At 55.1% G+C, this 56,206-nt stretch carries 56 protein-coding genes (2 of these 56 only partly in view); 22 read left to right on the top strand and 34 right to left on the bottom strand.

All coding sequences use genetic code 11. The features are described from left to right. Together dut and coaBC are read right to left on the bottom strand one after the other, a co-directional pair. Positions 1-413, bottom strand: partial view of a dUTP diphosphatase gene (gene dut, locus A6013_RS15215; protein ID WP_015570042.1) — the 5' portion only. It extends 46 nt beyond the left edge of the window; the window shows 413 of its 459 coding nt (coding positions 1-413); its start codon is at positions 411-413; the stop codon falls past the left edge of the window. Continuing rightward, complete coding sequence (gene coaBC, locus A6013_RS15210) at positions 391-1,602, bottom strand: bifunctional phosphopantothenoylcysteine decarboxylase/phosphopantothenate--cysteine ligase CoaBC (RefSeq protein ID WP_028015016.1); 1,212 nt, start codon at positions 1,600-1,602, stop codon at positions 391-393. The genes dut and coaBC overlap by 23 nt, the downstream gene beginning before the upstream one ends. Before the next feature lie 174 nt (positions 1,603-1,776). Here coaBC and radC point away from each other — a divergent pair, with 174 nt between their 5' ends. The 4 genes from radC (at position 1,777) to mutM (ending at position 3,969) form a co-directional block, all read left to right on the top strand. Then, a complete protein-coding gene (radC, locus tag A6013_RS15205; RefSeq protein WP_063437257.1) occupies positions 1,777-2,442 on the top strand; it encodes a DNA repair protein RadC in 666 nt (221 codons plus the stop codon). A 218-nt stretch (positions 2,443-2,660) separates the two neighbouring features. Next, on the top strand, positions 2,661-2,897 hold the full coding sequence (rpmB, locus tag A6013_RS15200; RefSeq protein ID WP_002436699.1) for a 50S ribosomal protein L28: 237 nt from the start codon (positions 2,661-2,663) through the stop codon (positions 2,895-2,897). 22 nt (positions 2,898-2,919) lie between these two features. Continuing rightward, positions 2,920-3,087: a 50S ribosomal protein L33 gene (gene rpmG, locus A6013_RS15195; protein ID WP_003024094.1), complete on the top strand. Its 168-nt coding sequence runs from the start codon at positions 2,920-2,922 to the stop codon at positions 3,085-3,087. Positions 3,088-3,159: 72 nt separating this feature from the next. After that, complete coding sequence (gene mutM / locus A6013_RS15190; protein ID WP_028015018.1) at positions 3,160-3,969, top strand: bifunctional DNA-formamidopyrimidine glycosylase/DNA-(apurinic or apyrimidinic site) lyase; 810 nt, start codon at positions 3,160-3,162, stop codon at positions 3,967-3,969. 2 nt (positions 3,970-3,971) lie between these two features. On the opposite strand, the gene coaD is transcribed toward mutM, so the two are convergent. The 7 genes from coaD to rfaQ form a co-directional block, all read right to left on the bottom strand. Next, positions 3,972-4,451 (bottom strand): pantetheine-phosphate adenylyltransferase, encoded by a 480-nt coding sequence (gene coaD, locus A6013_RS15185; RefSeq protein ID WP_045260067.1) that lies wholly within the window; start codon positions 4,449-4,451, stop codon positions 3,972-3,974. 3 nt (positions 4,452-4,454) lie between these two features. After that, the gene (locus A6013_RS15180) at positions 4,455-5,225 is read right to left on the bottom strand and encodes a glycosyltransferase family 2 protein (RefSeq protein ID WP_048960267.1); all 771 of its coding nucleotides are present in this window, start codon (positions 5,223-5,225) and stop codon (positions 4,455-4,457) included. Beyond that, positions 5,225-6,499 carry a lipid IV(A) 3-deoxy-D-manno-octulosonic acid transferase gene (gene waaA / locus A6013_RS15175; protein WP_028015020.1) on the bottom strand — a complete coding sequence of 425 codons (1,275 nt, stop codon included), beginning with the start codon at positions 6,497-6,499 and terminating at the stop codon, positions 5,225-5,227. The genes A6013_RS15180 and waaA overlap by 1 nt, the downstream gene beginning before the upstream one ends. A gap of 66 nt (positions 6,500-6,565) precedes the next feature. Beyond that, positions 6,566-7,555 (bottom strand): glycosyltransferase, encoded by a 990-nt coding sequence (locus A6013_RS15170; RefSeq protein ID WP_069733360.1) that lies wholly within the window; start codon positions 7,553-7,555, stop codon positions 6,566-6,568. Positions 7,556-7,566: 11 nt separating this feature from the next. Then, on the bottom strand, positions 7,567-8,667 hold the full coding sequence (locus A6013_RS15165; protein ID WP_041911667.1) for a glycosyltransferase: 1,101 nt from the start codon (positions 8,665-8,667) through the stop codon (positions 7,567-7,569). Between the two features lie 2 nt (positions 8,668-8,669). Continuing rightward, complete coding sequence (locus tag A6013_RS15160) at positions 8,670-9,797, bottom strand: glycosyltransferase family 4 protein (protein ID WP_069733359.1); 1,128 nt, start codon at positions 9,795-9,797, stop codon at positions 8,670-8,672. After that, positions 9,794-10,864 carry a putative lipopolysaccharide heptosyltransferase III gene (gene rfaQ, locus A6013_RS15155; protein WP_069733358.1) on the bottom strand — a complete coding sequence of 357 codons (1,071 nt, stop codon included), beginning with the start codon at positions 10,862-10,864 and terminating at the stop codon, positions 9,794-9,796. The genes A6013_RS15160 and rfaQ overlap by 4 nt, the downstream gene beginning before the upstream one ends. Before the next feature lie 150 nt (positions 10,865-11,014). Here rfaQ and A6013_RS15150 point away from each other — a divergent pair, with 150 nt between their 5' ends. Continuing rightward, on the top strand, positions 11,015-11,977 hold the full coding sequence (locus tag A6013_RS15150) for a polysaccharide deacetylase family protein (protein WP_069733357.1): 963 nt from the start codon (positions 11,015-11,017) through the stop codon (positions 11,975-11,977). 15 nt (positions 11,978-11,992) lie between these two features. Here A6013_RS15150 and A6013_RS15145 read toward each other — a convergent pair whose 3' ends face one another. Genes A6013_RS15145 through rfaD form a run of 6 tightly spaced genes read right to left on the bottom strand, consistent with a single transcriptional unit; the run spans position 11,993 to position 18,116 of the window. Further along, a complete protein-coding gene (locus A6013_RS15145; protein ID WP_069733356.1) occupies positions 11,993-13,156 on the bottom strand; it encodes an O-antigen ligase in 1,164 nt (387 codons plus the stop codon). Further along, positions 13,143-14,048: a sugar glycosyltransferase gene (locus A6013_RS15140; RefSeq protein ID WP_069733355.1), complete on the bottom strand. Its 906-nt coding sequence runs from the start codon at positions 14,046-14,048 to the stop codon at positions 13,143-13,145. Before A6013_RS15140 ends, A6013_RS15145 begins: the two co-directional genes overlap by 14 nt. Before the next feature lies 1 nt (position 14,049). Continuing rightward, a complete protein-coding gene (locus A6013_RS15135; protein ID WP_069733354.1) occupies positions 14,050-15,144 on the bottom strand; it encodes a glycosyltransferase family 9 protein in 1,095 nt (364 codons plus the stop codon). A gap of 3 nt (positions 15,145-15,147) precedes the next feature. Continuing rightward, entirely contained in the window at positions 15,148-16,131 is a 984-nt protein-coding gene (gene rfaC, locus A6013_RS15130; protein ID WP_069733353.1) for a lipopolysaccharide heptosyltransferase RfaC, read from the bottom strand. Between the two features lie 3 nt (positions 16,132-16,134). Further along, on the bottom strand, positions 16,135-17,181 hold the full coding sequence (gene rfaF, locus A6013_RS15125) for an ADP-heptose--LPS heptosyltransferase RfaF (protein ID WP_069733352.1): 1,047 nt from the start codon (positions 17,179-17,181) through the stop codon (positions 16,135-16,137). Between the two features lie 2 nt (positions 17,182-17,183). Next, positions 17,184-18,116, bottom strand: coding sequence for an ADP-glyceromanno-heptose 6-epimerase (gene rfaD, locus A6013_RS15120; RefSeq protein ID WP_041911658.1), 933 nt, complete (start codon positions 18,114-18,116; stop codon positions 17,184-17,186). 215 nt (positions 18,117-18,331) lie between these two features. On the opposite strand from rfaD, the gene kbl reads away from it, so the two are divergent. Both kbl and tdh read left to right on the top strand, forming a co-directional pair. After that, positions 18,332-19,528: a glycine C-acetyltransferase gene (gene kbl, locus A6013_RS15115; RefSeq protein WP_045260056.1), complete on the top strand. Its 1,197-nt coding sequence runs from the start codon at positions 18,332-18,334 to the stop codon at positions 19,526-19,528. Between the two features lie 9 nt (positions 19,529-19,537). Next, the gene (tdh, locus tag A6013_RS15110) at positions 19,538-20,566 is read left to right on the top strand and encodes an L-threonine 3-dehydrogenase (protein WP_006812404.1); all 1,029 of its coding nucleotides are present in this window, start codon (positions 19,538-19,540) and stop codon (positions 20,564-20,566) included. Between the two features lie 26 nt (positions 20,567-20,592). Here the strand turns inward: tdh and A6013_RS15105 are convergent, their stop codons facing one another. Beyond that, entirely contained in the window at positions 20,593-21,507 is a 915-nt protein-coding gene (locus A6013_RS15105; RefSeq protein ID WP_069733351.1) for a hypothetical protein, read from the bottom strand. Positions 21,508-21,522: 15 nt separating this feature from the next. Next, the gene (locus tag A6013_RS15100; protein ID WP_069733350.1) at positions 21,523-22,728 is read right to left on the bottom strand and encodes a glycosyltransferase; all 1,206 of its coding nucleotides are present in this window, start codon (positions 22,726-22,728) and stop codon (positions 21,523-21,525) included. A 205-nt stretch (positions 22,729-22,933) separates the two neighbouring features. Here A6013_RS15100 and A6013_RS15095 point away from each other — a divergent pair, with 205 nt between their 5' ends. Further along, entirely contained in the window at positions 22,934-23,734 is an 801-nt protein-coding gene (locus A6013_RS15095) for a glycosyltransferase family 2 protein (protein WP_069733349.1), read from the top strand. 3 nt (positions 23,735-23,737) lie between these two features. On the opposite strand, the gene A6013_RS15090 is transcribed toward A6013_RS15095, so the two are convergent. The 3 genes from A6013_RS15090 to gpmM are packed head-to-tail and all read right to left on the bottom strand — an operon-like array spanning position 23,738 to position 27,511. Continuing rightward, entirely contained in the window at positions 23,738-24,670 is a 933-nt protein-coding gene (locus tag A6013_RS15090; RefSeq protein ID WP_175437389.1) for a divergent polysaccharide deacetylase family protein, read from the bottom strand. 3 nt (positions 24,671-24,673) lie between these two features. Continuing rightward, positions 24,674-25,933, bottom strand: a complete 1,260-nt coding sequence (envC, locus tag A6013_RS15085; protein WP_231940812.1) for a murein hydrolase activator EnvC — start codon at positions 25,931-25,933, stop codon at positions 24,674-24,676. A gap of 33 nt (positions 25,934-25,966) precedes the next feature. Then, positions 25,967-27,511 (bottom strand): 2,3-bisphosphoglycerate-independent phosphoglycerate mutase, encoded by a 1,545-nt coding sequence (gene gpmM, locus A6013_RS15080; protein ID WP_063155196.1) that lies wholly within the window; start codon positions 27,509-27,511, stop codon positions 25,967-25,969. 246 nt (positions 27,512-27,757) lie between these two features. On the opposite strand from gpmM, the gene A6013_RS15075 reads away from it, so the two are divergent. The 5 genes from A6013_RS15075 to cysE all read left to right on the top strand — a co-directional run bounded on the left by A6013_RS15075 (position 27,758) and on the right by cysE (position 30,868). Next, the gene (locus tag A6013_RS15075; protein WP_014882007.1) at positions 27,758-28,189 is read left to right on the top strand and encodes a rhodanese-like domain-containing protein; all 432 of its coding nucleotides are present in this window, start codon (positions 27,758-27,760) and stop codon (positions 28,187-28,189) included. A gap of 11 nt (positions 28,190-28,200) precedes the next feature. Then, positions 28,201-28,452, top strand: a complete 252-nt coding sequence (grxC, locus tag A6013_RS15070; protein WP_028015037.1) for a glutaredoxin 3 — start codon at positions 28,201-28,203, stop codon at positions 28,450-28,452. Positions 28,453-28,484: 32 nt separating this feature from the next. Beyond that, positions 28,485-28,952 carry a protein-export chaperone SecB gene (gene secB / locus A6013_RS15065; protein WP_003860835.1) on the top strand — a complete coding sequence of 156 codons (468 nt, stop codon included), beginning with the start codon at positions 28,485-28,487 and terminating at the stop codon, positions 28,950-28,952. Continuing rightward, on the top strand, positions 28,952-29,971 hold the full coding sequence (gene gpsA, locus A6013_RS15060) for an NAD(P)H-dependent glycerol-3-phosphate dehydrogenase (protein WP_045630251.1): 1,020 nt from the start codon (positions 28,952-28,954) through the stop codon (positions 29,969-29,971). The genes secB and gpsA overlap by 1 nt, the downstream gene beginning before the upstream one ends. A gap of 75 nt (positions 29,972-30,046) precedes the next feature. Further along, positions 30,047-30,868 (top strand): serine O-acetyltransferase, encoded by an 822-nt coding sequence (gene cysE, locus A6013_RS15055; protein ID WP_008502718.1) that lies wholly within the window; start codon positions 30,047-30,049, stop codon positions 30,866-30,868. Here the strand turns inward: cysE and trmL are convergent. From trmL to A6013_RS15010, 9 genes are all read right to left on the bottom strand, one after another. Then, entirely contained in the window at positions 30,865-31,338 is a 474-nt protein-coding gene (trmL, locus tag A6013_RS15050) for a tRNA (uridine(34)/cytosine(34)/5-carboxymethylaminomethyluridine(34)-2'-O)-methyltransferase TrmL (protein WP_069733347.1), read from the bottom strand. The genes cysE and trmL overlap by 4 nt on opposite strands. A gap of 45 nt (positions 31,339-31,383) precedes the next feature. Further along, positions 31,384-32,724, bottom strand: a complete 1,341-nt coding sequence (locus tag A6013_RS15045; RefSeq protein ID WP_069733346.1) for an aromatic acid/H+ symport family MFS transporter — start codon at positions 32,722-32,724, stop codon at positions 31,384-31,386. Positions 32,725-32,904: 180 nt separating this feature from the next. Continuing rightward, the gene (gene lldD / locus A6013_RS15040) at positions 32,905-34,092 is read right to left on the bottom strand and encodes a quinone-dependent L-lactate dehydrogenase (RefSeq protein ID WP_041911648.1); all 1,188 of its coding nucleotides are present in this window, start codon (positions 34,090-34,092) and stop codon (positions 32,905-32,907) included. Then, entirely contained in the window at positions 34,089-34,862 is a 774-nt protein-coding gene (gene lldR, locus A6013_RS15035; protein ID WP_069733345.1) for a transcriptional regulator LldR, read from the bottom strand. The genes lldD and lldR overlap by 4 nt, the downstream gene beginning before the upstream one ends. Continuing rightward, positions 34,859-36,514, bottom strand: coding sequence for an L-lactate permease (gene lldP, locus A6013_RS15030; protein ID WP_045630254.1), 1,656 nt, complete (start codon positions 36,512-36,514; stop codon positions 34,859-34,861). Before lldP ends, lldR begins: the two co-directional genes overlap by 4 nt. 271 nt (positions 36,515-36,785) lie before the next feature. Beyond that, positions 36,786-37,148 carry a YibL family ribosome-associated protein gene (locus A6013_RS15025; protein WP_015572767.1) on the bottom strand — a complete coding sequence of 121 codons (363 nt, stop codon included), beginning with the start codon at positions 37,146-37,148 and terminating at the stop codon, positions 36,786-36,788. A 57-nt stretch (positions 37,149-37,205) separates the two neighbouring features. Further along, positions 37,206-37,796: a mannitol operon repressor MtlR gene (mtlR, locus tag A6013_RS15020; protein WP_028015045.1), complete on the bottom strand. Its 591-nt coding sequence runs from the start codon at positions 37,794-37,796 to the stop codon at positions 37,206-37,208. Beyond that, positions 37,793-38,941, bottom strand: a complete 1,149-nt coding sequence (gene mtlD, locus A6013_RS15015) for a mannitol-1-phosphate 5-dehydrogenase (protein ID WP_069733344.1) — start codon at positions 38,939-38,941, stop codon at positions 37,793-37,795. Before mtlD ends, mtlR begins: the two co-directional genes overlap by 4 nt. Positions 38,942-39,043: 102 nt before the next feature. Then, complete coding sequence (locus A6013_RS15010) at positions 39,044-40,951, bottom strand: PTS mannitol transporter subunit IICBA (protein WP_028015047.1); 1,908 nt, start codon at positions 40,949-40,951, stop codon at positions 39,044-39,046. 634 nt (positions 40,952-41,585) lie between these two features. Here A6013_RS15010 and A6013_RS15005 point away from each other — a divergent pair. The 5 genes from A6013_RS15005 (at position 41,586) to selB (ending at position 47,104) form a co-directional block, all read left to right on the top strand. Next, complete coding sequence (locus A6013_RS15005; RefSeq protein WP_028015048.1) at positions 41,586-41,942, top strand: DUF3302 domain-containing protein; 357 nt, start codon at positions 41,586-41,588, stop codon at positions 41,940-41,942. 2 nt (positions 41,943-41,944) lie between these two features. Next, a complete protein-coding gene (locus A6013_RS15000) occupies positions 41,945-43,081 on the top strand; it encodes an HlyD family secretion protein (RefSeq protein WP_028015049.1) in 1,137 nt (378 codons plus the stop codon). A gap of 90 nt (positions 43,082-43,171) precedes the next feature. Then, entirely contained in the window at positions 43,172-43,780 is a 609-nt protein-coding gene (locus A6013_RS14995) for a glutathione S-transferase (RefSeq protein ID WP_028015050.1), read from the top strand. 103 nt (positions 43,781-43,883) lie between these two features. Next, positions 43,884-45,269: an L-seryl-tRNA(Sec) selenium transferase gene (gene selA / locus A6013_RS14990; RefSeq protein ID WP_069733343.1), complete on the top strand. Its 1,386-nt coding sequence runs from the start codon at positions 43,884-43,886 to the stop codon at positions 45,267-45,269. Further along, the gene (gene selB, locus A6013_RS14985) at positions 45,266-47,104 is read left to right on the top strand and encodes a selenocysteine-specific translation elongation factor (protein ID WP_069733342.1); all 1,839 of its coding nucleotides are present in this window, start codon (positions 45,266-45,268) and stop codon (positions 47,102-47,104) included. The genes selA and selB overlap by 4 nt, the downstream gene beginning before the upstream one ends. Before the next feature lie 3 nt (positions 47,105-47,107). Here selB and A6013_RS14980 read toward each other — a convergent pair whose 3' ends face one another. Next, the gene (locus A6013_RS14980; RefSeq protein WP_028015053.1) at positions 47,108-47,992 is read right to left on the bottom strand and encodes an ROK family protein; all 885 of its coding nucleotides are present in this window, start codon (positions 47,990-47,992) and stop codon (positions 47,108-47,110) included. Between the two features lie 165 nt (positions 47,993-48,157). Here A6013_RS14980 and aldB point away from each other — a divergent pair, with 165 nt between their 5' ends. Beyond that, positions 48,158-49,696, top strand: a complete 1,539-nt coding sequence (gene aldB / locus A6013_RS14975) for an aldehyde dehydrogenase AldB (RefSeq protein ID WP_041911639.1) — start codon at positions 48,158-48,160, stop codon at positions 49,694-49,696. Here aldB and A6013_RS14970 read toward each other — a convergent pair. Continuing rightward, the gene (locus A6013_RS14970; protein ID WP_069733341.1) at positions 49,693-50,658 is read right to left on the bottom strand and encodes a LysR family transcriptional regulator; all 966 of its coding nucleotides are present in this window, start codon (positions 50,656-50,658) and stop codon (positions 49,693-49,695) included. The genes aldB and A6013_RS14970 overlap by 4 nt on opposite strands. Positions 50,659-50,775: 117 nt before the next feature. Between A6013_RS14970 and A6013_RS14965 the strand changes: the two genes are divergently transcribed. The 3 genes from A6013_RS14965 to A6013_RS14955 all read left to right on the top strand — a co-directional run bounded on the left by A6013_RS14965 (position 50,776) and on the right by A6013_RS14955 (position 52,333). Continuing rightward, complete coding sequence (locus tag A6013_RS14965) at positions 50,776-51,516, top strand: MipA/OmpV family protein (protein ID WP_047366936.1); 741 nt, start codon at positions 50,776-50,778, stop codon at positions 51,514-51,516. 209 nt (positions 51,517-51,725) lie between these two features. After that, positions 51,726-51,911 (top strand): type II toxin-antitoxin system HicA family toxin, encoded by a 186-nt coding sequence (locus A6013_RS14960; protein WP_041911637.1) that lies wholly within the window; start codon positions 51,726-51,728, stop codon positions 51,909-51,911. Between the two features lie 14 nt (positions 51,912-51,925). After that, on the top strand, positions 51,926-52,333 hold the full coding sequence (locus A6013_RS14955; protein ID WP_069733340.1) for a type II toxin-antitoxin system HicB family antitoxin: 408 nt from the start codon (positions 51,926-51,928) through the stop codon (positions 52,331-52,333). Between the two features lie 3 nt (positions 52,334-52,336). On the opposite strand, the gene A6013_RS14950 is transcribed toward A6013_RS14955, so the two are convergent. The 3 genes from A6013_RS14950 to A6013_RS14940 all read right to left on the bottom strand — a co-directional run. Continuing rightward, positions 52,337-53,413: a type I restriction endonuclease gene (locus tag A6013_RS14950; RefSeq protein WP_060572008.1), complete on the bottom strand. Its 1,077-nt coding sequence runs from the start codon at positions 53,411-53,413 to the stop codon at positions 52,337-52,339. 206 nt (positions 53,414-53,619) lie between these two features. Next, positions 53,620-55,569 carry a glycoside hydrolase family 127 protein gene (locus A6013_RS14945; protein WP_069733339.1) on the bottom strand — a complete coding sequence of 650 codons (1,950 nt, stop codon included), beginning with the start codon at positions 55,567-55,569 and terminating at the stop codon, positions 53,620-53,622. Positions 55,570-55,579: 10 nt separating this feature from the next. After that, a protein-coding gene (locus tag A6013_RS14940; protein ID WP_069733338.1) for an MFS transporter crosses the window boundary here: on the bottom strand, positions 55,580-56,206 show its 3' end. 774 nt of this gene lie beyond the right edge of the window; the window shows 627 of its 1,401 coding nt (coding positions 775-1,401); its start codon lies off the right edge, out of view; the stop codon is at positions 55,580-55,582.

Genomic DNA, 56,206 nt, shown 5'->3' with positions numbered 1-56,206 from the left:
GCATCAAAGTCTGCCACCAGGTTAAATTCTGCCTGTACCACCGGTACAAAAACCATCTGCGCGATACGCTCGCCAGGTTCAATGGTGAAGCTGTCCTGACCACGGTTCCAGACGGACACCATCAGCTGACCCTGGTAGTCGGAGTCGATCAGGCCGACCAGGTTACCCAGCACTACGCCGTGCTTATGGCCCAGACCCGAGCGCGGCAGGATCACTGCCGCCAGAGACGGATCTGCAATGTGGATCGCCAGGCCAGTCGGGATCAGGGTAGTGGCACCGGGAGCCAGTTCTACGGCGTCATCGAGACAGGCGCGCAGGTCAAGTCCGGCAGAGCCGGAGGTGGCATAGGTTGGCAGCGGGAATTGCTCGCCAACACGCGGGTCCAGAATCTTAACGTCGATTTTTTTCATCATAACGGGTAACGATCTCGTCCAGTAATTGTTGGCCCAGGAGTTCCTTGCGCTCAAGCGGTAAGATTTTATCTCCATCCTGCCAGAAAAGGTGCAGTGCGTTGCTGTCGCTATTAAATCCTTGCGTGGCCAGCGATACGTCGTTCGCGCAAATTAAATCGAGGTTTTTGCGGGTACGTTTTTGCCGGGCATATTCTTCCACATTATTCGTTTCTGCGGCAAATCCAACAACGTAAGGACGATGGCTTTTTAATGCGGCGACACCGGCAACAATGTCCGGGTTTTTCACCATTTTCAGTGTTAATTCATCGCCTTGCTTTTTGATTTTAGACTCGGCGATGGTCTCGGCGCGATAGTCTGCCACGGCCGCACAGCCGATAAAAATCTGCTGGCGTTGCGCATGAGCCTGCACGGCGGCTTCCATCTCCAGCGCGGTGGTAACATTAATACGCTGTACAAAAGGTGGCGTAGGTAACGAGACCGGGCCGCTGACCAGCGTGACGTTAGCACCGCGTTTTGCCGCTGCGGCAGCAATCGCAAAGCCCATTTTACCGGAGCTGTGGTTGGTGATGTAACGCACCGGGTCCAGCGGTTCGCGCGTCGGGCCCGCGGTAATCATGATGTTGAGATGTTGCAGGTCGTTGACAGGTGAAAAATGGGCGGCGGCCATATCCACAATCGTCAGCGGGTCGAGCATACGCCCCGGGCCAACGTCGCCGCAGGCCTGGCTGCCGCTGTCCGGGCCCCAGACAAGCAGGCCGCGCGAAGCCAGCGTCTCCAGATTATGCTGGGTGGCGGCATTGCGGTACATCTGCTGGTTCATGGCGGGCACAACGGCGACGGGCGCAGGCGTCGCGAGGCAAATGGTCGAAACCAGATCGTTCGCCATACCGGCCGCCACGCGGGCAATTAAATCTGCCGTGGCAGGGGCAAGAATCACCAGATCGGCCCATTTCCCAAGCTCAATATGCCCCATCGCGGCTTCGGCGGCCGGATCGAGCAGGCTGTCAGATACCGGGTATCCTGAAACCGCCTGCAGGCTCAGAGGGGTGATAAAGGCTTTACCGCCTTCGGTTATCGCGACCCGCACGTCCGCCCCGCGCTCGCGCAGACGACGCACCAGCTCCGGCGCTTTATAGGCAGCAATGCCGCCGCTCACGCCAAGAACGATTTTTTTACCGGCCAGGCTCATCATGATTCTTTCCTGTTGGGTTTCACCAGAGAGCGGGCATTTTACCACAATCCCAAATAGGGGGGTGATGAAGTCCTTTATGCACTTTGCGAGGCGCTACGCAAGAACGAAACCTCAGCGTCGAGCCCCGGATTTGCCTGTGGCAGCATAATGGCAAACAGAAGGAGGCCGGGCATGGAAGAGACTGAACTGCTGCTACCGCGCGAAAAAATGCTGCGTCATGGCGTCGCGTTATTAAAAGACGAGGAGCTGCTGGCGCTCTTTTTACGTACAGGTACGAAGGGAAAAACGGTATTTACGCTGGCGAAAAATCTGATAGACCATTTTGGTTCACTACATGGTTTGCTGACAGCCGAACTGGAGGCGTTTACGCACTTAGAAGGCATTGGCGTCGCGAAGTATGCCCAGTTACGGGGTATTGCTGAACTTGCCCGGCGATTTTATAACGTACAGATGGAGGAGCAAGATCCGATCCTTACCCCTGACATGACCCGCGAATTTTTGCAAAGCCAGCTATCCGGTCTGGAGCGGGAGATCTTTATGGTGATCTTTCTCGACAACAGGAACCGGGTACTGAAGCACAGCCGCCTGTTTTCGGGTACACTGAGCCACGTTGAGGTACATCCGCGTGAAATTGTGCGTGAAGCGATAAAAGTGAATGCAGCGGGGGTGATCCTCGCGCATAATCACCCCTCTGGCTGTGCAGAACCGAGCAGAGCTGACAAAGAAATCACCGAACGCATTATCAAATGCTGTCAATTCATGGACATTCGTGTTCTGGACCATCTGATAATTGGCCGCGGAGAGTACATTTCTTTTGCAGAACATGGCTGGATTTAGGCTATTTCTCGCGATCCATCGGGATCTTTGTCTGTTCGGGACTTGAGCACACCGCCGAGTCAGCGTATACTACGCCACCTTTGAGAATCTCGGGTTTGGCATTTGGGCCTGGCAATCGAGAGTTCACTTAGAACTACGCGATGACCGGGCTGTAAAGCCTGACGAGGCGCCGATACCCCATACGAAGCTCGAGCTAATTTGATTTTTGGAGAATAGACATGTCCCGAGTCTGCCAAGTTACTGGCAAGCGTCCGGTGACCGGTAACAACCGTTCCCACGCACTGAACGCGACTAAACGCCGTTTCCTGCCGAACCTGCACTCTCACCGTTTCTGGGTTGAGAGCGAGAAGCGTTTTGTCACCCTGCGTGTATCTGCTAAAGGTATGCGTGTAATCGATAAGAAAGGCATCGATACAGTTCTGTCTGAACTGCGTGCCCGTGGCGAAAAGTACTAAGTACTTAAAGAGGAAATAAATCATGGCTAAAGGTATTCGCGAGAAAATCAAGCTGGTTTCTTCTGCTGGTACAGGTCACTTCTACACCACCACGAAGAACAAACGTACTAAGCCGGAAAAACTGGAACTGAAAAAATTCGATCCAGTTGTACGCCAGCACGTACTGTACAAAGAAGCTAAAATCAAATAATTTTAGCCTCCTTGTATTGAAAAACCCCGCAACTGCGGGGTTTTTTGCATTCTGCATCTCAACGGAGGAACCATGCCTGAATTACCTGAGGTAGAGACCAGCCGTCGCGGCATTGAGCCCCATCTGGTCGGCGCGACTATTCTTCATGCCGTCGTTCGCAATGGACGACTGCGCTGGCCGGTGTCCGATGAGATCCACGCGTTAAGCGACAAACCCGTCCTTAGCGTGCAGCGCCGCGCGAAATACCTGCTGCTGGAGCTGCCTGACGGCTGGATCATTATCCATCTTGGGATGTCCGGGAGCCTGCGCATCTTGACCGAAGAATTGCCTGCGGAAAAACACGATCACGTTGACCTGGTAATGAGCAACGGCAAAGTGCTCCGCTACACCGATCCGCGGCGCTTTGGCGCGTGGCTGTGGACGAAGGAGCTGGAAGGACACAACGTGCTGGCGCATCTGGGCCCTGAGCCGCTTTCAGACGCGTTTAATGCGGACTACCTGAAAGAGAAGTGCGCGAAGAAAAAGACCCCGATCAAGCCCTGGCTGATGGATAACAAGCTGGTGGTCGGCGTGGGGAATATTTACGCCAGTGAATCGCTGTTTGCGGCCGGGATCCATCCCGATCGGCTGGCCTCGTCGCTGTCCGCGCAGGAGTGTGAGCTGCTGGTTCGGGTCATTAAAGCAGTGCTGCTGCGCTCGATTGAGCAAGGCGGGACCACCCTGAAGGATTTTCTGCAAAGCGACGGTAAACCAGGCTATTTTGCCCAGGAGCTGCAGGTGTATGGCCGTAAGGGCGAGCCATGCAGGGCATGCGGGACGCCGATTATTGCCACGAAGCACGCCCAGCGCGCCACGTTCTACTGCCGCCAGTGTCAGAAATAGAACTACTTTAGCTTTTCCATCAGTGCCAGGTGGACGTTATCCGGCAGGAAATGGGTAACGTCCCCGTGATGGCGCGCCACCTCTTTTACCAGCGTGGACGAGATAAACGACCACTCTTTTGACGGCATCAGGAATACGCTTTCCAGCTCCGGCATCAGGTGGCGGTTCATGTGCGCCAGCTGCATCTCATACTCGAAGTCTGCCACCGCGCGCAGGCCACGAATCAGAATATTGGCCTGCTGGGCGCGGGCGAAGTTCGCCATCAGATCGCTGAACCCGACAACTTCAACATTTGGCAGGTGCGAAATGGCGTCGGTGGCAAGTTGCACGCGCTCGTTGAGATCAAACATCGGCTTTTTGCTGGGGCTGGCGGCAATCGCCAGGATCACCTTGTCGAACATGCACGCTGCACGGGTAATGATGTCAAGATGACCGTTAGTGATCGGATCGAAGGTACCCGGATAAATCGCTTTTGTGCTCATGGCTCACGTTTTCTCTGAGTAGCCGCGGCAGAGCGCCCACAGCTCGGTGTATTTGTTGAAAGTATACTGGGCATTCACTACCGCCAGTAACCAGCCCTGCTTACCATCCAGCACGCCGCCGCGCAGCAGCAGCGTTTTCAGAAACGCGCCCAGCGTGTGGGTGAAGATTCCTGTCAGCGAGGCCTTCTTGCCGCGCTGGTGGCGTTCCTGCGCCCATGCGGTGGCATAGTTGAGCTGCTTTTGCTGGAAGCTGGCGAAATCACGGCAGGTCAGATGCAGCAAATCACCCGTCAGGGGGATGACCTGGGCGCCGTCGCAGGCCAGTGACTCATGGACAAGATTGTCGTTGTACTGAAAGCGCCCGCGCTCGTAGAGGCGCATTACGCGATCCGGATACCAGCCGCTGTGGCGCATGAAGCGGCCAAGGAAGTAGTTACGACGCGCGATGCTGTATACGGCGCCAGGCTGGGGTGAGGAAAGCACCGCCTGAATGGCCTGCTGGAGTTCTGGGGTGACGCGCTCGTCGGTGTCGATCATCAGCACATAATCGCCCGTGGCGTGAGCCTGCGCGCGCTGGCGCTGAATGCCGTAGCCCTGCCAGTCGGTATCGGTAAAGACTTTTGCGCCCGCAGCCCGGGCGATGTCCACCGTGTTGTCCGTGCTTCCGGAGTCGAGGATAACAATTTCGTCAGCCCAGGCGACGGAGGCCAGGCAGTCCGGAAGCAGGTCGGCGGCGTTTTTGGCGATCATGACGACCGACAGACGCGTAGACATTAGTGGCTCCGCTGAGGCAGATAAGGTTGCAGAAGCTGCAGCAGACGGGTGAGTGCGCCCTGGTTCTGGTGCAGCACTTCGACGGCGTGGCGACCGTACCACAGGCGGTAATCTTCATCCGTCAGAAGGGTCGATACTTCTTTGACGACCGAGTCCGCATCGGTCACGGTAATTAAACCATCGGCCTGCTGCAATTTAGCGCAGATATCTTTGAAGTTAAACGTGTGTGGACCCATCAGCACAGGAATGGCGTGGGCTGCCGGCTCCAGCGGGTTATGGCCTCCGCGCTCCACCAGGCTGCCGCCAACAAAGGCGAGGTCAGCAATGCCGTAGAGCAGCATCAGTTCGCCCATCGTATCGCCAATCACCACCTGGGTACTGCCGGAAGGGATCTCTCCGCTGCTGCGCAGGGTGAAGCTGAAGCCGCCTTTCTGCACCATTTCGCGGGCATCTTTAAAACGTTCGGGGTGACGAGGCACCAGAATCAGCAGTAGGTCCGGGAAGGTTTCCAGCAGCTTACGGTGCGCCTGCAGGATAATCGCCTCTTCGCCCTCATGAGTACTGGTCGCTATCCAGACCTGGCGACGCGGAGCCCACTGGCGGCGCAGCGTGATGGCGCGGGCGGCCAGTTCAGGGGTAACGGAAATATCGAATTTCAGGCTGCCGGTCACGGCAAGCTGGTTGCGCTTCAGGCCCAGGGAGATAAAGCGCGCCGCGTCTTCTTCGTTCTGCGCGGCAATCAGCGTGATTTTGCTCAGCAGGCGGCGCATAAATTTGCCCAGCTTGCCGTAGCCTTTCGCCGAGCGCTCTGAAAGGCGCGCGTTGGCAATCACCAGCGGAATTTTACGGGCGTGCAGAGCGGAAATCATGTTCGGCCACAGCTCGGTTTCCATCACGATCACCAGCTTCGGGCGAACGGTGTTCAGGAAACGATTCATAGCGCAGGGCAGATCGTAAGGGAGGTAGACGTGATGAACGTCTTTGCCAAACGCGGATAACGCGCGCTCTGAGCCGGTTGGCGTCATGGTGGTGACGGTAATCGGCAGAGACGGGTAGCGGTGGCGCAGAGCGCGAACCAGCGGGATCGCCGCTAGCGTTTCACCGACAGAAACGGAATGCAGCAAAATACCGTCCGGGGCGACTTTATTGCGGCAAAAGCCATAGCGTTCAGCCCAGCGTTTACGATACGCAGGCGCTTTACGGCTACGAAGCAACAGTCTCAGCCACACCAGTGGCTGAATGATATAGAGCAGGGCGGTATACAACAATTCCAAGCGATTATCCGTCTTTTTAGTTTCGGCGGGCAAATTCTAAGCATTTAAGCCAGGTAAAGCTATCTCTTATGCCAGATACCGTTTTAAACGGAAGTAGCGTCGGCCCAGGCGCCAGCGCAAACGCGGGCTTTTGGCACTTTTCCAGATAAGCTTCCAGATCCCGGTGTCGAAGAACTCTTTGATAATCATTGTTTTCTTTGTCTCATCCTTCATGTTGTCGAAGGTATGAATGATCCCCAGCCCCTCTTTGGCGATTTGCCAGTGGCAGGCGGGGATATTTTTCACTTTATCCGGGTAACGCTGGTTAATGGCATCAAGCATCTGCAGGATTTTCATGTAGTGGCGCGCGGAGCGGATCAGCGTGTCGTCATTATCCGGCGTATGCGATACCGAGGCAGAGTGAATGTAGTAGTCATAAAAGCGTTCACTGGTGTACTGAACGCGCTCTGCGGCAAGCAGCACCTCGGTGGTCCACGGGATATCCTGATGGCGCAGCCCGGGTTCGAAATGGAAACTGTGTTTACGAATAAAATCGTGGCGATAGATATTAAGCCAGGTCACGTGCAGGAACTTACGTGAATCCAGCGCCATCTTTAACCATGCCGGGCCCGTCATAACGCCCGTTGAGGCGAGTTTATCCTCGGGGAAGATAGGTCGAGACGGTTTCTTATCATTTTCCCAGACGTAGTTGCCGTTGCAGGTGGCGACATCCAGATCCTGCGTGACGGCCATATCCAGCAGACGCTGGTACATGCCAGGTTTGAAGACGTCATCAATATCCGGGAAAGAGAGATACTGACCGGTTGCAACGGCCAGGCCGGTATTTCGCGCAATGGAAACGCCCTGGTTTTGCTGTTCAATCACCTGCATCTGCGGCAGTTTTTCACGCCAGCGTTCGACGATCTGCATCGAGCGGTCAGTTGAGCCATCATTGACAATAATGACTTCCATGCTGTCGATGCGTTGATTCACAAGGCAGGTAAAGAACTGATCCAGAAAAGCTTCGCCGTTATAAACGGCAACCACCACGCTTAACAATGGCGCTGAATTTTGCATAAGAAACCTGATTATTTTTGATTGTCGACCAAAGCAATGTACTGCTGGCAAATGGCATTGATACCGAACGAGGCAATCGTTGCATCGCCAACGACCGGCGGGGCGGTATAAATATCTACCAGGGTTTTTGCCAGTGACGCGTCATTTAGCTCTGCCAGCCCGCGCGCTAAGGCGCCGGTGAGGATTTCTGCGGGGCCACCCGGACAATTGGTACTGACCGGTGGCGTCTGGCAGATAATGGATTCCACCAGCACATTACCAAAACCTTCGCAGTCAGAACTTAACACTAAGAGGCGTGCCCCTTTAATCCAGGGGTAGGGATTGGAGTCGAAGGGACGGAAAACCGTCTTGTCTTCAATACCCAGGTCGCGGGCAAGCTGTTTGAGCTTTTGAATTTTGGCTTCGGAACCATTGCCCATCATCACAAGCGTAGTGTCGAGCTGACTCTGTGCGAACGCGCGTAAAAGACGGTCGTGGCGTTTGTGCTCATGGAAGCGGCCGACATGGATGATGTAATCCTTCCCTTGCATCTCGAAGGGGGCATCCGCCAGACGCTGAATTTCAGGGATATCAAAAGGATTGTGGATAACCGCTTTACGCCGGAGTTTCAGAGCCAGGGTCTCGGAAAGGTCTTTCAGCACGGCGCCTGAGACGGCGACAACGTTTCGGTTTTCGTAGGTATGACGAATTTTAAGATGCTTAAACCAGCGCGAAAGCCCGCTGCGATGGCGAAGATAGGAGAAAGAGAACATGCCATGCACGCAGAACCAGACTTTTTCACGCTCCAGCGCGCGGCAGTGCGCCACAATGCGGTCAGTTTTGTGCAGATGAGAGAACACAACGTCAAATTTTCCGCTGCGCTCAGCCCGCTCAATTGCCTGATCCAGCAGGCGGGCTCGGCGTGGGATCTCCGTCAGCTTGCGCCACGGTTTTTTGCAGGTATCCTGAACCACCTGATAATCAATGCCTTCCGGGATGGCGTAATCACACACTTTCCGCAGAGAGAAAAGGGAGACCTGATGCCCCATTTCCGTTAATCCGCTGGAAAGTGTAAGAACTGTTTTTTCAGCTCCCCCACCGGGTAAACCATCAATAATCATTAGGATGCGCATTTTTAATCCAGTAATTTTTGATAAAGCGAAATAAGCTGACTTGACAGTTTTTCGGGGGTGGCGTCTTTTACCCGTTCACGTGCCGCTTGCCCCAGCGTGTTATTTTTTCCCAGAGAAGGAGTGGCTGCAATTGCCTCCTTCAATGTGTTGATATCCAGGGCGTCACAATAAAATCCGTTCTGGCCTTGCTGAATAAATTCAGCGCCTCCGCAACTCTCTGAAGTAATGACGGGCAAGCCGCAGGCCATCGCTTCAAGAATGACGTTTGGAAAGGGATCATACAGCGTTGGCAACAGTAAACCATCGGATAGCTGATAAAAAGGCAGCGTTTCTTTTTGCATCCCCAGGAAACGGATTTGCCCTTCGCAGCCCAATGAACGGGCGAGGTCACGATAACGATGTTCTGCTTTATCCTGTCCAACCACAATCAGCCAGGCTGAAGTTCCTGCGATAGCGCGTATGGCGCTGGCCAATCCTTTTCGTTCAAATCCCGATCCTACAAAACAGAACACCACGGCATCGGCTGGCAAACCAAATTGCTGACGCAGCGCGGCACGCTGTGCTTCCTGGGCCGGAACGAAGCGGCTGGAATCAATTGAATTATAAATCACATGTATCTTTTTTGCGTCAAGATCAAAGTCTTCGACGATTTCGCGTTTGATCATCTCCGCATTACAGATAACCGCTTTCAGCTCTGGCGCCTGGTACATTTCACGCTCGGCGTGCATCACGTAGCGGTGATAGCGGTCGACCATCAGCATTTTCGCGCGCCAGGCGGGCAGGATGCGCGCACGCTGTAGCAGCCAACGGCGATGAACGCCATCGCCAGCGCGGTAGATATCACAGCCCGGAATCCGCTCGTGGCTTTGCACAATATCAAACTGCTGTTGCTGCCACAGCGCGCGGGCAGCATGGGCAAACCCGCGTTCGCGGCTAATTCGGCCCCATTTGCGCGGGTCGCAAATATGGATATGCCAGTCGTCCTGTCTCTCGCCCTGCCATTCACGCGTAATGACGTTGAGTTCAAGATTCTGATTGCTCAGCGCGGTGAGCGCACGTGAAACGAAGCGCTCCGCTCCGCCATCAGGGCGATACTTTTGGCGAACAATCGCCAGACGATTGTGTTTCATGACAAATATCTCCTTGCAGCGGAGACGACAGCATCAACAGGAATGGCGTCGAGATAGCGTTCTTTCGTTTTGGTATCAATAGCGTCGGGATCGGGAAGGGGACCGTAGTCGCCAGCCCAGATGACTTCACCGTTGACTTGCCATGGAGACCAAAACGTCAGTTTGGAGGGGCCAAACAGCGCCACGCAGGGCGTCTGCAGCGCGGCGGCCATATGCATCGGAACGGAGTCAACGCCAATAAAAAGACACGCGTGGTCGATGAGTGAGGCCAGCTGGCGCAACGTTAGCTGTCCCGCCAGCGAGACGACCCCCGTTTTCGGTGAGGCGGCGAGTATGCGATCTATCATCGCCAGCTCTTTTTTATCCGGCCCGGCCGTGAGTACAACGGTATGCCCATCCTGCTGCAGCGCGGTGATGGTTTGCGCCATTTTGCTTTCATCCCAGCATTTGAAGAACCAGCGTGATGTCGGCTGAATGACGATGTAGTTATCGCCCACTCCTTTTTGCACCAGCTCCTGGCGGGCGTGGTGCCAGTCTTCTGCACTGTAGGCCATGGTAACAGCTGGCTCAGGTGCGACCTGTAATGGTGACAGAATGGAGAGATTTTGTTCGACAGTGTGCAGGGATTTGTGATTTGCAACAGAGACTAAATCGCTATGACAGAAACGCCAGAATGGATTGTTGCGTTTGTTAAAGGCGAATCCGAGGCGAACCGGCGCACCAGTGAAACGGGTGACGATAGCGCTACGCCACTGATCGGCAAGATTTATCACCAGATGATAATGTTGCTTTCGTAACGCGCAGAGTAACTGCCACTCCTTTTGAAGGTGCTTTAGCGTGCCCAGTTGCTTCCATTTACGATCGATTCCATAAATAGTGCCAATCGTCGGGTGCGCGGCGAGCATATCGCGCGTTTCTTCATACAACAGCACGTCAATTTGCGCTTGTGGCCATTTTTGACGTAATGAATCAATGACGGGGGTGGTCAATAACATATCGCCATGATGGCGGAGTTTGATCAGTAGAATGCGCAAATCAGGCGTGTCAGGTAAGTTATTCATCATCATCTTATCGGCGTTGTACTGTTGGCAATTCTAATAGACCTGGTAGCGACTTGCACTCTTTCTCCATAATCTCAGGAATTTCCCAGGAAGGGTTTACTCAGGCTTTGGAGAGTGCGTAACATAGCGCTAACTTCCCTGTCATGCGGACTCATTATGAAAAAACCAGCGTTTATCATCACGATTGATACTGAGGGCGATAATCTCTGGGAGAATCACCGCGTCATTAAAACGGAAAATGCGCGCTATCTGGCCCGGTTCCAGGCCCTCTGTGAGCGTTTTGGTTTTAAGCCCGTATGGCTGACAAACTATGAGATGGCAATCGAGCCCGTTTTCATTGAATTCGCCAGGGACGCGATCGCTCGTGGTCAGGGGGAGGTGGGTATGCACCTTCATGCATGGAATAGCCCACCTGAGCACGATCTCACGGGAGATGACTGGCGCTGGCAACCGTATCTGATTGAATTTTCAGACGAGGTGATGCGTGAGAAAGTGCTGTTCATGACCCGTCTGCTGGAAGAGACATTTCAGACCAAAATGCTGAGCCACCGCGCCGGGCGTTGGGCATTTGATAGCCGCTATGCAAAATTGCTCGTTGAACTGGGCTACCAGGTTGATTGCTCCGTGACGCCACGCGTGAACTGGCGCAATGCGAAAGGTGCTCCGCAGGGCAATGGCGGAACGGATTATCAGCATTTCCCCGACCACGCCTATTTTATGGATTTAGATACTATTTCTCAGGCGGGAAATAGCCCCTTACTCGAAGTGCCGATGAGCATTCAGTATAAACATCCGGCCTGGTTGAACACGATCAAACAGGGATACGATCGGCTTCGCGGGAAATACCGCTCTCCGTCCGTAAACTGGTTGCGACCGTCCGGCGGCAATGCGGCGCAGATGATTCAGGTCGCGCAGCAGTGCCTGTCGCGGGGACAGGATTATGTGGAGTTTATGCTTCACTCGTCTGAATTTATGCCAGGCGGAAGTCCGACCTTTAAAGATGAGGCGGCGATTGAAGGTTTATATCAGGATTTAGAAGCGCTTTTTAGCTGGCTATCCGATAAGACGGTGGGGATGACGCTGGCGGAGTTTTATTCCCATAAAAAAAGCGCCGATTAATCGGCGCCTCTGGAATTATTTTTGCAGCGCGGTTTTTACCGGGGTGCTGAAAATAATGGCAAGTGGAAGCCAGAATAGCACCCAGTATTCTCGCGGATTGCTGATCACAAACATGCCCTGGGTAACATAGAACATCAGCGCAAAGACAATAACCGCAATCTCTGCTTTGTGATTAGCAGCAAGGTGGCGAAGACATTGTCTGCCCGCAAAGAGAACCATACTCAAAAGCAGCAGAAGTCCCACTACTCCCCCCTTCAGGAAGGTCGCTAAATAAAGGCTATGCGTTGTGGTAACAGGTTGACCATAGCCGTTAATGAATTCAAGTTCTTTATTGAAACCCCAGCCGAAAATCATTTTTTGTTTCGCTATTTCAAAGGCATGCTGCCAGATGCCGAAACGGACAGAGCCTGCACGGGAAGATTCTTCCGCGCGTTTGAGGAATATATCGAAGAAGCCGCTGAAATAGAGGATGGAGCCAATAGCTAACAATACGATCAGCGAGCCCGCTAACAGCTTAAAATTCCATTTCGGTTTACACAGAAACGCAACGATAGCGGCGACAATCATCGAAAGGAAAGGCCCTCGGCTTTGGGTCAGAATCAAGCAGACCAGCAGCAGGGGAACGGGAATATAGAACCAGTAGTTACGCGTTTCGCGAACTAGAATGGCGCTCAACAGAATACCCAACGCCATGTATCCCCCAAGATCAATGACATTATCCGGGGAGAACGGGAAAGCATGCGTTAGCCGGTTTTGAAATATTTGCTCTTTATTGACATAAACCAGCGTTAATATCGTCAGTGCCACGATGCCGAAATAGGTTGCGCCAATGATGTATTTTTTTCTTTCCTGTAACTCACACTGACGATAAAGGCACAGGAAAATAAATAAATAAAAGGAATGGCTGATGGCTGAGCTAAGATGTGAAGATTCCGCCCACAAATTTGAGAGTGAAAAGTAGAGCAAAAAGGCACCGGTCATCCCCAGTGCAGGAAGGAAGTCACGATCGTTGATAAAACGGATGCGTGTCTCACTATTGATAATCATAGTGATGATAAATAGAGCCAGCGTGATATGGAATAAGATATTTACTCGTGAGACTCCGCAAAAAATCATGCTCAAAAACATAAAGAGCACAAAAGGATAGAACAGGCCGCGTTGCAAATTAATTGAAGACATCACTAAAATCCTTTCTGGGAAAAACGGAGTCAGGGATAGCGCTTTGAGGAGAGAGGTTGATAACTGAAATATTATCCTCTTTGAATATGTTGCTTGCCAGCGTTAGCGCGGGGAGCACAGTATTATGCACTTTATCCTCAAGAAATGAGGGCAACATCGTATCGTTGCTTTCATAGAAACGTGGCTGGTTGAAATTATTCATATCAAGACCAGCAATGTGAATTTTTTTGAATCCCAGAAAGTAAATTATCTGGAGCGCCCAATATATCACGGTGCCAGCATCCACCACACCATGTCGCACATCACGACTAAAAGCAATATTAGGATGCGTATCAGAGAAAACAATTTCTGGTGTGTCCGCTAAAGCTTGACGCAGATTATCCTGTTTGATTGAAGGTTTGTAGGTCTCATAACAAATATCTTCAATGATACAAATTTCGCACTGGATGTTTTCGTAGGAGAAACGATTTATAAGCTTGACGATCCCCATGACGGTAGTAAATAAAATAACATTTTTACAGCCTGTTAATTGTTTCAAAAGCGCCGTTTGGCGGTCGATAAATGTCATGTCGACAATGAAATAAAGACTAAAGTTGAGCTGATTATTAAGGTGCCATGCGCCGTTCACGCCAGCGGTCGCTACCGATGCCGGCAATTTTGCAAAATCAATATGTTTGATTGAGGGGCCTGTCGCCGCAATCAGGATCTCACCATTGAATCGATGATGAAGTAAGGATAAATAGGTCAGTTTGATATCCAACCCCTTATATTTTAAATCACATATTTCACCGGTTTCATTGCGGGACAATTTAATAAATGGCCACAAATTCTCATTATGTCGCATATTACGCTTATGCGTATATCGATACAGTTGCTTGGTCAAAGATCCCATTTTACGCCTCAAGTGATTCTTTTTTGTTTTTATTCAGGGTCGTTAATAAACTCGCAATCTTATCCAGATCGGTTTCACTTACGGCAAACAGCTCTTCTTTCGGTTGGCTGAAATAGTAACGCGTTTCGAATACGTATGAATTAATATTTTCATCATTTCCAATCAACAGAACATTGCCGAGAGGGCGTTGTTCGTAATGGCAGCACGGGCCAAACAACATGACGACAGGTACACCCACTGCATCGGCAATGTAAATATTCCCGGAATCAGACGCGATATAGCAATCCATCTTTGAAATAGCCCACGGGAGTTCTTCCAGCGTGATTTTCCCAATCAGACTGATCAAGTTAGGAATGTCACCGTAAGCGCGGGTGATATCGTCCAACCACGACTGTTCATCAGGGGCGCCAAACACATGAAACTCGCAGGGCAGGTCGGCGAGACGGTCAATAATTCGCTTCCAGATGACCGGCGGCACCGTTTTGGCTTTATTACCTGCGGCAATGCTGATGCCGATGCGGATCACATCAGGTTTGTCGAGAATTGCCGGGTAGGTCGATGGTTTAAACAGTGGCTTTGTGGCGTGCTTGGGAGAGTCCTGCCACGTCAACGAACGGTCGGCCAGCTTAAGATAGTTCGTTACCGACAGCGTTTTTCTGCCGTGTTCAACGGTACCATCGGCCATTGCATAGAAAATCCCGTGATACCACCTGCGCGTGTACGTGCTTAAAAATTGCTTGCTTTTGGCGTTACAAACGGAGGCGAAAAAGAGATTTACGCTATTCGGCTGTAGCAGGTAGACATTGTCGTAACGGTTCATGATCCTGCAGGCGAAGCAGAGCTTACGCCATAGATTGCGCTTATGCTGTTCGATGAAGTAGATCTGCTCGATATTCTCGTCATGCTTCGCCAGCGCACCCACGCTGCGACTGATCAGCACGTCGCTTTTTTTTAGCCAGGCCAGAAGAGGCGTTGCATTAACAAAATCACCGATTTTGGCTGTCTGAATGACCAGGTTTTTCCCTGTCTCTTTGCGCAACAGCTTCCGGATAAGCTTCACCGGAAAGAGTAAAATCAGCAGAAATACGTAACTCATGGGTTAAATATCCCTGTTGGAAAGCCAACGGCTGCCCTGTAAAAATGAAAAAATCGCATCTGCGCTGATATCCTTCGTTTGCTGAGTCGGGCTGACCATCTGATGCTGGTTTTTGCCATAGCCCCCGATCAGGCCGGGATCGGTCGGGCCAAAAAGGGTGATATTTGGGCGATCCAGCGCCGCGGTTAAATGGCTTAAACCCGTATCCACGGAAACAACGGCGTTAGCGCCTGCCAGCTCTGCGGCAACCTGCGCCAGCGTGAGTTTGGGTAACACCTCGACGTGGGAAAAGCCTGCTGCCAGACGCGCCGCACGCTGCCGCTCATGCTCAGCGCCCCACGGGAGTTTAATATGGATACCGGAGGGTTGCATTAGTTCAATCAGCCTTCGCCAGTGTGTTTCCGGCCAGTGCTTATCGTCGCGCGTTGTGGCATGCAGAAAGACAAAATAAGGCTGAGCACAGGGATCTGTATTGCGCAAAAAGTGCTGCGCAATGGCGTAGTCGCCCTGCGCTTCCGGTTTCGCATAGCCGAGGCTTTTCGCAAATAGCTCGCGGGTGCGTTCTACGGCGTGCTGCTGCTTTGCGATGTGGTGGCGGCGGTTATAGAACAGACTCGCCAGCGGTTCGCGGGCGGTGTGCCAGTCCATGCCGTGCTTTACGCCGTGCGCCAGACGCGTGACCAGCGCCGCGCTTTTCACCAGCCCCTGCGCGTCGATAATCGCGTCGTAACGCTGCGCCTGCACCGTTTCACGGAAGGCTTTACGCTCGGCTTTAATCGGCGCGGAGAACCACGCTTTGCGCCAGCGGCGAATCGCGACCGGGATCACGCGGTCAACCGCTTCATGCCAGGTGGGGATCTGCGCGAAGCCTTCTTCTACCACCCAGTCAAAACGGATGCCGGGAATGGCCCGCATGGCGTCCGTCAGCGACGGTAGCGTATGCAGCACATCGCCCATTGAGGAGGTTTTAACGATCAATACCCGCATCCGTTATCCTTCTTCGCTCAACAGCAGTTCGTTGAGCTCTTCGAGAACGCGCTGCGGCGTTATGTCGATCAGGCTCTGATGGTAACCTTCAGCGGCATCGCCTTTGCGTACCTTGTGGTAGCCGGTGATCAAACGGATTACGCGCGCTTTGTGCGACAGCGGCGGCGTGAAGTCTGGGCTGCTTGGGCCATACAGCGCAACCAGCGGACGCTCCAGCGCGGCGGCGACGTGCATCAGGCCAGAGTCATTGCTGACCACGGCCTTACAGGCGGCAATCAGGATAACGGCCTGCTCAAGCTGCGTTTCTCCAGCCAGGTTGCGGCACCAGGCCTGTTGCTCGGTGCTCAGCGTGGCGAGAATTTCGTTGCCCGCCTCGTGATCTTTCGCGGAGCCAAACAGCACAATCTGGTAGCCCTCGTCGATCAGCTGTTTCGCCAGCTCTGCATAGTGGTAGTGCGGCCAGCGTTTTGCCGGGCCAAATTCTGCGCCGGGGCAGAAGCCAATCATTGGGCGTTCGGACGAAATGCCAAACGCGTTGCAGGTGTGGGATTTCTCCCCCTCGTTCACCTGAAGCTGCGGCCACAGCAGCGGCTGCGGCAGGTCTTTCGCGCTGCGCATGACGCCTTTGTCGTAGGCCAGCGCCACGTAGCGCTCCACCATCAGCGGCCAGGCTTCTTTATCCAGCACCCTGGCATCGTTCAGCAGGCCGTAGCGCATTTCGCCGCGCCAGCCGGTACGGTGCGGAATGCCCGCAAAGAAAGGTACGAGGGCGGATTTAAAGGAGTTAGGCAGCACGTACGCACGGTCATAGCGCTTCTCGCGCAGGCTATGACCGAGCTTGCGGCGTTCGCCGATTTCCAGCGCCCCGTGGCCGAGCGGCATCGGGATTGCCTCGTTTACTTCCGGCATACGCGATAACAGCGGACGGCACCAGGCGGGTGCCATCACGTCGATTATCGCCTGGGGATAACGCGCCTTGAGCGTGCGATAGAGACTTTGCGACATCATCATGTCGCCCACCCATGACGGGCCGATCACCAGAATTCTCATACTTACGCGTCGCGGTTCAGCCAGGCCATATATTCCGTTACGCCTTCGGCAACGGTCTTGAACGGCTTGTCGTAGCCCGCGGCGCGCAGGTTGGTCAGGTCGGCCTGCGTGAACGCCTGGTAACGGCCCTTCAGCTTGTCAGGGAACGGAATGTACTCGATGCTGCCTTTCTTATGGTATGCCAGCGTCGCGTCTGCCACCGCCTGGAAGGATTCCGCGCGGCCCGTGCCCAGGTTGAAAATGCCGGAGACGCCGTTTTCCAGGAACCACAGGTTTACGGCTGCAACGTCGCCTACGTAGACGAAGTCACGCTTGAAGCCGTCGCTGCCTTCGAACAGTTTTGGACTTTCACCGTTATTCAGCTGGGTGTTCAGGTGGAACGCTACGCTCGCCATGCTGCCTTTGTGGCCTTCGCGCGGCCCATAGACGTTGAAGTAGCGGAAGCCGACGATCTGCGAGTTCGCTTCCGGCAGGATCTGACGCACGTACTCGTCAAACAGGAACTTGGAGTAGCCGTAGACGTTCAGCGGCTGCTCGTATTCGCGGGATTCGATAAAGTCCGAGGTGCGCCCGCCGTAGGTTGCCGCGGAAGAGGCATACAGGAACGGAATTTCACGCTCCAGGCAGTAGTGCAGGATCTCTTTAGAGTACTGATAGTTGTTATCCATCATGTACTTGCCGTCCCACTCGGTGGTGGAAGAGCACGCACCTTCGTGGAAGATGGCTTCGATCTCGCCGAACTCTTCACCCGCCATAATCTGGATAAGGAAGTCTTCTTTATCCATGTAGTCAGCGATGTTCAGATCCACCAGGTTAACGAACTTGGTGCCGTCTTTCAGGTTGTCCACCACCAGAATGTCGGTGATGCCCTTATCATTGAGGGCCTTAATAATGTTGCTGCCGATAAAGCCCGCGCCGCCGGTAACGATGATCATAACTGTAACCTTTGAAGTGTTGAGCCCGGGGACAATCCCGGACGCTAATATTCATATCATATCATCACAATGCCCGGTCTTCAGCCATTCACCGATATGCAGCAGGGGTACACGTGATTTATGCTGCAAAAACGAGAAGAGATACGGCGTCATCTCGTCATGAACTATAGGTTTGGGTAATATGTGCCAAAATTTGCCGAGTCTGGAGAATTGCAATGCGTGGTGATTTTTACAAACAGTTAAACAGCGACCTCGACACCGCTCGTGCGGAAGGGTTGTTCAAAGAGGAGCGTATTATCACGTCTGCCCAGCAGGCGGACATCACCGTTGCCGACGGCAGCCATGTGATCAACTTTTGCGCGAACAACTACTTAGGTCTTGCGAATCACCCTGAGCTGATAGCCGCCGCGAAAAACGGCATGGACACCCACGGCTTCGGCATGGCCTCCGTGCGCTTCATCTGCGGCACCCAGGATAGCCACAAGCAGCTTGAGCAAAAGCTGGCAAACTTCCTCGGAATGGAAGACGCGATTCTGTACTCCTCCTGCTTCGACGCCAACGGCGGTCTGTTTGAAACCCTGCTCGGCGCAGAAGATGCGATTATCTCCGACGCCCTGAACCACGCCTCCATCATCGACGGTGTCCGCCTGTGTAAAGCGAAGCGTTTCCGCTACGCCAACAATGACATGGTTGAGCTGGAAGCGCGGCTCAAAGAGGCACGCGAAGCGGGTGCCCGCCACGTACTGATCGCGACCGACGGCGTGTTCTCCATGGACGGCGTGATCGCCAACCTGAAGGGCGTGTGCGACCTGGCGGATAAATACGACGCGCTGGTGATGGTCGATGACTCCCACGCGGTCGGTTTTGTCGGTGAAAACGGCCGCGGCTCCCATGAATACTGTGACGTGATGGGCCGCGTAGACATCATCACCGGTACGCTGGGCAAAGCGCTCGGCGGCGCGTCTGGCGGTTATACCGCTGCGCGTAAAGAGGTGGTTGAGTGGCTGCGCCAGCGCTCCCGTCCGTACCTATTCTCCAACTCCCTGGCGCCGGCCATTGTGGCCGCCTCCATCAAAGTGCTGGAGATGGTGGAGTCCGGCGCCGAGCTGCGCGACCGCCTGTGGGCAAACGCCCGTCTGTTCCGCGAAAAAATGAGCGCCGCAGGGTTCACCCTGGCCGGCGCTGACCACGCGATCATTCCGGTGATGCTGGGCGACGCAGTTGTGGCGCAGCAGTTTGCCCGTGAGCTGCAGAAAGAAGGGATTTACGTCACCGGGTTTTTCTTCCCGGTGGTACCAAAAGGTCAGGCGCGTATCCGCACCCAGATGTCTGCGGCGCATTCGCCTGAACAAATTGAGCGTGCGGTGGAAGCCTTTACCCGCATCGGCAAACAGCTGGGCGTAATTGCCTGAGGACGTGTGATGAAAGCGTTATCCAAACTGAAAGCGGAAGAAGGGATTTGGATGACCGACGTGCCGGAGCCGGAAGTCGGTCATAACGATCTGCTGATCAAAATTCGTAAAACCGCCATCTGCGGTACTGACGTTCACATCTACAACTGGGATCAGTGGTCGCAAAAAACCATTCCTGTCCCAATGGTTGTCGGTCACGAATATGTTGGTGAAGTGGTCGGCATCGGCCAGGAAGTCAAAGGCTTTAGCATTGGCGATCGCGTCTCTGGTGAAGGCCATATTACCTGCGGTCACTGCCGTAACTGTCGCGGTGGCCGTACGCACCTGTGCCGCAACACCGTCGGCGTGGGCGTAAACCGTCCGGGCTGCTTCGCGGAATACCTGGTGATCCCGGCGTTTAACGCCTTCAAAATCCCGGACAATATCTCTGACGATCTGGCCTCCATCTTCGACCCGTTCGGCAATGCGGTACACACCGCGCTCTCCTTCGACCTGGTAGGTGAAGACGTGCTGGTTTCCGGCGCCGGCCCAATCGGCATTATGGCGGCAGCCGTGGCGAAGCACGTGGGCGCGCGCAACGTGGTGATCACCGACGTGAATGAATACCGCCTGTCGCTGGCGCGCAAAATGGGCGTCACCCGCGCGGTGGATGTCTCGAAAGAGAGCCTGACCGACGTGATGGAAGAGTTGGGTATGACCGAAGGCTTTGACGTCGGCCTGGAGATGTCCGGCGCGCCGCCGGCGTTCCGCACCATGCTGGACACCATGAACCACGGTGGCCGTATCGCGATGCTGGGCATTCCGCCGTCAGATATGTCCATCGACTGGAACAAAGTCATCTTCAAAGGGCTGTTCATCAAAGGCATCTATGGCCGCGAGATGTTCGAAACCTGGTACAAGATGGCAGCGCTGATCCAGTCCGGCCTGGATCTGTCCCCGATTATCACTCACCGTTTCTCCATCGATGAGTTCCAGCAGGGCTTCGACGCGATGCGTTCCGGTCAGTCAGGGAAAGTGATCCTGAGCTGGGATAAGTAATAAAAAAGGGGCCAGCGGCCCCTTTTTTACTGATTCTTTTTCTCTTCGTCCGTCAGGTAGCGCACCTTGCGGGTATAGTCCTGCCCTTTGAACAGCAATTTGTTATCCGGAGATTCCAGATACTTCTGCCATTCGGAAAGCGGGAAACCCCCGTGCGCGCCAATCACCTCTTTTGGCACAACGGCTTCCTGACCGCCGATCTTCTTGGATACAGGCCAGTTTACCCAGTCTCCAAGGTTAACCGTTTTTAAATCCAGCATGTCCAGCAGGGCAGTGAGCGGCAATTGATCTGTCGGGGGCTGACTGTCGTCCATCAGTTCCCAGGTATCCTGAAACAGTGACAGCCATAGTGGGCAGATACGACGCCATGTCTTTTGGGTAGCAGCAAGGAAGGCACTATTAACATGATCGACCAGATACGGACGTACCATATCTTTGTAATATGCTGGTACTTTCTCCATTGGCGCACCGTCTAGCTTGGCAATCATTTTCCCCTGACGGAAGCTGGAGTAAAGATGCATATTCGCAATTTTGATCTCGGGCATTTTCAGCAGGTTGAGATCGGAATCGATCATCAGAATACCTTCACCACGAGCCTGCAATGGAGCGTTAAGCTTCACCAGACGGCTGAGGTAAATCTGCTTATAGCGGTAACCTTCCTCACGCACCGGAAGGTTAAGCGTTACAACGCGGGTTTTAAGCGGCAGTACGCCAAAGGCGGATTCGGGTTGATCGCTGACGATGACGATTTCGCTCACTCCGGTGGCATAACGTTCCGCAAAGGTGGCAGAGAGTAATGCTTCTTCGACGAAATCTGCGCCGGTACACGGAATCACAATAGAATCCACCGGAGCAAGTCCGCCCGTCACTGACAACGCGCTATAAGGAATGTTGTGTCGCCCGGTGATATGACGATAGCGAGCATTAAGAAATTTAAACATAGTTATCTCGTTTGGTTAGTGCGCGCCAAGCACGGCTTCGACACCGCTGACATAGTTTTCGATAGCATAGTTCTGACAAACGTTCTGATATGCAGCTGCAGCCAGTCGAGCCCGCAGCGCCGCATCTGTCCAGATGCTGTCAAGATGCTGTGCCAGTTGTGAAACATCGCTCCAGGGGAAGAGGAGCCCCGTCGAGTCATGGTCAATCAGTTCCGCCGTGCCGGTCACCGCAGACCCAATAACAGGGATATTGAGAAGCATCGCTTCCAGCACCACGCGAGGTAGCCCTTCGCTTTTTGAGGCGAGAATAAAGGCGTCAAACGTAGCGAGGTAATCAAACGGGGTATTCTGAAAACCGGTGAAAATCACGTGATGCTCAATGCCCAGTGTTCGCGCCTGTTCCGCTAAAGCGCGGCGCTCAGCACCTTCGCCGACCAGCACCATTTTCCATTTCGCCTGCGGGTGCTTCTGGCTGAACTTTGCAAGCGCCTCCAGGGTATGGTGATTGGCTTTACGCGGGATTAATGAGCCAATGCTACCAAAAACAAACGTATCGGCATCGATACCAAGGCGCTGGCGCATCGCGCGTCGGTCAGGTAAAGGCTGGTGGATGTCGATGGCATTATTGACTGTCGTACACAGCTCGGGCCGGACGCCATGCTGAAGCAACACGCGTTCAACGCCGTGCGAAACCGCGATGATTTTTGTGGCATGTGCGTTGACCAGCTTCACCAGCGGTGGGGTCAATACAGGTTCAATGCGACAGTGCTGAATCAACCGCGCCTGCAGTTTCGCTGCCGCGAGATAGCCTTCCTCATTTGAGCCGGGTTGGTTATTCATATAGAGCGTATCGAAACCGCCCTCCATGAAAAGCGTCTCGATTTTGCTGACGTTAGGCCTGATTCGCCACAGGATATCCACGTAACGAGTCAATGTCTTACGGGCGCCGCGTGAGAAAAACAGCAGGCTACGTCCCGCTTCCTTCAGTAATTTGGCCCAGAGCGGCTGCTGACGCTGAGGGATCACGATGAGCGGGATCCCGATGCTGTTGAGCACCTGACCAATCGTCTCACCTTCAGCGCGGCTATAATCACTGTAAAAACAACACGTAATATCGAATTTATCGCGATTGATCCGCTTCAGGAGCTCAAGCATACTGTTGGTGCCTCCCCCCCATTCTTTACCCGTATCCAGGAGGAGAATTTTACTTTTGTGCGGCATGTCTGAATCCGTGTGCTACCCTTCATCTGACTGCATTATAAAGAATCTGTTGAAATAAAATAGATTTTTCTATTTTATTGCGCTTCAGAATTAGACAAATCGTCATACGTGCTTATTTGAAAAGTGTGATTCAGGACTTTAATCATCTCTACTCATTTATATAGTATTAATCATATTCATTTATGCTGCTGTTGAGAGTGGAAACATGTTTAAAATAACGATCTGCTTATTAACGTTTAATTCTGAAAGATTATTGCACGATGTTATTCCGCCTCTTTTAAAAATAGCGGATGAGATCGTCGTTGTAGATTCAGGCAGTACGGACAAAACACGTTTTATTTGTGAGAGCTATGGACTGCTCCCTGTCTATAAAAAATTTGGCTGGCATGGCGAGCAGATGAATCATGCCATATCCTTAGCCAGCAATGACTGGGTCCTGTGCATCGACAGTGATGAAATTCTTGACCAGGAAACAGTTGATGCTATTTCAGCGTTAAAAGCAGGTGATGAGCCTGACCCCGGAACGGCATGGCGAATATGCCGCCACTGGTTTGTTCTGGGTGAAGAAGTCCGGACGATCTATCCTGTTTCATCCCCTGATTACCCTGTACGTCTTTTTAACCGTAAACAGTCCCGATTTAATAACAGACCGGTAGACGATCAGGTGGAAGGTTTTCTCCGTTGTGAATGTATTCCGGGCTATGTAAAACATGATACGTTTCCCACTCTGCATGAGCTTTTTAACAAATTAAATTGTTATACAACCCGTCTGGTACAATATCATAAAATACGCCCCTCTATCGGGCGCGGCATCATCAGTGCCATCGGGGCTTTTTTTAAATGGTATTTGTTTAGCGGCGCCTGGCGTCAGGGTAAAGTGGGGGTGGCGACAGGACTGTATGCCACAGCCTACAGCTTTTTGAAGTATTTCAAATCCTGGTATTTGCATCAGGAGAAAAAAGAGCCCGTTGCGAATGAGCAGACGGGCTCTCAGATTGCGAAATAAGCGTCAGGCTTTCTTGCCCCATCCCTGCCACTGCTGCTGGACGTATTTCACCAGCGTACTGTTACTGATGCTGTCTCCGATGACAGAGAAGACGCGGGTCGCGTAGACCGGTTCTAGCGGCTGCTTCGGTACACAGCGCTTCACGCCGCGGAACGGGTTACGCGGTGCCGTCGGGACGGGCTGCGCAGAATTCGGCGTAGAGGTATCCACCTGCGGCTCGTTCAGCAGATCGCTCGGGCGTACCAGCGTGATATCGGCGGGTAAGCTCGGCAGCATTTGCTGCAAAACGCGAACGGTAGACGGATGCGGATGCCCGATGGCAATCGCCGAACCGTTACGGCGCGCCAGCGCTACCGCGCGGTTGAACTGCACGCGGATATCCGCTTCGTTCTGGGAATCGTCCAGGAAGACTTTACGCTTAATGACCTTCACACCCGTACCCTGAGCGGCACGCATCGCCTGGCTGTTGCCAATGGTCATGCTGTCGAGGAAATAGAGATTGTAACGCTCCAGCGCCTGCATCACCTTCAGCATACCGTACAGGCTGGAGGTCATCGCGCTACCCATATGGTTGTTCAGACCCACGGCATACGGCACCTTGTTGTAAGCGTCGCGGATGATGCGTTCGATCTCATCGCTGCTCATATCCGGGCGCAGGGTGTCTTTTTCCAGCGGCTGCTTGCTGAGCGGTGCCATCGGAAGATGGATGAGGACCTGGTGGCCGCTATTGTGCGCTTTGGTCGCCATTTCATGCGCGTGAGGCGCATTCGGCAGGACGGCGACGGAGATGGCTGATGGCATCGCCAGCACCTGATTTTCATAGTGTGGTCGATAACCGAAGTCATCAATCACGATGGCGAGTTTACCTGCATATACCGGTGCAGCCAGCGCCAGTGCGCTGACGACGGAGAGAACCATTCGACGAAATTGAAGCAAAACTTATCTTCCCAACCACGGCTGTGGATTGACCGCCTGACCCTGACGACGAATTTCGAAATAGAGTGACGGGCGGCCCTGACCGCCACTGCTGCCCACAAGGGCGATGGGTTGGCCGGCGCGCACCTGGGTGCCGACGCTGACCAGCGCGCTCTGGTTGTAGCCGTAAAGACTCATGTCGCCTTTACCATGCTCGACCACCACCACCAGCCCGTAACCCTGCAGCCAGTCGGCCAGGATCACGCGGCCATCGGCGATGGCTTTCACTTCGCTACCTTCAGACGCACCGATAACGATCCCTTTCCAACGTAGCTCACCCTGCAGCTGTTCGCCATAGCGATGCAGAATAGTGCCGCGAACGGGCCAGTAGGCCTGACCGCGCGGGGAACCCAGACCGCCGGTACGCGACATCAGGGAGCGTTCGCTTTCGCTTGGCTTGTAGGTGGTCCCTTTGCGGGAGGCTTCCTGCTGCTTGTCGCGAACCGCCTGCGCCTCGCGGGCCTCTTTTTCGGCGCGCGCCTTCGCTGCGGCTTCCGCACGGGCAATGCTGTTACGCAGTTTTGATTCGTTGGCGCGCATTTCGCTCAGCTGGCTCTGTCCTGCCTGAATGGAGGACTCAAGACCCGACAGCGTTTTCTTGCGTTCGTTACGGGCCTGCTCAAGTTTCGCCTGCTGCGCTTTTTGTTCGTAGAGCAACGTCTGCTGCTGGCTCTGCTTCTCTTCCAGCTCCGCTTTTTGGGTGGAGACCTCTTCACGCGTTTGTTTCAGCTGTGCAATGGTCTCCTGACGCGCCTGGTTCAGATAGCCGAAATAGGCCTGCAGACGCTGGCCGCGCTGGCTCTCTTCACCGCTGAGGATCAGCTGGAGTCCGGTATGCTCACCCTGGCGGAATGCGGCATCCAGCTGTGCTGCGAGGTTGCGCTCCTGCGCATCACGCTGGCGCTCCAGTTTGGCAATCGACGCATTCATCTCGTCGATCTGTTTGTTCAACTGGGTGAGGGTGTTTTGCGTTTCACGGAGTTTACGTGCGGCAGCGGAGATGGCCTCTTCCTGCTGCTTAAGCTGGGCGAGCAGGGTGGCGCGCTGCTGTTGCTGCTGGCGTACCGCACGCTCTTTGGCGGCGATATCGGCCTGAATGGATTTCAGCTGGTCGCGGTCATCCGCGTGGGCGGATGCGGCGCACAGCAATACGCCAGCGCTGAGTGCGCTGGCGCAAAGCAGAGGTCTGACTGATAGCCTAAGCGGCTTCACGACCCATGTGATTGAAAAAATCGCCTTTCCCCTCATGGGGAGCGATTATTCCACGATGAACAGCGGCTTACCAGTCATCTCTTCAGGGATCGGCATACCCATCAGCGACAACATGGTTGGCGCGATGTCGGAAAGCTTACCGCCTTCTACTGCTTTCACTGATTTATCACCCACATAAATCAGCGGAACAGGCAGGTTGGTATGGGCGGTGTGCGCCTGACCGGTTGCCGGGTCACGCATCTGCTCGGCGTTACCGTGGTCAGCGGTGATCAGCAGCTGGCCGCCAACGGACTCAACCGCTTTCGCAACCTGCTCAACGCAGTGGTCCAGCGCTTCAACCGCCTTCACTGCCGCTTCCATTACGCCGGTATGGCCGACCATGTCGCCGTTCGGGTAGTTACAGATGATGGTGTCGTACTTGCCGCTTTCGATGGCCGCGACCAGTTTTTCAGTCAATTCCGCAGAGCTCATCTCTGGCTGTAGATCGTAAGTCGCAACTTTCGGCGAGTTGATCAGAATGCGCTCTTCGCCTTTGAACGGCTCTTCAACGCCGCCGTTAAAGAAGAAGGTCACGTGCGCGTATTTTTCCGTTTCGGAAATACGCAGCTGCGTTTTGTCGTTCTTCGCCATCCACTCACCGAAGGTGTTAGCCAGCGAGGCTGGTGGGTAAGCGCAAGGCGCGTTGATATCTGCTGCGTATTCGGTCAGCTGGATAAAGTCGATGTTAACCACTTTCTTACGGGCAAAACCGTCGAAGTCGCTGTTGACGAACGCACGGGTGATTTCGCGCGCGCGGTCAGCGCGGAAGTTCATGAAGATCAGCGCGTCGCCATCTTCCATTGCGGCATCGGCCTGGCCTTCAGCGCGGATCACGCTCGCTTTCACGAATTCATCGTTTTCATCACGCGCGTAAGCGGCTTCCAGCGCTTCAACCGCAGTCGGGAACTGGAATTCCCCTTTTGCCAGAGTCATCAGGTCATAGGCCTGTTCAACGCGATCCCAGCGGTTGTCGCGGTCCATAGCGTAGTAACGGCCAATGATGGAGGCCACGCGGCCTTTGCCCAGCGCAGCGAATTTGTCTTCGAAAGCTTTCAGGGACCCTTCTGCGCTGCGCGGTGGCGTGTCGCGACCGTCCAGGAAGGCGTGCAGGTAGATTTTTTCCGCACCGCGTTCAGCGGCCAGTTCAACCATCGCCATGATGTGATCCTCGTGGCTGTGCACGCCGCCTGCGGAGAGCAGACCCATGATGTGCACCGCTTTACCTGCCGCAACGGCTTTATCTACCGCACCGCAGAGAACCGGGTTAGCGAAGAAGGTGCGTTCTTTGATTTCGACGTCCAGACGGGTCAGATCCTGATACACGATACGACCCGCGCCGAGGTTAACGTGGCCAACTTCGGAGTTGCCCATCTGGCGATCCGGCAGGCCCACTTCCAGACCGGATGCGTCAATCAGGGTATGCGGACGTTTTGCCCACAGTGCATCCATGACCGGGGTTTTTGCGTTGAAAATAGCGTTATCCTGGCTATCTTCACGGTAGCCATAGCCATCCAGAATCACCAGTACCATAGGTTTTTTAGAAACCGACATTGCAACAACCTCATGCTCAAGAGTCAAAATTTGCGTAATTTTACTACAGCTGAATCGATCAAATAGCCGCAGAAGATCAAAGAAAACGCGGGGGCAAGATGCTGACCGGACCATTTTGAGGCATTTTTTTAGGTGGCATGCCGCAGAAAATGGATTAGGTTATGGTCGCTGGCTGTATTTGCCAGAACGCACAGGTATACTCCTGTCCTGGTTTTTTTATCACTTAGTCGGGAGTAGTTACCCTCCATGCAAGAAATTATGCAATTCGTTAGCCGCCATCCGGTACTGAGCATCGCGTGGATTGGCCTGCTGGCTGCTGTGCTGTTCACCACATTTAAGAGCCTGACGTCTAAGATTAAGGTTATCACCCGTGGTGAAGCGACGCGTCTGATTAACAAAGAAGATGCCGTCGTTGTCGATCTGCGTCAGCGTGACGATTTCCGTAAAGGTCACATTGCCGGCGCAATCAACCTGTTGCCAGCTGAAATCAAAGCCAACAACGTTGGTGAGCTTGAGAAACACAAAGCCCAGCCCATTATCGTTGTGGATGCGACCGGTATGCAGGCGCAGGAATCTGCCAGCGCGCTTTACAAAGCGGGCTTCGAAAACGTAACGGTACTGAAAGAAGGGATTTCCGGCTGGAGCGGGGAAAATCTTCCTTTGGTTCGCGGTAAATAAGGAGTTCAGTCATGGCCAATATTGAGATCTACACCAAAGCGACGTGCCCGTTCTGCCACCGTGCGAAAGCGCTGCTGAGCAGCAAAGGCGTCACGTTCCAGGAACTGCCAATCGACGGTGACGCGATCAAACGCGAAGAGATGATCCAACGTAGTGGTCGTACGACGGTTCCGCAGATTTTTATTGATGCGCAGCACATTGGCGGCTGTGATGACTTGTATGCGCTCGACGCCCGTGGTGGACTCGATCCGCTGCTGAGCTAAGAGACTTTAGGACAATTAAAAAGGGTATTTCCATGTCAGAACAAAACAACACCGAAATGACTTTCCAGATCCAGCGTATCTACACCAAGGATGTCTCTTTCGAAGCGCCAAATGCGCCGCACGTTTTCCAGAAAGACTGGCAGCCAGAGGTTAAACTTGATCTGGATACCGCATCCACCCAGCTGGCGGATGACGTGTATGAAGTCGTACTGCGTGTGACCGTGACCGCCTCTCTGGGCGAAGAAACTGCATTCCTGTGCGAAGTACAGCAGGGCGGTATCTTCTCCATCGGCGGCATCGAAGGCAACCAGATGGCGCATTGCCTGGGTGCATACTGCCCGAACATCCTGTTCCCGTATGCCCGTGAATGCATCACCAGCCTGGTTTCTCGCGGTACATTCCCGCAACTGAACCTTGCGCCAGTGAACTTTGATGCGCTGTTCATGAACTATCTGCAGCAGCAGGCTGGCGAAGGTGCCGAACAACATCAGGATGCCTGATGAGCACTGTTAATGCGTCAATGACTGTGATCGGTGCCGGCTCATACGGCACCGCTCTTGCCATCACGCTGGCAAGAAATGGTCACGACGTGGTCCTGTGGGGCCACGATCCAAAACATATCGCCACGCTGCAGCGCGACCGTTGCAATGTGGCGTTTCTCCCGGACGTTCCGTTCCCTGACACCCTGCACCTGGAAAGCGATCTTGCAACCGCGCTGGCGGCCAGCCGCAACATTTTGATTGTGGTGCCAAGCCATGTCTTTGGCGACGTGCTGAATCAGATCAAGCCGCTGATGCGCCCGGATGCGCGTATCGTCTGGGCGACCAAAGGGCTGGAAGCGGAAACCGGACGTCTGCTGCAGGACGTTGCCCGCGAAGCGCTGGGGGATGAGATCCCGCTGGCGGTCATCTCCGGGCCGACCTTTGCCAAAGAGCTGGCTGCGGGCCTGCCGACGGCGATCTCGCTGGCATCCACCGATCAGGCCTTCTCCGACGATCTCCAGCAACTGCTGCACTGCGGCAAGAGCTTCCGCGTCTACAGCAACCCCGATTTTATCGGCGTGCAGTTGGGTGGCGCGGTGAAGAACGTGATTGCCATCGGGGCCGGGATGTCTGACGGTATTGGCTTTGGCGCCAACGCGCGTACGGCGTTGATTACCCGCGGCTTAACCGAGATGTCCCGTCTGGGCGAAGCGCTGGGTGCCGATCCGGCCACCTTTATGGGGATGGCGGGTCTGGGGGATCTGGTGCTGACCTGTACCGATAACCAGTCTCGTAACCGCCGCTTTGGCATGATGCTCGGACAGGGCAGCGATGTAAAAAGCGCGCAAGAGAAGATTGGACAGGTGGTGGAAGGCTACCGCAATACCAAAGAAGTCCGCGAATTGGCGCACCGGTTTGGTGTCGAAATGCCAATAACCGAGGAAATTTATCAGGTATTGTATTGCGGAAAAAATGCGCGCGAGGCAGCATTGACCCTATTAGGTCGTGCGCGCAAGGACGAGCGCAGCAGCAATTAGCCGGGAAGTATCGTCACCTGAATGACCCAGCCAGCGCAGAACTGGCTGGTCATTAACTATCGTCTGGAGTTAGCAATGCCGTGTGAAGAACTGGATATCGTCTGGAATAATATTAAAGCCGAAGCCCGCGCTTTGGCGGACTGTGAGCCTATGCTGGCCAGTTTCTATCACGCGACGCTACTCAAGCACGAAAACCTCGGCAGCGCCCTGAGCTATATGCTCGCCAACAAGCTGGCGTCCTCGATCATGCCCGCGATTGCGATTCGTGAGGTGGTGGAAGAGGCTTACGCCGCTGACCCGGAAATGATCGCCTCTGCCGCCTGTGATATCCAGGCCGTGCGCACCCGTGACCCGGCGGTCGATAAATACTCTACGCCGCTTCTCTACCTGAAAGGCTTCCACGCGCTGCAGGCGTACCGCATTGGCCACTGGCTGTGGAATGAAGGCCGCCGCGCGCTGGCGATCTTCCTGCAAAACCAGGTTTCCGTGACGTTTCAGGTTGATATTCACCCGGCGGCGAAGATTGGCCGCGGGATCATGCTCGACCACGCCACCGGGATCGTTGTCGGGGAAACGGCGGTGATTGAAGACGACGTCTCGATCCTGCAATCTGTTACCCTGGGCGGTACCGGGAAAACCAGCGGCGATCGCCACCCGAAAATTCGTGAAGGGGTGATGATTGGCGCGGGTGCTAAAATCCTCGGCAATATCGAAGTCGGGCGCGGCGCGAAGATTGGCGCGGGGTCGGTTGTGCTCCAGCCCGTGCCACCGCACACCACCGCCGCTGGCGTACCGGCGCGCATCGTTGGTAAGCCAGACAGCGATAAGCCCTCGATGGATATGGATCAGCACTTCAACGGCATTCACCATACCTTCGAGTATGGTGACGGCATTTAACTTCTGAGAATGGCGCCCGGGTAACCCAGCTGGCGCCAGGCTTCATACACCACCACCGACACCGCGTTCGACAGATTCATGCTGCGGCTGTCCGGCATCATCGGAATACGGATTTTCTGCTCAGCGGGCAGGGCATCCAGGATCGTGGCCGGCAGGCCGCGGGTTTCCGGGCCAAACATCAGATAGTCACCCTCCTGATAGCTCACGGCGCTGTGCGCTGGCGTGCCTTTGGTGGTCAGGGCGAACATGCGCTGCGGCTTCTCTGCTTCCAGAAACGCGGCGTAATCGTGATGGCGAACCACGGCGGTAAATTCATGGTAATCCAGCCCCGCGCGGCGCAGGCGTTTGTCGTCCCACGTAAAGCTCATCGGCTCAATGATGTGCAAACGAAAACCGGTGTTGGCGCACAGGCGGATGATATTGCCGGTGTTCGGCGGAATTTCTGGTTCGAATAAAACGATGTTAAGCATGCTGCCCCCTTAATTGCGGGGGCAGAATAGCAGAAAAGAGAGGAACTACGCGACGCCGGGTTCCTGCGAGCGGCTGTACAGCATTTTGTAGATGGTTGCCGCAGCGGCCACCAGAGCGGGCACGCTGAGGATCATTAAAATACTGTCTGCCTGCCACTGCATGGAAAGAAGCTGGGCGCTGGTCATGGTGCCCGCCACGCCGCCAAAGCGGCCGATCCCCTGCATCCAGGCGATGCCCGTCGCGCGGCACTCGGTAGGGTAAAAGGTGGCCGCGAGGGTTTGCATGCCCGACTGCGCGCCGTTCATCGCGATCCCCATCAGGAAAATCAGCCCGCCAAACAGGGCGATATGGTTATGCTCAAGGCCAAGCAAAAGAATCAGGCCCATCGTCAGCCCAAAACCACCTGCGACCACCTTGTGCGCTTCCCAGCGGTCCATCATCCAGCCCGCGAGCAGAATGCCTGCGGTGCCGCCGAAGGTAAACAGCGAGGTGAGCCAGGCGGATTCCGCCAGGGCATAACCCATCCCCTGCATCAGCGTCGGCATCCAGCTAAGCAGGACGTAGTAAATCACCAGCCCCATAAAATAGGTCACCCACAGCATCAGGGTGCCGGGTAGCCAGGGCATGGAAAACAGCTGCCCCACGCTTCCTTTTTTAGACGCGGCTTTCTCTTCCGCCAGGAAAAAGCCCGTAACGCTCTCCAGCGTGCTGCGGCTGAACCGGCTGGCGATGCGGCGAACCTGCGCGACGTCTTTCCCACGCTGCACCAGAAACTTCACCGATTCCGGCAGCAGCAGCGCCAGCAGCACGGTTAAAATCAGCGGCGCAATCGCGCCGGTCAGCAGCACGCTTCGCCAGCCGTGGTGGGGAATTAGCCAGGAAGAGATCGCCCCGCCGCCCGCTGCACCCAGAGGGAAGCCGCAGTACATGGTATTAATCGCCATGGCGCGGCAGCGCTGGGGGGCGAACTCTGAGATCAGCGTGATGGCGTTTGGCATGGCGGCGCCGAGCCCGAGACCCGTCAGAAAGCGCCAGAGCGTCAGGGTATTCAGGCTTTGCGCCCAGGCCGTCCCCAGGCTCGCCAGGCCGAAGAACAGGCACGAAAAGACCAGCACGCGCTTGCGTCCCATCCGGTCCGATACCGGACCTGCAACAAGGGCTCCCAGCGACAGCCCCAGCAGCGCCGCACTCAGCACTGGCCCCAAATCCTGTTTATGTATTCCCCACTCCGCCGACAGCGTAGGCGCGATGTAGCCCATCGCTGCCGTATCAAAACCATCGATCGCCAGAACCAGAAAGCCCAGCACGATAAGAAGCCAGTGAAACCCTGAAAAAGGACTCTCGTCGATCACCTGCTGAATATCCACCTTACCTGAATAGGTCATACGCTCCCCTCCGATGTGATGTTGTTTTTGTGTTCTTGTATTTGCTTGTCTATACAATTGCGAACGGGAGGGATGTGTCAAATTTTCTTATCCAGAATGTTACGCAGGTGTTATTTTCGACAAAAAAAGCGCCCGAGGGGGAAATCGGACGCATGGGAAAGGTGGGGTAACGGGAGAGGATCAGGCCGCGTCGCCATGTGACAGCGGAGCCAGCGCCGCCGGTAGTTTGCTCAACTCCTGAACCAGCGAATCCTTGCTGATTTCACTGATCGACTTCGCGCCGGTCAGGGTCATCGCCACCTTCATCTCTTTCTCGATCAGGTTCAGCAGGTTTGCCACGCCCGCCTGACCGGCCGTCGCCAGGGCGTAAAGATATGCGCGGCCCAGCAGCACGCTGTCGGCACCCAGCGCAATCATGCGCACCACGTCCAGCCCGTTGCGGATGCCGCTGTCGGCCAGAATGGCAATATCGCCTTTCACCGCATCGGCAATGGCCGGCAGGGCTCGTGCGGAGGAGAGCACCCCGTCGAGCTGGCGTCCGCCGTGGTTAGAGACCACAATTCCATCCGCGCCAAAACGCACCGCGTCGCGGGCATCTTCCGGATCGAGGATCCCTTTGATCACCATCGGGCCATCCCAGAATTCGCGGATCCACTCCAGGTCTTTCCACGAGATCGACGGATCGAAGTTGTTCGCCAGCCAGCCGATGTAATCCTCCAGCCCGGTCGGTTTACCGAGATAGGCCGAGATATTCCCCAGATCGTGCGGACGGCCGTTCAGACCCACATCCCACGCCCACTGTGGATGCGTAACCGCCTGCCAGTAGCGGCGCATCGCGGCGTTCGGGCCGCTCATGCCGGAGTGGGCATCGCGGTAGCGCGCGCCGGGGGTCGGCATATCAACGGTAAAGACCAGCGTGGAGCAGCCCGCCGCTTTAGCGCGCTCCAGCGCGTTACGCATAAAGCCGCGATCGCGCAGGACGTACAGCTGGAACCACATCGGCCGCTTGATGGTCGGGGCGACCTCTTCAATCGGACAGACCGAGACGGTAGAGAGGGTAAACGGAATGCCTTTAGCATCTGCCGCGGCGGCGGCCTGCACTTCGCCCCGGCGGGCGTACATGCCGCATAAGCCGACGGGCGCGAGCGCGACGGGCATGGAGAGCGTTTCGTTAAACAGCTTCGTCTCAAGGCTCAGGTCAGACATATTCTTCAGCACGCGCTGGCGCAGGGCCACTTCTGACAGATCCTCCACGTTGCGGCGCAGGGTGTATTCGGCATACGCCCCACCGTCGATGTAGTGGAACAGGAACGGCGGCAAAATGCGCTGCGCCGCGGCGCGGTAGTCACTGGCTGCTGAAATAATCATGCTTTGTTCTCCCTGGAAATATCACTTTCGCCAGGCAGACGGGTAATACGCGCCTGTCGGGCCTGGTCTTCATCAAATCGTTTAATGGTGGTGTGCACGAAGCCGAGATGCGCCATCATCGCTTTGCGCGCGGCTTCGGCATCGCCGGCCAGAATGGCGTTGAGCACCGCCTCGTGCTGTTCGGTCAGCTGGGCAAAGACCGGCGGGACCAGATACATGCGCTGGCGGCTCTGCTTCACGGAGGATTGCAGCAGGTCGAAGAACCCGCGCATGGTCTGGAGCAGCACCACGTTGTGCGACGCCTCGGCGATTGCCAGATGGAAACGCACGTCCGCCTGGGAGGCGATGTCCGGGTCGCTGCTTAGCGTGGCTTCGAAGCAGGCTTTGAGCTTCTCTTTGTCGGCTTCGGTTGCCCGCATCGCTGCGTGCCATGCGGTACTGGTTTCGATGGCGTGACGCGCTTCAAGAATGTCGAAGCTGTAGTCCGGGTCGTTTTCCAGCAGCGTCTTCAGCGGCTGAACGATGTTTTGCTCGGACCAGTCATCATGCTGCCAGCGCACAAAAGTGCCGCCGCCGCGACGGCTCACCAGTACGCCTTCGCTGACCAGCGTCGCCAGCGCCTCGCGCAATGAGTTACGCGATACGCCAAGCTGGGCGGCAAGCTGGCGCTCGGCGGGCAATTTCATGCCCGCTTCCAGCTGTTGTTCTTCAATCAGCGCCCGCACGCGAGAGGCAATCTCGTCGGACAGGCGTCTGGGCATGACTATCATGGGATCATCCAGGTTAAGACATAGGCCTGCAGGGTGGTGATCACGCCCACCATGCAGGTGAATATCAGGCTGTGTTTCACGGTAAAGCGGAACAGGTCCGACTCTTTTCCCACCAGTCCCACCGCCGCGCAGGCAATGGCGATGGACTGCGGGGAGATCATTTTGCCGGTCACGCCGCCGGTGGTGTTCGCGGCGACCAGCAGCACGTCCGACACGCCAATCTGCTGCGCAGCCGTCGCCTGCAGGGCGGCAAACAGGGCGTTAGACGAGGTATCTGAACCCGTCAGGAACACCCCCAGCCAGCCGAGGAACGGCGAGAAGAAGGTGAACGCGTGTCCGGTGTGGGCCAGCGCTAACGCCAGCGTCGACGACAGGCCGGAGTAGTTTGAGATAAACGCGAACGCCAGCACCATGCCGATGGAGTAGATCGGCAGCATCAGCTCTTTAATCGTTGCCGCAAAAGTCTGTACCGCGGCGGCAGGCTTCATGCGCAGCCACACCACGGAAAGGAGTGCCGCAAACAGGATGGCCGTACCGGTGGCGGAGAACCAATCAAACTTAAACACTGCCGCATACGGGGTGGCGTCGTGCACGACCGGCGGCATACGGGCAACCATCTTGTCGAGGAACGGCACGGAGATGTTAATCACCATGTCGTACAGCGCGCCGCCGGGAGCGAACAGCGCTTTAAACGGCGGTATGCTCCACAGCGTCACGGTGGCGGTCAGGAACAGGAACGGCGACCAGGCGCGGACGATCTGTCCTGCGGTATAGCCCGTGCGGGCGAGGGTCTGATCCACATGCGACGCGCCCATGTCGGCAAAGCGGAAGATGCGCACCGGCTGCCAGCGTTTCAGGAACAGCGTCAGACAGACCAGCGACACCAGCGAAGAGATGATGTCCGGCAGCTCCGGGCCAAGGAAGTTCGAGCTGAGGTACTGGGCAATCGCGAACGAGCCGCCTGCCACCATCACCGCAGGCCAGGTCTCCTTCACGCCGCGCCAGCCGTCCATAATCGCCATGATCCAGAACAGCACGATAATGGTCAGGAACGGCAGCTGGCGGCCAACCATCTGGCCGATCTCAAAGCTGTCCAGCCCGGTCACCTGTCCGGCCACCAGAATCGGAATCCCCATCGCGCCAAACGCCACCGGTGCGGTGTTCACAATCAGGCACAGGCCAGCGGCGTAGAGCGGGTTAAAGCCCAACCCGACCAGCAGCGCGGCGGTGATCGCCACCGGTGCGCCGAATCCTGCCGCGCCTTCAAGGAACGCCCCGAAGGAGAAGCCGACAATCAGCATCTGCAGACGCTGGTCCGGGGTGATGGAGAGAATCGACGAACGAATGATGTCGAACTGCCCGGTCTTTACCGAGATTTTATAGACAAAGACCGCGGCGATGATGATCCACGCAATCGGCCACAGGCCGTAGAAGAAACCGTAGACAACGGAGGCCAGCGCGCGGTCGACCGGCATTTTGTAGAAGAACAGCGCCACCAGCAGGGCGATGGCAACGGTATACGTCGCGGCGAGGTAGCCCTTCAGCTTGAGCTTAATCAGCGCAAAGAAGAAGAACAGGATCGGTAGCGATGCGATCAGGCTCGACAGCCAGATATTGCCGGCCGGGTCGTAGTTTTGTTGCCAGAGGCTCATGCAGGTCTCCTGGGGACCAGACAGCCTGTGCTGCGGGTGAGTCTCCGCTCAACTCTGCGTCACAATCTGTGTAAAAGTGGTCCTGCCAATATTGTGTTGTAGGGTTAATGACAATGAATGGTTAACCAGATGTTATGGAGTGGCAATGGTTTTGTGAGCGCAAATAATGGAATTGTGAACCGGGGGAGGATTGATTGCGTTATTGGTTGGACCAATTCACGCGAAGGGGAAAAGAGTAGGCCGGGTAAGCGCAGCGCCACCCGGCATGAAATCAGAATGCGGTCTTACAAAACCCCGTCATCTCTTTCAGGCCCATTTCGCGGCCAAGCTCGGTCATCGGGTGCACCACCACCAGACCACGGACGCTTTTCTTCAGCTTGCCCATGTCAGCCTGCTCTTTTTTGGTGATCGCGCGGCGGTGCGGCATGTTCATCAGCTTCTGCGCTTCTTTGCTCAGCTTCTGGCCTTTCACTTCGCGCAGGCGCTCAATCTCCGCTTCCAGCTTCACGGACTCTTTTTCCAGCTCGGCATATTTCTCGGCGGAATCAACCAGAGACAGGCCAGCCATCTGGTGACGGATCAGATCCAGACGGTCGCTCAGGCGTTTAATTTCGTTCTTTTCGACTTCTTTCATGACAATTGACTCTAAATCGGGGGAATTACAGGGAAGGATACACCAATGTGAACGGGCTTACTTCTGAAACGCTTTTTTTAAGCTGATTTTAGAAATCAGCTCAGTCAGGGAGAGGACCATCGTGGAACGGACAACCTGTTGATAGCGCAGCTTTTGCATCGCGTACAGTTCAGGGTCGCTGTTATCAAAATGGGGAGCAGGAGGCAGGGCGGTGACGCAGTGCAGCTCGCCGAACGGCCCCAGGATTTCATCATCGGTAAAAGTGTACTCATTACCGTCATGATTGAGTTCTTCGCGCAGCGCCATTAACAGTTCAGCGTCTTCATACTCCTGGCGGTTGAGCACGCCAAGACCATAAATCAGCTTCAGACGCACCGACAGATCGCCCAGCGGTCCGTCTCCGTCCAGTAACGGTTCTACAGCGTACTTTACCGCGTAGTCGTCTTTGCGAAACACCTGAAGCACCAGGATATTCACCGCCTCGGTTAACAGCTCGACGGCGGCAATCAGGAAACTTCGTACGGTTTTGCCAGCATTCAGACGCTCAAGCACACGATTTTCAAAGGCCTGGGTTTGTTCCATTATTGCCTGCATATCTGACAATCTGTTATTCGGGCGCAGGCTTACCTGCGCCGGATTCTGCATCATTTGGTTGCGTTGTATGCGTTAACCGCCTCCGCAACCACGTCGCTGCTGGCGTCCAGACCGGAAATCTGCGCCAGCGCAGCCTGCGCGCCTTTGTCATCAATCAGCTGAGCCAGCTCAATCGCCTGCGGGTCCTGCTCGCTGCGGTAGCGCATCGCGGCAGCAATTCCTTTCACCAGGTTGGCGTGCGGCAGACCGTATTCCAGCGTGCCCAGCAGCGGCTTAATCAGGCGGTCGCCCGCGCTCAGCTTACGCAGCGGCTGACGGCCCACGCGCTCAACGTCATCTTTCAGATACGGGTTTTCAAAACGACCGAGGATTTTCTGGATATATGCTGCGTGTTTATCAGCATCAAAACCGTAGCGTTTGATCAGCACCGCGCCGCTCTCTTCCATTGCCCCTTTCACCACCGCGCGGATCTGCTCATCGAGGATCGCGTCGCGAATGGTCTGATGACCGGCCAACTTTCCGAGGTACGCGGTTATAGCATGCCCGGTGTTCAGCGTGAAGAGTTTGCGTTCGACAAATGCCATCAGGTTATCAGTGAGTTCCATTCCCGGAATGGTCGGCAGCGCGCCCTTGAACTGAGTTTTATCGACGATCCACTCGCTGAAGGTTTCAACAGTGACTTCCAGCGGATCGTTGGTGGCGGATTCGGACGGCGGAACGATACGGTCTACAGCGGAATCCACAAACCCGACGTGCGCTTCAACCCAGGCTTTATCTTCCTCAGCCACGGCCGCCATAACGTGGCCTTTCAGCTGCGTGGTGCCGCGCACCATGTTTTCACAGGCGATGATGTTCAGCGGTGTTTCAATGCCCTGTGCTTTACGCTTCGTCAGGCCTTTCGCGACCGCAGGAGCAATACGTTCAAGCACCACCGGACCCACGGCGGTGGTCACCAGATCAACGCTGGCGATCAGGTCAATCACGTCGTCGCCGATGCTGCTGACCGCGTTAACGCCAGAGACGGTTTCAACCTGTTCGTTTTCACCCACCACATGAACCTGATAGCTATGACGGGCATTCAGGGCATCCAGAACCACCTGATTCACATCGGCGAATGTCAGGGTAATGCCCGCGTCTGCCAGCAGTTTACCGATAAAGCCACGACCGATATTACCTGCGCCAAAATGTAATGCTTTCATAGTGTTAACCTTCATCAATGTTTTTACCCGAGAGGGCTGGGGTGAGGAACGTTTCCCCCTCACCCTAGCCCTCTCCCCGAAGGGGAGAGGGAAGAGGCGCTACTATTTGTTGAGCAGGGCCAGAACTTCTTCAACGCTTTCAGTTTGTGCCAGACGCTCGATGACGGACTCATCATCCAGCGCGTTGGTCAGGCTGGTAATCACCTGAATATGCTCGTTGTTGCGAGCGGCGATACCAATCACCAGACGGGCGATGTCGTCCTCTTCTTCACCGAAGCGCACGCCGTCAGGATACTGACAGAACACCACGCCGGTTTTCAGCACGCGGTCTTTCGCTTCAACCGTACCGTGCGGAACCGCGATGGATTCACCCAGGTAGGTTGGCGTCAGTTTTTCACGTTCCAGCATCGCGTCAACGTATTCTGGCTGAACGTAGCCGCCCTTGACCAGCTGTTCACCGGCAAAGCGAATCGCCTCTTCTTTGGTGCTCGCGGTACGGCCGAGGAAGATGTTCTCCGCGCCCAGCTTAAACAGGTGAGCGTTGCTCTCGTCAAAGCTGTCCTGCAGGCTGGTGCGCACTTTCACTTCGTTGTCTTCGTGGCGCTGCGCGGCAACCAGACGTTCGGTCAGGCTGGTATACAGGCCGCTGTCCAGGAAGTTGGTCAGCGAGATGTGCTGTGCCTGCGGTACCTGACGCATAGCGCGCTCGGTCAGATCGCGGTGCGTGATGACCAGGTCAACGTCCGGCGGCAGGTTGTTAATCGCGCTGTTGGTTACGGAGATGTTGGTCAGGCCCGCATCCTGCACTTTCTTACGCAGCACGCCGGCACCCATTGCGCTGGAACCCATACCGGCGTCGCAGGCAACGATGATTTTACGCACGTGGCTCAGGTCGTTAGAAACATCGCCAGCCGCCAGTGGGGTCGCGCCTTTGGATTCGGCTTTCATGTCGTGCATACGACGGGTTGCCGCTTCGATATCGTCGTCTTCTTTCACCTTGCTGGTTTTCAGCAGGATAGAAGAGACCACGAAGGAGACCGCCATCGCCGCACAGATCGCCGCGATGTTCGCGAAGTACGCGCCTTTCGGCGTCATCGCCAGCACCGCCAGGATAGAGCCTGGAGAAGCAGGGGAGACCAGACCGCCGCCCAGCACGCTCAGGGTGAACACACCAGTCATACCGCCGAGGATAACGGCCAGGATCAGACGTGGGTTCATCAGCACGTACGGGAAGTAAATTTCGTGGATACCGCCCAGGAAGTGGATGATAGCCGCGCCGCCAGCAGACTGCTTCGCGCTGCCGCGACCAAAGAACATGTACGCCAGCAGAACGCCCATACCCGGACCCGGGTTCGCTTCAATCAGGAAGAAGATGGACTTGCCGAGATCGTGAGACTGCTGAATACCCAGCGGCGAGAAGATACCGTGGTTAATGGCGTTGTTCAGGAACAGGATTTTCGCCGGTTCAACGAAGATAGACGCCAGTGGCAGCATGTCGTGCGCCACCATGAAGTTAACGCCCGCCGCCAGCAGTTTGGACAGCACTTCAACAGCCGGACCAATGCCGAGGAACGCCAGAATCGCGAGGATCATCCCGATGATGCCCGCAGAGAAGTTGTTCACCAGCATTTCGAAGCCGGACTTGATCTTGCCATCAACCCAGACGTCGAATTTCTTAATCGCCCAGCCGCCCAGAGGACCGGCAATCATCGCACCGAGGAACATCGGCATATCCGCACCGACGATCACGCCCATGGTTGTGATGGCACCCACGACGCCACCACGGTCACCGCCCACCAGACGACCACCGGTATAACCGATGAGCAGCGGCAGGAGATAGGTAATCATTGGGCCAACAAGTTTCGCCAGCGTTTCGTTAGGCAACCACCCTGTCGGAATGAACAATGCGGTGATAATACCCCACGCGATAAACGCGCCGATATTTGGCATCACCATGTTGCTGAGGAAACGACCAAAGCTTTGAACTTTGATCTTGAAATCGGATGACATAAAACACCCCTTCTTCTGTTTACGCTTAGGCTTGCGGCCCGAGGTTTATTGTTAATGAGGCGGCAGAGGTAGCCGGACCCTGTTCTGATGCTGTGAAATCTGGCACTGAATCGTTCAACTGTCCAGACAGCGGAATTTTGTGTGATGCATGTCACGTAAATGTAGGGGGTGTGGCGTTGAATGAAGTGATCTGAGTCACAAAATAGGCGAGTAAAAAAAATACGATGGCGAAAAATAGAGCAAAAACCACCTCTTTATGTGATTGATGTCACATTTTGTTTTTGCGTGTTTGTTTCCGGATTGTGACTGGTTTCACAAAATATTTTTATGCAGATTTCTCCGACTGCGATCGGCATCAGGACGGCCTCGAGTAACACGGAAAGCTAATAAAACAGTTTTCATATGTAGTATGGCGGAAAGTTGAAACCTGAATTACGCTCATAATGTAAGGTTGAGTATATTATTATTCAGGATATATTTTGACACGCTTATAAACTTGCGTGGAGATATTATAAAAACCGATACTCCCCGGCTCTGAAATAATCAGCGTGCCTTTTAAATTTAAAAATAAATTAATTAGGCTGCGTGCTGTTTTATTAATGTAATGAGTTGACGTTGTTTAAGTGAGGAGACTATGTTTCTCAACTATTTCGCGCTGGGCGTGTTGATTTTTGTATTTCTGGTTCTTTTTTACGGAATCATCGCCATCCATGACATCCCCTATAATATGGCTAAAAAGCGTAATCATCCCCATGCCGATGCTATTCATACGGCAGGTTGGATAAGCCTGTTTACGCTCCATGCCATCTGGCCGTTCCTGTGGATTTGGGCCACGTTGTATCGCGAAGATCGCGGCTGGGGCATGCAGAACCACATTACTAAGCCTGATGAGGTTCCGGGGATGGATGCGCTGGCCAAACGCGTGGCCGAGTTAGAACACAAGCTGGCAGCGGTTCAGCCCTCTGATGATAAAAACACGCTGGAGCGCTAATCATGGATCTGTTGATTATTCTGACCTATGTGGCATTTGCCTGGGCAATCTTTAAAATATTCCGTATTCCGGTAAATCAGTGGACGCTTGCTACCGCGACGTTAGGCGGGGTGTTTATTGTTGCCGGACTCATTCTGCTAATGAACTATAACCATCCGTATACCTTTACGGCGCAAAAAGCGGTAATTTCCATTCCGATTACGCCGCAGGTCACGGGGGTGGTTACTGAAGTGACCGATAAAAATAACCAGCTCATTAAAAAAGGCGAAGTGTTATTTAAACTGGATCCGGGCCGTTATCAGGCGCGCGTCGACAGACTGAAGGCGGACCTGGTGACCGCGACGCACAATATCGACACTCTGAAAGCGCAGCTTTCGGAAGCGGTTGCCAATACGACACGCGTCTCCGCTGAGCGCGATCGACTATATAAAGATTATCAGCGCTACCTCAAAGGCAGCCAGGCGAAGGTGAATCCGTTCTCTGAAAGCGATATTGATAACGCGCGGCAGAACTATCTGGCGCAGGATGCCATGGTGAAAGGCTCCGTTGCTGAGCAGACGCAGATTCAAAGCCAGCTGGACAGCATGGTGAACGGCGAGCAGTCGCAGATTGCCTCGTTACGCGCCCAGCTTGCTGAAGCAAAATACAACCTCGATCAGACCGTGGTGCGCGCGCCGAGCAATGGCTATATCACCCAGGTGCTGATTCGTCCGGGAACCTATGCCGCCGCGCTGCCGCTGCGCCCGGTGATGGTCTTCATTCCTGAACAGAAGCGCCAGATTGTGGCCCAGTTCCGTCAGAACTCGCTGCTGCGTCTGAAGCCGGGCGATGAAGCGGAAGTGGTATTTAACGCGCTGCCGGGCCAGGTTTTCACCGGTAAGCTCACCAGCGTTCTGCCGGTAGTGCCGGGCGGGTCGTATCAGGCGCAGGGCGCATTGCAGGCACTGACCGTTGCGCCGGGTACGGATGGCGTACAGGCGCTGATTGAACTGGAGCCTAACGCCGACGTCGATGCTTTGCCGGACGGTATTTATGCCCAGGTGGCGGTCTATTCGGATCATTTCGCCCACGTCTCGGTGATGCGTAAAGTGCTGCTGCGTATGACCAGCTGGATGCACTACCTCTATCTCGATCACTAATCCTTCCGGGGCGGGAATGCGACACGCATATCTGCCCTTTTTTCATCGCTTGATCCATACTGACTTTTTCCCGGCATCAAGGATCAGGCAATGAAACTCATCGGTAGCTACACCAGTCCCTTCGTGCGAAAAATCTCGATTCTCCTTCTGGAGAAAGGGATTGAATTTGAATTCGTTAATGAACAGCCCTACAACGCCGAAAACGGCGTCGCGCAGTATAACCCGCTGGGGAAAGTTCCGGCGCTGGTGACGGACGAGGGCGAATACTGGTTCGATTCCCCCATTATTGCGGAGTATATCGAACAGCTGGGCATTGCCCCGGCAATGCTGCCGTCTGACCCTAAAGCGGCGCTGGCGGTGAAGCAAATTGAAGCCCTGGCCGACGGCATTATGGATGCAGCACTCACCTCCGTTCGTGAGCAGGCAAGGCCCGCCGCCCAGCAGTCAGAAAGCGAGCTGCTGCGCCAGCGGGAAAAAATCAGCCGCAGTCTGGATATGTGCGAAAAGCTTATCCGGGAGGGCAAGATCCACACCGACAGCCTGGACCTGGCAACCATCGCCATCGCCTGCGCCATCGGCTATCTCAACTTCCGCCGGGTGTCCCCTGGCTGGTGCGTTGACCGTCCGCTGCTGGTGAAACTCGCAGAAACGCTCTTTAGCCGCGAGAGCTTTGCCCGCACCGAACCGCCAAAGGCTTGACGCGGGTTATAACACTTCGGCGTCGGAGGCGGTACAATCCCTCCATATGTTAACTCCCTCTCCCGTCGGGAGGGGGGAAGATATTTACTCGCCAGGCGCTTCCATGACTACTCATCATTCGCTGTACAGCCAGATCCCCGCGACCGACCGACTTCTTCGCGAGCCCCGCATTCACGCTGCCGTTGAGCGCTTCGGCCATACCGCGACGGTGGAGATGTTACGTCTGCTTCAGGATGAAGCCCGAGGCCATATCCAGGCCGAAAACGCCTTGCCCGACTGGTGTGCAGCGTGGGAGCAGGAAGTTGAGCATCGGCTGGGTGAGAAGGCGCAAAGCGCGTTACGCCCGGTGGTCAACCTGACGGGGACCGTGCTGCACACCAACCTGGGACGCGCCCAGCAGGCGGAAGAGGCGGTGGCTGCGGTCGTGCAGGCCATGCGCTCGCCGGTGACGCTGGAGTACGATCTGGACGGTGCCGGGCGCGGGCATCGCGATCGCGCGCTGGCGGATCTGCTCTGCCAGCTAACCGGTGCGGAAGATGCCTGCATTGTGAATAACAACGCGGCGGCGGTGCTGCTGATGCTGGCGGCGACCGCGAGCGGCAGAGAGGTGGTGGTGTCCCGCGGCGAGCTGGTGGAGATTGGCGGGGCGTTTCGCATCCCGGACGTGATGCGCCAGGCGGGCTGCACGCTGCATGAAGTGGGTACGACTAACCGTACCCATGCGAAAGATTATCGCGCGGCGGTGAATGAAAACACCGCCCTGCTGATGAAGGTCCACACCAGCAATTATCATATTGAAGGCTTCACCAAAACGGTTGAAGAGGCCGAGCTGGCGGCGATTGGGCGCGAGCTGAATATTCCGATGATTGCCGATCTCGGCAGCGGTTCGCTGGTGGATCTCAGCCAGTACGGGCTGCCTAAAGAGCCGATGCCGCAAGAGATGATTGCGGCGGGCGTGAGCCTGGTCAGCTTTTCCGGCGACAAACTGCTGGGCGGGCCGCAGGCCGGAATTATCGTCGGCAAGCGCGAGCTGATTGCGCAGCTGCAGCAGCACCCGCTCAAACGCGCCCTGCGCGCCGATAAAATGACCCTTGCCGCGCTGGACGCGACGCTGCGCCTCTATCTCCACCCGGAGAAACTGGCTGACCGCCTGCCCACGCTGCGCCTGTTAAGCCGGGATGCCGCCTCGATTCGCGACCAGGCCGAACTGCTGCTGCCGCGCGTTGCCCCGCACTACCCCGATTTTGACGTTCGCATTGAGCCCTGCCAGTCGCAAATTGGCAGCGGTTCGCTGCCGGTGGACAGGCTGCCGAGTCAAGCGCTCACCTTCACCCCGCGTGACGGGCGCGGTAGCCGCCTTGAGGCCCTGTCGTTGCGCTGGCGTGGCCTGCCGACGCCGGTTATCGGACGGATTTACGACGGCCGCATGTGGCTGGATCTGCGCTGCCTTGAAGATGAAGAGCGATTTCTGGAGATGTTGTTGAAATGATTATTGCCACCGCCGGTCACGTCGACCACGGAAAAACCACGTTACTGCAGGCAATTACCGGCATAAACGCCGATCGTCTGCCGGAAGAGAAAAAGCGCGGCATGACCATCGATCTTGGCTATGCCTACTGGCCCCAGCCCGATGGCCGCGTGCTGGGCTTTATTGATGTTCCGGGGCATGAAAAATTTCTTTCCAACATGCTGGCGGGCGTGGGGGGCATCGATCATGCCCTGCTTGTAGTGGCCTGCGATGACGGCGTGATGGCGCAAACCCGTGAGCATCTGGCGATCCTCCAGCTGACAGGCAACCCGCAGTTGACCGTGGCGCTGACTAAAGCCGATCGCGTTGACGACGCGCGCGTCAGCGAGGTGCGCGAAGCGGTGCAGGCGACCTTACGAGAATATGGTTTTGCCGATGCACCGCTTTTTGTCACCGTAGCGACAGAAGGGCGCGGTATCGGCGAACTTCGCCACCATTTGCAGCAGCTTTTGTCGCGAGACCACGCCAGCCATCACCGCTTCCGTCTGGCGATTGACCGGGCGTTTACCGTCAAAGGTGCGGGGCTGGTGGTCACCGGTACGGCGTTAAGCGGTGAAGTGAAGGTGGGCGATAGCCTATGGCTGACGGGCGTTAATAAACCGATGCGCGTGCGCGGCTTACATGCGCAAAATCAGCCTGCGGAGCACGCCCACGCCGGGCAGCGGATCGCGCTCAACATTGCCGGGGATGCGGAAAAAGAGCAGCTTAACCGCGGCGACTGGCTGCTGGCCGACGCCCCGCCCGAGCCGTCTGAACGCGTCATCGTCTCCCTGCAGACAAACGTCCCGCTGACCCAATGGCAGCCGCTGCATATTCACCACGCGGCCAGCCATATCACCGGGCGCGTGTCCCTGCTGGAAAACGATCTTGCCGAACTGGTTTTTGATTCGCCGCTCTGGCTGGCGGATAACGACCGTCTGGTACTGCGGGACATTTCCGCACGGGAAACGCTGGCCGGGGCGCGGGTAGTGACGCTGAAACCGCCGCGACGCGGCAAGCGTAAGCCTGAATACCTGCAATGGCTGGCTGCGCTTGCACAGGCTCAGGATGATAACGCCGCGCTGCGGGTGCATCTTGAGCGCGGGGCCGTGAGCCTGAGTGATTTTGCATGGGCACGCCAGCTGGGCGGCGAAGGGTTGCATCAGCTGACCCAACAGCCGGGCTTTATTCAGGCCGGCAACAGCCTGCTCGATGCGCCGGTTGCGGCAAACTGGCAGCGTAAGATCCTGAACACGCTCGCCACTTACCATGAACAGCATCAGGATGAACCCGGTCCTGGTCGCGAGCGCCTGCGACGCATGGCGCTGCCGATGGAAGACGATGCGCTGGTGCTGCTGCTGATTGAAAACATGCGCGAAAGCGGGGTGATTAAAAGCCATCACGGCTGGCTGCATCTGCCGGATCACAAAGCCGGGTTCACCGCAGAGCAGGAGGCAATCTGGCAAAAAGTGGCCTCGCTGTTTGGCGATGAACCGTGGTGGGTTCGCGATCTGGCGCGTGAAACGAACACCGACGAGCAGGTGATGCGCCAGGTATTGCGCCATGCGGCGCAGCAGGGGCTGATAGTCGCGATCGTGAAAGATCGTTATTACCGTAACGATCGCATTGTGGCGTTTGCTAACCTGATCCGCGAACTGGATCAGGCGCGCGGCTCCACCTGCGCAGCCGATTTCCGCGACCGGCTGAACGTTGGCCGCAAGCTGGCGATCCAGATCCTGGAATATTTCAACCGCATCGGTTTTACGCGTCGCCGGGGTAATGACCATCTGCTTCGCGACGCGCAGCTGTTCCCCTGAGCGCTACGTGCGGCGGGAGAGTTTCTGCTTAGCCAGCCATACCGCGCCCAGCCTTCCCGCCTGGTTACCCAGCTCGCAGGGCAGAATGGGCACCTTGAGCGCCTCCCACTCCTCGAATCGCTGCAGGTACTTATCGAGCAGGAGATAGATTTTCTCCTGCTCGCTTACCCCGCCGCCAATCAGCACTGCCTGTGGATCGAACATCGAGATTACGCTGTAAACGCCGCGCGAGAGGCAATGGGCCCACTCCTCAATGGCCTCACGCAGATGCACGTCGCTCTCCATGCGTTTAAACAGCTCCTCGCCGTCAGGCATCTCTTCTTCTGATACGGCCAGCGCGCGGCGGCAGGCTTTCATCAGGCCGCTGGCCGACGCCACGTCATGCATGGGTTCGCCGTTATTACCCACGGGCAGCACGCCAAATTCGCCGGCGCGGTAATGCGACCCGCGATAAAGATCGCCTTCCATCACAATCCCGCCACCGATGCCCGTGCCGATGGTGATGCAGACGAAATGCTCGTAGTCCTTACCCGCGCCCTGCCAGCGCTCGCCCAGCGCCGCACAGTTGGCGTCGTTTTCCACGGTGACGGGAAGATCGGTCAGACCGGCGAAGAGTTCGCACAGGTTTTCGCCGTCGAGATAGTCGAGCGCGCCCGCTTTTGCCGCTTCGCCGCTGTGGTGGTTAATATGGCCGGGAAAGCTCACGCCGATACCGACGATGTCGTGTTCGTCCTGATACGCTTCAACTACCGCTTTCCACTTCTTTTTGAAGGTGTTTTTATCCTCAGGAGTATCGTACTCGTCCGTCGTCAGCTCCTTGCCATTTTCATCAATCACGCCGTGTTTGATGTGGGTTCCGCCTACGTCAAAACCGATAAACAGCTGCATCGCATCGTTCCTCATGAGCCCTTGAGCTGTTAAGTATGGCTCAGTGGCAGAAACGAAACGTAAAGTACGGTAATCCGTGATACGGCTCGTAAACCCGTCACCCACTGGCGAGAAAACCGCCAGCCGGGACTACCCTTGTTGTACACCAACAGCAAGGAGACGGTCATGACAAACAATCCTCCCTCTTCGCGAATCCAGCCCGGCGAGTATGGTTTTCCCCTCAAGCTGAAGCCCCGTTATGACAATTTTATCGGCGGCGACTGGGTGGCCCCCGTCGACGGCGAATACTATTCCAACCTGACGCCCGTTACCGGCCAGCCGCTGTGCGAGATTGCCAGCTCCGGCAAGCGGGATATCGATCTGGCGCTGGATGCGGCGCACAAAGCGAAAGATAAATGGGGCCATACCTCCGTTCAGGAGCGCGCGGCCATTTTGTTCAAAATCGCCGACCGGATGGAGCAGAACCTGGAGCTGCTGGCGACGGCGGAAACCTGGGATAACGGCAAGCCGATCCGGGAAACGATGGCGGCAGATGTGCCGCTGGCTATCGACCACTTCCGCTATTTTGCCTCCTGTATTCGCGCGCAGGAGGGCGGAATAAGCGAGGTAGATAGCGACACCGTGGCGTACCACTTCCACGAGCCGCTGGGGGTCGTCGGGCAAATTATTCCGTGGAACTTCCCGCTGCTGATGGCGAGCTGGAAAATGGCGCCCGCGCTGGCCGCCGGGAACTGCATTGTGCTTAAACCGGCGCGTTTAACCCCGCTCTCTGTCCTGCTGCTGATGGAAATTGTTGCCGATCTTCTGCCGCCGGGGGTGATTAACGTGGTGAACGGCGCGGGCGGTGAGATAGGGGAATATCTGGCCACCTCAAAACGGATCGCGAAAGTGGCGTTTACCGGGTCGACGGAAGTGGGCCAGCAGATTATGCAGTACGCCACACAAAACATCATTCCGGTGACCCTGGAGCTGGGCGGGAAGTCCCCGAACATCTTCTTCGCGGACGTGATGGAGGAAGAGGACGCTTTCTTCGACAAGGCGCTGGAAGGGTTTGCGCTGTTTGCCTTTAACCAGGGCGAAGTCTGCACCTGCCCAAGCCGCGCGCTGGTGCAGGAGTCCATCTACGAGCGCTTTATGGAGCGGGCCATTCGCCGCGTCGAGTCTATCCGCAGTGGTAACCCGCTCGATAACGTTACGCAGATGGGGGCGCAGGTCTCGCATGGCCAGCTGGAGACTATCCTCAATTACATCGATATCGGCAAGAAGGAAGGGGCGGATATCCTGACCGGCGGTCGCCGTAAGGTGCTCGGCGGGGATCTGCAGGAAGGGTATTACCTTGAGCCGACGATCCTGTTCGGGCAGAACAACATGCGCGTCTTCCAGGAGGAGATTTTCGGACCGGTGCTGGCGGTGACTACCTTCAAAACGATGGAGGAGGCGCTGGAGATTGCCAACGACACGCCGTATGGCCTGGGGGCGGGAGTCTGGAGCCGCAACGGCAACCTGGCCTATAAAATGGGCAGAGGCATTCAGGCGGGACGCGTATGGACCAACTGCTACCACGCCTATCCGGCTCACGCGGCATTTGGCGGGTATAAGCAGTCGGGCATCGGGCGTGAAACGCACAAGATGATGCTGGAGCATTATCAGCAGACGAAATGTCTGCTTGTCAGTTACTCCGATAAACCGCTGGGGCTATTCTAACCACCCAGTTCAGGCCGTCCATGGACGGCCTGAGCAATTTGCTGGCGCAGGCAGTTGAGGACACCATCCAGAACATATTGTACGCGCCAGGGCTGATATTCGCGCTTGCGGAAGATGGCGGTCAGATCGAGCCACCACTCTTCCTGATGCGGGAAACAGGGGACCAACGTACCTTGCGTTAACTCCTTCTTCAGGCTTTCTTTCGGCGCGAACACAATGCCAAGGTTATTTCTTGCCAGCTCCAGGGCCGTCTGGGTATTGTCGCAAATATAGTTTCCGGTTACCCGATAATCATGCACATCATCACTGCCATGCATGCGAAAACGCCAGATGTTGGCGTCGTCGACCAGCATGGAGTCGATCAGAATACAGGAGTGATTACTTAAATCTTCAGGTCCGGTTAAAGGATGTTTATTTAAATATTCCTGGGTTGCGAATGCAGTGACGGAATATTTTGCTAACACGCTGGCGACCAGACTTTCATCTTTTGGCTGAGCATAGGTAATTAAAATATCACAGTCATCCGGGAAGGACACACCTTCTGAATATTCGTTGCGGTCCAGGTTGTAGGTTTTCAGGGAAATGCGAATGTCCCCGATGTCCTTTATCTGGTGGATCACGTGGCGCGCGAGATAGGTCACAATGCCCGTTGGGGCGTAAATCGTGACTTTTCCACGCTTTTCATGCTTATAATCGGCAATGAAATTAATAAGTTGCGTGTTTTTGTCCAGCGTGGCGTCGACATAGGGGAGTAATGCTTCACCGAACTGCGTCAGAGCGAGCTGGCGGGTCGTGCGCTCAAAAACCTTAAGCCCAACCCGCGTTTCAAAATCCGAGAGATATTTACTGACATTGGCCTGCGCCATGCCCAGCAGGGCGGCGGCATCACCAATGCTGTGGGTGGCTGCGATGACGGAGATTATTTTTAACTCGCGTGGCTTTAGCTGTAATTTATTCATCATGCGCACCCATCTATATGGTTTTATATATAATATTATATAAACTGCAGCGTTGCACCGGCAAATTTGTAACCATTATTATTCGCCCCGCTTATTTGGCGTATAAATGGATTACTTCACATGACTATTAAATACAATTTACTGATTGCTGCCACGTTATTTGCAACCTCTTCTGCAATGGCCGGTGACTTTTCACTTGGCGCGGGGGCCGTATTTAATGAGTCTCCTTATAAAGGCTATAACGAAAATACCACCGCGGTGCCGTTAATTAGCTATGAGGGCGATCGTTTCTATGTTCGCCAGACCACGGGCGGATGGATCCTGTGGAAAGACGCAAAAAATGAACTCAGCCTGACCGCATCCTGGATGCCGCTGCATTTTGATCCGGATGATAACGACGACCACCAGATGAAGCAGCTTGATGAGCGTAAAGCCTCTGCGTTCCTCGGCGGTGCGTACTACCGCCACGAAAGCTGGGGTTCTCTGAAAGTGGCGGTCTCAGGCGATGCCACGGATGAAAGCGGCGGCGTGGTGGGCGAGGTATCCTACTTCCGTCCAATCAGGATGGAGCGTTTGACCCTGACGCCTTCTGTCGGTGTTTTTTACAGCGACGAGAGCTATAACGACTACTACTACGGCGTATCCGGCAGCGAGTCACGCCGCTCAGGGCTGGATCAATACACCGCCGGCGACAGCTGGACGCCCTACATTGGTCTGGTAGCTAAATATCAGTTAACCCAGAAGCTGTACCTCAACGCCAGCGCGGTCTACACCGTGTTGCCTGATGACGTGAAGAACAGCCCGATGATCGACCGCGATGATAGCTTCGCGCTAATGACCGGCCTGACCTGGCGCTTCTGATGCGGTAAAGCCGGGCGACGGCGTTGCCTTGCCCGGCCTACGATCTTGCCTGCATTTTTATCTGCAATACAACGTATTCCTTTTTCATTTCTCGATGCTTCTTCCTGTTCCGCCAAAACACGGCTGCACTGATGTTCCTTATGCGCTAATGTGTTTCGACCCGATAGCAATGGTGTGTATCATGTGTATAATCATGGAAGGACTGGGATGTGAAAAGTGCGGATGTCATTACCGTTCTGATCGGCCACGGCTGGAAATGTGTCAGAACGAAAGGAAGCCATCATCAGTTTCGCCATCCCGAACAGAAAGGGCTGGTTACTGTCCCACATCCTAAGAAGGATATTAAACCGGGCACGCTCGCGCAGATATGGCGGCAGGCGGGAATTAAACACTGATATCAGGAGTAGTTATGTTTTATCCGGCTTACATTCATTCTGACACCGACGGTAGCGCCAGCGGCTTTTTTCCTGACGTTCCAGGCTGTTTTTTTGCAGGTGATTCCCTGGACGACGCTTTTCAGGATGCACGTGAGGCGCTCACCGCGCACTTCGAAGCGCTGTTTGAAATGGATGAAGCACTTCCTCTTCCGGGTAATGTGGAAGCGCATCTGGAAAGTCGTCCTGAGGATTTCATCGGCGGGCAATGGCTGTTGGTAGATATCAATATGAAACAGTTCGACGGCAGGACCGAGCGTATCAACATCACGATGCCTCGGCGTTTGCTGGTAAAGATTGACTCTTTTGTCAGCGAGCATCCTCAGTTCGGTAATCGAAGCGCATTTCTGGCTGAGGCAGCACGTCGCGTGCTGTCTGGGTAAAAATTAATTATATAGAGCCGCTGTTGCTTTAAGGATATCTGCAAAGGAATAGATATCATCGACTGTCGATATAGGGTGACGTGTTTCGTTTTTTTCTATGTCGAAAAGTCCGATGTATTTTTGCGTACGATTAAAATGCAATCGGCATATTGGTTTGCGGTTGTTATCATCCACAAGAATGCCAAAATAGCTTTTGGTATCTCTGTGAGTGATACGTGGTGCCTCTAGTACTGCTCTGGTAATTGCTTTAACAATATGATATCCCTCAAGTTCCTCTAGCGTTGTTATCACATCGCTTTCATCTTTATGGTCATCTTCTTCAATATGCGATGGCTCATTTGATGTTTCGGTAATCGCTGGGGTTATACCCGTAATGGCAGACTTAAGTCGCTCATTAACTTGATCATTTATGTACTGACTTGCAGCCTTTTTAGTTAAATTTAAAAATGAATCTCTGACTTTTTGCGTCAGAATTCCATCATAAACCCTGGATGCAAAAAATTTCACAAAATCATCTTCGGGATTATTAAGCTGAGAGTGAAGGATTTTTTTGATTTGGCTAACATATTTTAACTCACCAGCAGCATTGATAATTGATTCGAGATCAAATGAAGATTTAGTTAGTTTCTTTAATTCAGGTATTATATTTTCGTCAATATCAAGTAGATCGACTTCCAAAAATGGTTTTTCGTCCATTTTGTTTGGTGCGTCAAGGTCAGTGAAAAATTTATAATTTTGACCATTGGTAAGAATTGAAATCCTTGCGTTTGTTACGTGAAAATATCTGAATAACTGCGACGCATGATTTATATTTAATGGTTCGCCAATTTTTTTACATTCAATAAGTATTTGTACGTCATTGTTTTTCATTATGGCGTAATCGATTTTTTCTCCTTTTTTTGTGCCAATATCACAGACAAATTCAGGTGTTACTTCTGAAGGATCAAAAACATCGTAGCCCAGGACATTATGAATGAATGGCATTACAAATGCAGTTTTTGTTCCTTCTTCAGTATTTATTACATCAATTTGTTGTTTTATTTTATTTGATAAGGCATTTAATCTTTCAGTGAATTCCATGGGATATCCTTATTTTTAGCTGTGTGTCTTTATGGAATAACACTAAAATGTGTACTAGACAATGGTATGCTGAGATGATAGACACCAAAAAAAACAATACCGAGGGTTAGATCACATTGTCTTTCGATTGATAATAAATCACAGAGCTCGGCATCACCGAGCTCGATAAAAATATTATATATTATGAAAATTAGTATTACCCTTATTTATGCTTCATCCACCCATATCCGCATTTCCCCTTCTCCCCGGTTAGCCCAGCTAAACCACGGAATAAAGGTCAACGTCCGGGGCTGGCGCTGTACCGGCGAGCGGTCGTACTGCCACAACGCATCCGTTTCCTTCATGTGACACCCAATTCCCTCTGTCTGTATCAGCATCTTATGCGCGAAAATGCCTTTGCCTTCATACACCCGGAACTCGCTATCTCGGGGCAAGGAGAGGTTATGCAGATTGGCGCCGTTATCAGCTTCTTCCAGGCAGTAAACCAGCGGCCCGCGCTGTAGCGCGACTTTACCCGCCTGCTGGCGCACCTGAGGGTTACCGTACACGCGGCGGACCGGCATCGGTAGCGTCAGGGTCAGGGTGTCGCCTTCCTGCCAGCGGCGGTTGAGGTAGAGGTATCCGCGTGACACTTCACCGGTAATGGCTTCGCCATTCAGCGAAACGGCAGGCTCCGCGCACCAGTCCGGCAGCCTGAGTGCCAGCGTGTGGGTGACCGGAACCGGCGAGGTGATTTCGATCTTCACCTGCTCCTGCCACGGATAGTTACCGCTAATGCGCAGCTGTAGGGCGTTATCGCCCACCGGAATGGCGACGTCGTTCCCCACGTACAGGTTTATCAGCAGCGCATCCGGGCGAACGGTATAAATGTAGTGCCCCAGCGAGGTCAGCACGCGGGCGATATTCGGCGGGCAGCAGGCGCAGCCGAACCAGCGCTGACGCACCGGCTTCACGTGGTCATAGATATGGTTAAAGGCCAGCGTTTTCGGATGCACTTCCAGTGGATTGACATAAAAGAAATGCTTACCGTCCAGCGCCATCCCGCCCAGCACCGTGTTGTACAGCGCGCGCTCCATCACGTCGGCGTAGTGGCTGTCTGCCTCCATCTCCAGCATCCGGCGGGCGAACATCATCAGGCCGATTGAGGCACAGCTTTCGGCGTACACCGTATCGTTGGGCAGATCGTAATCGCTGCTGAACGCCTCCCCGCTGCTCTGCGAGCCAATCCCGCCGGTAATGTACAGCTGGCGCTGCGCCATGTTGTTCCACAGCCGCAGACAGTCCCGGCGTTTCCCCTCGTCGTTGCTCAGGCGCGCCAGATGCGCCATGCCCGCCATCAGATAGACGAAACGCACGGCATGGCCGATGGCCGTTTGTTGTTCCGCAAGGGGCAGATGCGCCTGGCTGTAGGCTTTGTCCTTGACCATCCACGCCGGACCATAGGTGTTCCAGTAAGATGTTTTGCCGCGCTTCTCGTATTCGCTATCGTAGAAGTGAGGCTGCGCGCCGCGTTCTTCAATAAAGTATTTCACCAGATTGAGATAACGCGGCTCCTGCGTGACGTCGTACAGCCTCATCAGCGCCAGCTCGATTTCCGGGTGACCAGGGTAACCGTGTAGCTGTGTTTCTCCCGGGCCAAACACGCTGTCGATATGGTCCGCCAGCCTGCACACCACGTCCAGCAGGCGACGTTTTCCGGTTCCCTGGAAATACGCCACGCCCGCTTCAATCATATGCCCGGCGCAGTACAGCTCGTGGCATTCGGCCAGATTCGTCCAGCGTTCCTCGGGGGCTTTTACCGTGAAGTAGGTGTTGAGGTAGCCATCTTCACACTGCGCCGCCGCGACCAGTTCAATCACCTCGTCGGCGGTTTTTTCCAGTGCTGCATCCGGCTTCTGGCACAGCGACCACGCCACGGCTTCGAGCCATTTCGCCACGTCGCTGTCCTGAAATACCATCCCGTAAAACTCCCCCTGTTCCAGCCCGGCCGCGATGCGGAAGTTGGCGATGGCGTGGCTGGGTTCGGCCTCCGCCACGCGGTCGTTAAGCGCATCCCACTGGTAAGGGATCACCACGTCACGGACCAGCCGTTGATATTGCCCGAGAAACGGATCGTTGATTTTCAGCTGGTGCAGGTCGGGTTCCATTATGGACATAGCGTTCTCCTCAGGACGGTACGTGACGCTGGCGCAGATCGGTGGAAATGCGCGACATCATTGGGTTATTAAGCCTGCACCAGCGGATAGCGACCGCCAGCAGCAGGTGGAAAAGGGCAGGCAGCAGCGTCTCCATGGCGGTGATGCCCTGCAGTGAGGCTGGCGTCTGGTTGCCCGCGCCTGGCTGATAGGCCACGGCAATAAACACCAGGCTGATAATCCCGGCGCTGGATGCCCACGCAAGCTTGATGAAAAACAGGTTGAAGGCGAAGTTCATGCCCGACGAACGCACGCCGGTTTTCCACTCGCCGTAGTCATCGGCAAAAGCCATTAGCGAGAAGTGCAGCGGCAGGGTGAAGCCCAGGATCACGCCGTTGCTTAAAATGACGATCAGCCATAGCGTCTGGTGCGCCGGGCCACCCGGCAGAAACCACATGCCCACCGCAAGCGCAGCGAGCACCAGGTTGGTGTAGTAGTAGAGTTTGACGGTATCAATACGGCGCGACAGCGGGCTGACGATCACCGCGCCCAGAATAGCGGCAAAGGTCACCATGGTGAAAAACAGCGAGGTGTACGCCGTGCTGCCCTGAAGCACGTAGGTGATAAAGTACATATATCCACCGCCGCGAATGTTGAA

The sequence above is a fragment of the Enterobacter sp. IF2SW-B1 genome, from assembly GCF_001743375.1.
In the GTDB taxonomy this organism is placed as follows: Bacteria; Pseudomonadota; Gammaproteobacteria; order Enterobacterales; family Enterobacteriaceae; genus Enterobacter; species Enterobacter bugandensis.
This window is presented reverse-complemented; position numbering and strand designations above follow the sequence as displayed.

What these genes read in the sequence shown, in the direction of transcription:
- coaBC (WP_028015016.1), bottom strand. Translation starts at nt 1,602, where the DNA reads ATGAGCCTGGCCGGTAAAAAAATCGTTCTTGGCGTGAGCGGCGGCATT.
- radC (WP_063437257.1), top strand. Translation starts at nt 1,777, where the DNA reads ATGGAAGAGACTGAACTGCTGCTACCGCGCGAAAAAATGCTGCGTCAT.
- rpmB (WP_002436699.1), top strand. Translation starts at nt 2,661, where the DNA reads ATGTCCCGAGTCTGCCAAGTTACTGGCAAGCGTCCGGTGACCGGTAAC.
- rpmG (WP_003024094.1), top strand. Translation starts at nt 2,920, where the DNA reads ATGGCTAAAGGTATTCGCGAGAAAATCAAGCTGGTTTCTTCTGCTGGT.
- mutM (WP_028015018.1), top strand. Translation starts at nt 3,160, where the DNA reads ATGCCTGAATTACCTGAGGTAGAGACCAGCCGTCGCGGCATTGAGCCC.
- coaD (WP_045260067.1), bottom strand. Translation starts at nt 4,451, where the DNA reads ATGAGCACAAAAGCGATTTATCCGGGTACCTTCGATCCGATCACTAAC.
- A6013_RS15180 (WP_048960267.1), bottom strand. Translation starts at nt 5,225, where the DNA reads ATGTCTACGCGTCTGTCGGTCGTCATGATCGCCAAAAACGCCGCCGAC.
- A6013_RS15170 (WP_069733360.1), bottom strand. Translation starts at nt 7,555, where the DNA reads ATGCAAAATTCAGCGCCATTGTTAAGCGTGGTGGTTGCCGTTTATAAC.
- A6013_RS15165 (WP_041911667.1), bottom strand. Translation starts at nt 8,667, where the DNA reads ATGCGCATCCTAATGATTATTGATGGTTTACCCGGTGGGGGAGCTGAA.
- A6013_RS15160 (WP_069733359.1), bottom strand. Translation starts at nt 9,797, where the DNA reads ATGAAACACAATCGTCTGGCGATTGTTCGCCAAAAGTATCGCCCTGAT.
- rfaQ (WP_069733358.1), bottom strand. Translation starts at nt 10,864, where the DNA reads ATGATGATGAATAACTTACCTGACACGCCTGATTTGCGCATTCTACTG.
- A6013_RS15150 (WP_069733357.1), top strand. Translation starts at nt 11,015, where the DNA reads ATGAAAAAACCAGCGTTTATCATCACGATTGATACTGAGGGCGATAAT.
- A6013_RS15145 (WP_069733356.1), bottom strand. Translation starts at nt 13,156, where the DNA reads ATGTCTTCAATTAATTTGCAACGCGGCCTGTTCTATCCTTTTGTGCTC.
- A6013_RS15140 (WP_069733355.1), bottom strand. Translation starts at nt 14,048, where the DNA reads ATGGGATCTTTGACCAAGCAACTGTATCGATATACGCATAAGCGTAAT.
- A6013_RS15135 (WP_069733354.1), bottom strand. Translation starts at nt 15,144, where the DNA reads ATGAGTTACGTATTTCTGCTGATTTTACTCTTTCCGGTGAAGCTTATC.
- rfaC (WP_069733353.1), bottom strand. Translation starts at nt 16,131, where the DNA reads ATGCGGGTATTGATCGTTAAAACCTCCTCAATGGGCGATGTGCTGCAT.
- rfaF (WP_069733352.1), bottom strand. Translation starts at nt 17,181, where the DNA reads ATGAGAATTCTGGTGATCGGCCCGTCATGGGTGGGCGACATGATGATG.
- rfaD (WP_041911658.1), bottom strand. Translation starts at nt 18,116, where the DNA reads ATGATCATCGTTACCGGCGGCGCGGGCTTTATCGGCAGCAACATTATT.
- kbl (WP_045260056.1), top strand. Translation starts at nt 18,332, where the DNA reads ATGCGTGGTGATTTTTACAAACAGTTAAACAGCGACCTCGACACCGCT.
- tdh (WP_006812404.1), top strand. Translation starts at nt 19,538, where the DNA reads ATGAAAGCGTTATCCAAACTGAAAGCGGAAGAAGGGATTTGGATGACC.
- A6013_RS15105 (WP_069733351.1), bottom strand. Translation starts at nt 21,507, where the DNA reads ATGTTTAAATTTCTTAATGCTCGCTATCGTCATATCACCGGGCGACAC.
- A6013_RS15100 (WP_069733350.1), bottom strand. Translation starts at nt 22,728, where the DNA reads ATGCCGCACAAAAGTAAAATTCTCCTCCTGGATACGGGTAAAGAATGG.
- A6013_RS15095 (WP_069733349.1), top strand. Translation starts at nt 22,934, where the DNA reads ATGTTTAAAATAACGATCTGCTTATTAACGTTTAATTCTGAAAGATTA.
- gpmM (WP_063155196.1), bottom strand. Translation starts at nt 27,511, where the DNA reads ATGTCGGTTTCTAAAAAACCTATGGTACTGGTGATTCTGGATGGCTAT.
- A6013_RS15075 (WP_014882007.1), top strand. Translation starts at nt 27,758, where the DNA reads ATGCAAGAAATTATGCAATTCGTTAGCCGCCATCCGGTACTGAGCATC.
- grxC (WP_028015037.1), top strand. Translation starts at nt 28,201, where the DNA reads ATGGCCAATATTGAGATCTACACCAAAGCGACGTGCCCGTTCTGCCAC.
- secB (WP_003860835.1), top strand. Translation starts at nt 28,485, where the DNA reads ATGTCAGAACAAAACAACACCGAAATGACTTTCCAGATCCAGCGTATC.
- gpsA (WP_045630251.1), top strand. Translation starts at nt 28,952, where the DNA reads ATGAGCACTGTTAATGCGTCAATGACTGTGATCGGTGCCGGCTCATAC.
- cysE (WP_008502718.1), top strand. Translation starts at nt 30,047, where the DNA reads ATGCCGTGTGAAGAACTGGATATCGTCTGGAATAATATTAAAGCCGAA.
- trmL (WP_069733347.1), bottom strand. Translation starts at nt 31,338, where the DNA reads ATGCTTAACATCGTTTTATTCGAACCAGAAATTCCGCCGAACACCGGC.
- A6013_RS15045 (WP_069733346.1), bottom strand. Translation starts at nt 32,724, where the DNA reads ATGACCTATTCAGGTAAGGTGGATATTCAGCAGGTGATCGACGAGAGT.
- lldD (WP_041911648.1), bottom strand. Translation starts at nt 34,092, where the DNA reads ATGATTATTTCAGCAGCCAGTGACTACCGCGCCGCGGCGCAGCGCATT.
- lldR (WP_069733345.1), bottom strand. Translation starts at nt 34,862, where the DNA reads ATGATAGTCATGCCCAGACGCCTGTCCGACGAGATTGCCTCTCGCGTG.
- lldP (WP_045630254.1), bottom strand. Translation starts at nt 36,514, where the DNA reads ATGAGCCTCTGGCAACAAAACTACGACCCGGCCGGCAATATCTGGCTG.
- A6013_RS15025 (WP_015572767.1), bottom strand. Translation starts at nt 37,148, where the DNA reads ATGAAAGAAGTCGAAAAGAACGAAATTAAACGCCTGAGCGACCGTCTG.
- mtlR (WP_028015045.1), bottom strand. Translation starts at nt 37,796, where the DNA reads ATGATGCAGAATCCGGCGCAGGTAAGCCTGCGCCCGAATAACAGATTG.
- mtlD (WP_069733344.1), bottom strand. Translation starts at nt 38,941, where the DNA reads ATGAAAGCATTACATTTTGGCGCAGGTAATATCGGTCGTGGCTTTATC.
- A6013_RS15010 (WP_028015047.1), bottom strand. Translation starts at nt 40,951, where the DNA reads ATGTCATCCGATTTCAAGATCAAAGTTCAAAGCTTTGGTCGTTTCCTC.
- A6013_RS15005 (WP_028015048.1), top strand. Translation starts at nt 41,586, where the DNA reads ATGTTTCTCAACTATTTCGCGCTGGGCGTGTTGATTTTTGTATTTCTG.
- A6013_RS15000 (WP_028015049.1), top strand. Translation starts at nt 41,945, where the DNA reads ATGGATCTGTTGATTATTCTGACCTATGTGGCATTTGCCTGGGCAATC.
- A6013_RS14995 (WP_028015050.1), top strand. Translation starts at nt 43,172, where the DNA reads ATGAAACTCATCGGTAGCTACACCAGTCCCTTCGTGCGAAAAATCTCG.
- selA (WP_069733343.1), top strand. Translation starts at nt 43,884, where the DNA reads ATGACTACTCATCATTCGCTGTACAGCCAGATCCCCGCGACCGACCGA.
- selB (WP_069733342.1), top strand. Translation starts at nt 45,266, where the DNA reads ATGATTATTGCCACCGCCGGTCACGTCGACCACGGAAAAACCACGTTA.
- A6013_RS14980 (WP_028015053.1), bottom strand. Translation starts at nt 47,992, where the DNA reads ATGCAGCTGTTTATCGGTTTTGACGTAGGCGGAACCCACATCAAACAC.
- aldB (WP_041911639.1), top strand. Translation starts at nt 48,158, where the DNA reads ATGACAAACAATCCTCCCTCTTCGCGAATCCAGCCCGGCGAGTATGGT.
- A6013_RS14970 (WP_069733341.1), bottom strand. Translation starts at nt 50,658, where the DNA reads ATGATGAATAAATTACAGCTAAAGCCACGCGAGTTAAAAATAATCTCC.
- A6013_RS14965 (WP_047366936.1), top strand. Translation starts at nt 50,776, where the DNA reads ATGACTATTAAATACAATTTACTGATTGCTGCCACGTTATTTGCAACC.
- A6013_RS14955 (WP_069733340.1), top strand. Translation starts at nt 51,926, where the DNA reads ATGTTTTATCCGGCTTACATTCATTCTGACACCGACGGTAGCGCCAGC.
- A6013_RS14950 (WP_060572008.1), bottom strand. Translation starts at nt 53,413, where the DNA reads ATGGAATTCACTGAAAGATTAAATGCCTTATCAAATAAAATAAAACAA.
- A6013_RS14945 (WP_069733339.1), bottom strand. Translation starts at nt 55,569, where the DNA reads ATGTCCATAATGGAACCCGACCTGCACCAGCTGAAAATCAACGATCCG.